Here is a 46806-nt window from a genome sequence, read left to right as displayed (position 1 = left end):
GTGGCCAGCGCCCTGGCGACCCAGGCCGAGCAACGCCACTGGCCGCTGGACCTGCATCGCACCAGCTCGCGCGGGCTGTACTGGCTCGAGCCCATGCTGGAAGTCGACACTCCCGAGGGGCGCATCGGCTTCGGCCCGCTGACCGCCGCCGATGTCCCCGCCGTGCTCGACGCCCTGCAAGGCGACGCCAGCGCTCATCCACTGGCCCTGGGCCTGGTGGAGCAGCTGCCGTATCTGCACAGCCAGCAACGCCTGCTGTTTGCTCGCGCCGGCATCACCCGGCCGCTGTCCCTGGATGACTACCGAGCCCACGGCGGCTTTGAAGGCCTGGCCCGGGCCGTGACCCTGGGCGGCGAACAGACCGCCACCGCGGTGTTCGATTCCGGCCTGCGTGGCCGGGGCGGCGCGGCATTCCCCGCAGGGATCAAATGGCGCACCGTGCGCGGCACCCAGGCGGCGCAAAAGTACATCGTGTGCAACGCCGACGAAGGCGACTCCGGCACCTTCGCCGACCGCATGCTGATGGAGGGCGACCCGTTCCTGCTGATCGAAGGCATGGCCATCGCCGGCATCAGCGTTGGTGCCAGCTATGGCTATATCTACGTGCGCTCGGAGTACCCACAGGCCGTGGCCACCCTGCGCGAAGCGCTGGAGATTGCGCGCCACAACGGTTACCTCGGGGCCAATGTCGGCGGCAGCGGCCTGGCCTTCGATATGGAAGTGCGGGTCGGCGCCGGGGCCTATATCTGCGGCGAAGAAACCGCGCTGCTGGACTCCCTGGAAGGCAAGCGCGGGATCGTCCGCGCCAAGCCGCCGATCCCGGCCCTGCAAGGGCTGTTCGGCCTGCCGACCCTGGTGCACAACGTCCTGACCCTGGCTTCGGTGCCGCTGATCCTGGCCAAGGGCGCGCCGTTCTATCGCGACTACGGCATGGGGCGCTCCCTGGGCACCATGCCCTTTCAACTGGCGGGCAATGTGCGCCACGGCGGCCTGGTGGAACGCGCCTTCGGCCTGACCCTGCGCGAGCTGGTGGAAGACTACGGCGGCGGCACCGCCAGCGGCCGTCCGTTGAAAGCGGCCCAGGTCGGCGGCCCGCTTGGCGCCTGGGTGCCACCGTCGCAATTCGACACGCCACTGGATTACGAAGCCTTCGCCGCCATGGGCGCGATGCTTGGCCACGGCGGCGTGGTGGTCGCCGATGACAGCCTGGACATGGCGCACATGGCGCGCTTCGCCCTGCAATTCTGCGCCGAGGAATCCTGCGGCAAATGCACCCCCTGCCGGATCGGTTCGACCCGGGGCATGGAGGTCATCGACCGCCTGCTGGCGGCGCCCGATCAGGACCATCGCGAACAGCAGGCCATCATCCTCAAAGACCTGTGCGACACCCTGCAATATGGCTCGCTGTGCGCCCTGGGAGGCATGACCTCCTACCCGGTCGCCAGCGCCCTCAAGCACTTCCCCGCCGACTTCGGTCTGCATGCCGCGGAGGCTGAGCAATGATCATCCAATTCGACCCTGCCAACGACATGGATCTTGGCACCCCGGCCCGCGAGAGCCAGGTGCAGGTCACCCTGAACATCGACGGGCGCAGCATCAGCGTGCCCCAAGGCACCTCGGTGATGCGCGCCGCCGCGCTGCTGGGCACCAGCATCCCCAAACTGTGCGCCACCGACAGCCTGGAAGCCTTCGGTTCGTGCCGCATGTGCCTGGTGGAAATCGACGGCATGCGCGGCTACCCGGCCTCCTGCACCACCCCGGTCAGCGAAGGCATGAGCGTGCACACGCAAACACCGAAGCTCGCCACCCTGCGCCGCAATGTGATGGAGCTGTACATCTCCGACCACCCGCTGGACTGCCTGACCTGCTCGGCCAACGGCAACTGCGAACTGCAAACCGTGGCCGGCCAGGTCGGCCTGCGCGAGGTGCGTTACGGCTATGACGGCGAGAACCACCTGAGTGATAAAAAGGACACCTCCAACCCCTACTTCGACTACGACCCCAGCAAGTGCATCGTCTGCAACCGCTGCGTGCGCGCCTGCGAGGAAACCCAGGGCACCTTCGCCCTGACCATCACCGGACGCGGTTTCGAGTCGCGGGTGGCCGCCGCCGGTGGCGACAACTTCCTGGAGTCCGAATGCGTGTCCTGCGGCGCCTGCGTACAGGCCTGCCCGACCGCGACCCTGATGGAAAAAAGCGTGGTCGAACTGGGCCAGCCCGAACGCAGCGTGATCACCACCTGCGCCTATTGCGGGGTCGGTTGCTCATTCCGCGCCGAGATGAAGGGCGACCAGCTGGTGCGCATGGTCCCGGACAAGAACGGCCACGCCAACCACGGCCACTCCTGCGTCAAAGGGCGCTTCGCCTGGGGTTATGCGACCCACCCGGATCGCATCACCAAGCCGATGATCCGCAAGCACATCAGCGACCCATGGCAGGAAGTCAGCTGGGATGACGCCGTGACCTACGCCGCCAGCGAATTCCGCCGCCTGCAACAGACCTACGGCCGCGATTCGATCGGCGGCATCACCTCCAGCCGCTGCACCAACGAAGAAACCTACCTGGTGCAGAAACTGGTGCGCGCCGCCTTCGGCAACAACAACGTCGACACCTGCGCCCGGGTCTGCCACTCGCCCACCGGCTATGGCCTCAAGCAAACCCTGGGCGAATCCGCCGGGACCCAGAGCTTCGACTCGGTGATGCAGGCCGATGTGATCCTGGTGATGGGTGCCAACCCCAGCGATGCGCACCCGGTGTTCGCTTCCCAGCTCAAGCGGCGCCTGCGCGAAGGGGCCAGGCTGATCGTGATCGACCCGCGACGCATCGATCTGGTGGACTCGGTACACGCCCGCGCCGAGCTGCACCTGGCCCTGCGCCCGGGCACCAACGTTGCCATGCTCAATGCCCTGGCCCACGTGATCGTCACCGAGGGCCTGCTCCAGCAGGACTTTATCGATGCCCGCTGCGAGGCTGCGGATTTCGTGCGCTGGAGCGAGTTTGTCAGCCGCCCCGAGAACTCGCCGGAGGTCCTGGGCCTGATCTGCGGCGTGCCTGCCGCCGACATCCGCGCCGCCGCGCGGCTCTACGCCACCGGTGGCAACGCAGCGATCTACTACGGCCTGGGCATCACCGAGCACAGCCAGGGCAGCACCGCGGTGATGGGCATCGCCAACCTGGCCATGGCCACCGGCAACATCGGCCGCGAAGGCGTGGGGGTCAACCCGCTGCGTGGGCAGAACAACGTCCAGGGCTCGTGCGACATGGGCTCGTTCCCCCACGAGCTGCCGGGCTACCGGCATATTTCCAACGACCTGGTGCGGGCGCAGTTCGAGCAGGCGTGGAACGTCAGCCTGCAACCGGACCCGGGCCTGCGCATCCCCAACATGTTCGAAGCGGCCCTGGGTGGCAGCTTCAAGGGCCTGTACTGCCAGGGCGAGGACATCGCCCAGAGCGACCCCAACACCCAGCACGTGACGGCGGCGCTGTCGGCCATGGAATGCGTGGTGGTGCAGGACATCTTCCTCAACGAAACCGCCAAGTTCGCCCACGTGTTCCTGCCGGGCAGCTCGTTCCTGGAAAAAGACGGCACCTTCACCAATGCCGAACGACGCATCTCGCGGGTGCGCAAAGTCATGGAGCCCCTGGGCGGCAAGGCCGACTGGGAAGGCACCGTGGCCCTGGCCAACGCCCTGGGCTACCCCATGCACTATCAGCACCCGTCAGAAATCATGGATGAGATCGCCAGCCTGACACCGACCTTCACCAACGTCAGCTACGCCGAACTGGACCGCCACGGCAGCCTGCAATGGCCATGCAACCAGGACGCGCCAGACGGCACCCCGACCATGCACATCGACCAGTTCGTGCGCGGCAAAGGGCGCTTCATGCTGACCGGCTATGTGCCCACCGAAGAGAAGGTCAACGGCCGCTACCCACTGCTGCTGACCACCGGGCGCATCCTCAGCCAGTACAACGTCGGCGCCCAGACTCGCCGCACCGACAACGTCGCCTGGCACGATGAAGACCGCCTGGAAATCCACCCCACCGACGCCGAAAGCCGGGGCATCAACGAAGGCGACTGGGTTGGCATCGGCAGCCGCGCCGGGCAGACCGTACTTCGGGCCCGGGTCACCGAACGGGTGGCGGCGGGCGTGGTGTACACCACCTTCCACTTCCCCGAATCCGGGGCCAACGTGATCACCACCGACAACTCCGACTGGGCCACCAACTGCCCGGAATACAAGGTCACGGCGGTGGAAGTCAGCCGCGTCTACCACCCTTCCGAATGGCAGAAACGCTACCAGGCGTTCAGTGACGAACAGCAGCGCCTGCTCAGCGAACGTCGCCAGGCACGCAAAGGCGGCGCTGCCGCGGAGGTCCGCCGATGAGCACCGCCAACCTGATCAAAATGGCCAACCAGATCGCCCAGTACTTCGCCAACGAGCCGGACCAGCAGCAAGCCATGCTCAGCGTGCGCAACCACCTGAAAATGTTCTGGACCCCCGGCATGCGCAAAGACCTGCTGGCCTGGCAAACCGAACACCAGGGGGCGCAACTGCATCCCCTGGTACAAACCGCCGTCAGCGGCGCGGGGTGGGAGGCCTGAACGTGACGAGATGAAAGGACAGAGCCCGTCGCTGGACGGGTTCTGGGGTGGCTTGGTGACCAGCGCCGCCGTACCACCGATAGAGCATCAGAGGTACGGCGCCTCAACGGCTCGGGCAGCGCGTCTCGACCGCCGGAGTGGCCACAATCGGCAGCGGCAGCGACTTCTGCGACTGACCAAGCGGCAGCAGTTCGTAAACCCCAAAGACACAGATCGCCGCCATCTTGCCGTCGGCACCCGGGGCGCTGTTCAAGCCCACATAAACCTCATAACTGCGGCCCGGCTCAAACTGCACCACCTTCTTCGCCGCCGGGCACGTCAGGTAAGTACTGCCATAACTGCCCGCCGCCAGCCCCATGCTTTCCAGCAGGAAAGGCGTGCCAGCTGGCACCCGGTACTCGGCAACGATCTCGGTATACAAACCCTCGGCCATGCGAATCGCCCCCAGATACTGCTGCATCTTCGGCGCATAGCGCGGCGCCATGCCCTGCTTGCCCGGCACCAGCGGCGCCTGTGGATAATTGATACTCGGCTGCAAATCCTCACTGAAGCGCCCGGCCTTGGCCAAGCCCTGGGTTTCGCCGACACACCCGGCGTAATCGGCGCCACGCACCTCGCCATTGGTGATCACCCGCAACTGCGCCGTCTGCGCGCCCTGAGGTGGTTCGGCATACGGCTGCACCGGTTTCACACTGCACCCACCGAGCAAAGCCAACGCGACGAAAACGAGGTTTTTCCTGAGATCCATGACCATTGGGGCTATTCCTGATAAACGGGGACAAAACGCAAACACGCCACCTTGGACACACCCTCAGCCACACCGGACACACTCGCGCCCACGGCTTCCCAGCCAAGTGCCAACCGCGCACCAGAGGCCTGCGCAAAAATAGTCAGTTTTCAGGGGTTTACAGACGCCCGCCAATCGCTATAATCGTCGCCCTAACACGCCGGTATAGCTCAGTTGGTAGAGCAACTGACTTGTAATCAGTAGGTCCCGGGTTCGACTCCTGGTGCCGGCACCATACAGAACAACGAAAAAGGCTCACCGCAAGGTGGGCCTTTTTTGTTTTCCAGTCCGCACACATCCCACACCAGCTCCCAAGAGCTATATCTCTCCGTAACACTGGCCCCTAACAAATACCCCACTACAGACAGCAGACCACACCGTGCTGGCTCTCCCAAAGTGCGATTAGCGTCCGGCGGCTCGCACGGTCACAGCGATGTGATGGATGCCTACTTTTACCAGTGTGCCCACTGCGGCAACTCATCCCCTTTCATAGCTGCCCTGCAGCAACCTATCCGCTTGGCCATTTCACTGCGCCAACCTGCGCCCGTCTCTTTCTTCCGGAAAGAGACGGGCGCTCCTACCATTGCTGCAGCCCACCTCGTACAAGGCATTGCGGCATTTCCCCTCGCGACAATCGGCGTGACAAACACCGAAGTCACCAGCAACAGAGATATAGATGATGGTGCCGCAGACCATGGAATGGACTGCACCTGACTGACAGTCAGGCATGCCCCGGTCATCGCTTCACTGCCTTCACCCGACTCAGGATCTCGCGACGCCGGTCTCGTCAGCCAGCGTAGCCTCCACCCGCCCACTTCTTCAGAAGTGTTCAGGAGGCTACAGATCTTGAGATGCCCAAGCTCCCGGCCGTAAAGAGCCGTCAGTCCCGCGTTAGTGGACAACCCTCACAGGTCGCAGGGGCCTTGATCCCTGATAACACTCAACATTCTTGGCGGGATGACGTGGGGAAGGTTTTAAGGGTTTGGCTTCGAGAGGAGTTTGATCATGGCATTGGTAGGCAAAAGGGATGGGCGGAATTTTGGCTATGGCCGGCAATTGAGTTATGCCGGGCCACAGGCATTGCGGGACATGTTTGGCGGCGGGCATTACGGCACGGTCAAGGCGCACAGTGATCGCTGGCAGGCGTTTGTGCGCTAGTGTCAATCGGAGGATGGACCCGGGCTTAACGACGCGCGGCAGATTGATCGGCAGACCTTGCTGGATTACGCCGGACATCTGCGTCAGCAAGTTGAACAAGGTGAGCTCGCCATCGCCACAGCGCAAAACCGGTTGTCCAGTGTGAATCGGACCATGGCCGCGCTTCGTGGTGATCAGTATATGAAAGTGCCAAGCCCGAGTAAGGCGCTAGGAATGCGGCGCACCAGTGTTCGTCGTTCAGTGCCGCAGTGCCAAGACCGCGAACAGGTGAAGCGGGTCGTAGAGGTGCTTTGCGAAAACCAGCAGCCGCGCGCCGCGGCCATCGCTCAGTTAGCGCGAGCCATCGGTATGCGCTTGCGCGAGGCGATTTTGGCCGACCTTCCGCGTCTAAAACGGGAAGCCAAGCAATTCGGCAAGATCAACATCCAGGACGGCACCAAAGGTGGCCGTTCAGGCGCGTCAGCACCTCGTTGGATTACGGTACCCCCAAGCTTGCGAGCAGTGCCTTGCTTAGCTCAGCAAGCACGTAAAGCAAGGCTTGCCAAAAATACTGTATGCACATACAGTAAATACCCATGACGTGAGTGACCCGCGAGACGGCCCGGCAGCCCACTTCCGCAAACCTGGAGGAAAGCGTAAAACCGCTGGATGGCATTTTGCTTCCACCCGCGTAGCTGTATAATTTTCACCACCGCCACAGAATCACCGGCGATCGAGAAGGTCAAATTATTCCAAATAATCTGAACCTCAAGGAAATTATATAACTGCTTTAATATTTAAGTGATACCTCCAATGCCGATGCGGAAAAGGATTGCCCAGCTACTCAAAGGAAACCCAGGGCTGAAAGCTCGCGATATTGCGAAAGCTCTGGAGTGCGACCGGAAAGAGGTAACTAAATGCTTATACGACCATCTAGATGTTTTTGTCCAGGATGATAATTTCGTATGGCAGCTAAAGAAGGATGCAAGTTTTGTTTTGGAGTTTACCTCTACAGGGACATGGATAACCCAAGAACACTTTGAGAAGTCACTCTTAAAGTCCGGATCACCGCTAGATGCTATTCATGGGCATGTAGTATTAAAAATTCAGAAGGAACGAAAAGTCCTTCTTTGTGCAGCCGCGCGAATCCTAGCGCTTGCCAATCAACTCATTTTTTCAAAAAAAACAGTTGAGATTGATTTCACAGAGAACAAATCGACGCTCTCTTACTTGAATCGATCGGGCTTTATCGATCGGCTGGATCGGGCGGTTAAAGTTCTTCCTCGCCGACCGCCCACCTCGGCAGCCCAACAGTACAAAGCCAACAATGCTGGATTGGTAGAGCTGCTAGAGATCAAGCCTAGCAGCAGCGATAACCTAGCGAATGAGAGCGTACCTGAGAGTATCAAGCACAGCTTCGTCGAGGCGTTTGGCGAGCAACATGCCAATAAGCTGTTTACCCTCGTCAGCGAGTTTGTGGGCAATGTAGAGGAACACTCAGACACCCAAATACCTGGGTTTGCTGGGCTACAAAGCTACAGACGTAACGGTTCAACGTGCCTGGTGGCGGTGATTTCGGATTCAGGCAAAGGTATCTGCGCGACACTACGCCCTGCGCTTGATGTGCATTTTCCTGAGATAGCCAACCAGTTCCCAGGCTCGCAAAAAATCTCAGACCCTATGTTGATTATTCATGCGATGAGATATAGAGGGCTGAGCAGACTGGGCAAAGGCAGGGGTGCCGGCTTGAATGCTAGCCAATATCAAGCGGAGAAGTTGAATGCTACGATTAAAATTAGGCAGCAAAATTTTTCTGTAGCGCTTACTTTCAAAAATCAGAGCCTTTATGGTCATGAGTGGTCCTTAGACTTACCGAAACTTTCGGGAACACATGTTGTCTTTGAATTCACCCTTGACATTTAAATTCACTCTTGACATTTAAGATATTTCTGGTTAAACTGAAGACATGAACGAGAATATTAGCATTATAGACCTTCGGGATTTCACGGACGGAAGCAACCCCTACGGCACAGCTAGGGGTAGGAAGGCTCATGCTCAATTAATTGATTTTATTGATTCAAAGATAAAATCAAAAACAATTGGTATATCCCTCAAGAGAATTGAAGGCGCTGATGTTTCCTTTCTCCGTGAATGTTTAATCTACACTTTTAAACGATACGCTAAACAGATAGCGTTTTTCGTTAGAGATATTGCAGATGAAGACATAATCGATAATCTAAATGGTGCAGCTTTATCAGGTGACTACATAGTTACGTGCTGGACCAGCAACAAATGCTTCTTCGTCGGCCCTAAGCCATCCGAGTCCAGCAGAGCCCTTCTGGACGCCGTTACCCAAAAGCGCTCAGCGACCACTGTCCAAATCGCCCAAGCTCTAGATATGAGCGTTCAGAACGCTAGCACCCGCCTCAAACGCCTATCCGAGGACGGCTTCTTGGTGAGAGCTGAGATGACCGCTGAAAGCGGCGGGAAAGAGTTCGTCTACCACGTGATTGGCAATTCTGCTTAAAGGGGTTGCTTTATCGAGAAAAGGAGGTATGCTCTTGGCATGTCTCCTTTTTTTGGATTCGGGTTAAACCGGATAATTGATCGAGACGGGTACGGTGACCAGGAGGACCCCGCATGAAAGCGCACTACGAGATTCACGAGTCGAAAAATGGCGAAATGCGCTTTCAGCTCAAAGACCCCAAAGGAATGGTGATCCTCTCCAGCACCGTGTACACCAGTCGGGCAAGCTGCGGTAAGGGAATGGAGTCCTGTCGTGAGCACTCTCCATTCGACCGGTTCTACAGCAGGAGCGAGACAGGGGAGCATTCATTTAGCTTGAGGTCGTCCAACAACAGGATCATCGGCCACGGAGGCAAGCAAGCCACCGCTAATGATCGGGACGCAGTGATTTCAGCAGTTAAGAAATATGCGCCGACAGCGCAAATCATCAACTACAGCGAAGAAGGAGAGGAAAAATGTAAAGCCACCTGACCGAAGAAAAACTTCGTAGATGAGATACCGGAAAGCGAGTGCAATCGCCGTACGGTGGAGTGGAATGCTTCAAGCGAACAACAGTATTCCCATGTTCCGCACATCAGTCAAGCATCGACTGCAGAACTTCTCAGCTACGGCAATGAACTGGATCGCCCCTCGGCGACCCGAAGCCGCTATGCGCGGAATTCAAAGGAAATACTGAAATATGAACACTGAAAATCAGCATCATCAACACCATATCACCGTTCAAATTGCTGGCGATGACCTGCAATTCCGTCCGGTTCATCTGGAAGATCGCACTCCCACTGGAGCGCAAATTGCGGCGGCGGCAGGCTTCACGCCTGATCAATTGCCGGTCATCCTCCAACTGCTGCCCTCGGGGGCTCTCGAAGACATTCGCCCGGACGAGATCGCCAAGATCACTGATGGCCTGAACCGTTTCATCGTGGTCGAGTCGGATCGGAAATACCTTCTGACCGTGGATGGCGCCCGATTTGAATGGCCATGTCACCATATCTCCGGTCAAACCATCCGCATCCTGGCAGACATCGCAGACAACAAGCGGCTGCTGCTCGAACGTGAAGACGAAGCTGACAAAGATATCGAGAACAACGAGTTCGTTGACTTGGACGAGCCGGGGGTCGAGCGCTTCATCACCCGTAAAGCCATCTGGAAGCTGAATGTCCAGGGTGTGGTTTACGAGTTCGAGACGCACACGGTGAGCGTTCGTGAGGCCATGATCAAAGCCAAACTCGACACGAACCAAGCCTGGCAGATCTTCCTCATGGTCAGTGACCAGCCGAAGAAGGAGCTCACCATCAATGACGTGATCGATCTGCGCGCCCCAGGTATCGAGAAGCTTCGGTTGACTCAAAAGGACGTGAGTAACGGCGAGGTCCCGCAGGTACCACGCCGTGAGTTCAGTCTGCTGCCACAGGACGAGCAGTATCTGAACGCGGCGGGCCATCAATGGGAAACCCGCTTGAACACTGACGGTGGTCGCTGGCTGGTGATCAACGACTACCAACTTCCTCCTGGTTACTCCCACGCAGTGGTTCAGCTGGCACTGAACGTGCCGGCTGGCTATCCAGCCGCCATGCTCGACATGTTCTACGTCCATCCAGCAGTGCGACTGGCGAACGGGGCAGAGATCGCTCAGACCCAAGTGGTGGGCCACATCGATGGCGTCACGTTCCAAGGCTGGTCGCGTCACCGGGCTTGGAATCCGGCAACGGATAACATCACCACCCAACTCGCGATGGCAGACGGTTGCATCATGAAGGAGGTAGGCCTGTGAAAGCCCATTCTCGTCTGGTGCTGACGGACGAGATCCATACCTCGCTTCGGGAACACCTGTTCCCGGGCGACGGTAAGGAAGCCGCAGCCATCCTCATTTGCACTCGCTCGCCTGGCAGCAACCTGAAACTTCTCAGCCAAGAGCTGATTTTGGTACCGCACAAGGAGTGCTCAGTCCGTACTCCTGACTCACTCACCTGGCCAGGCAAGTATCTAGAGGACGCCATCGATAGAGCGCTCGTGGGGGCGCGCTCAATCATTTTGGTCCACTCCCATCCTGGCGGTTTGTACGAGTTTTCTTGGGTCGACGATGCGAGCGATGCCGGCACTATGGTTTCGCTAGCTCAGGGGGTGGAGTCCATTCACGGCTCGGCCATCATGGTGCCGTGCGGAGCTATGCGCGCGCGCATTTATCATCCTGACCAAACGTGCGAAGACATTGAGCTGGTCACGGTCCCCGGAGACACGATCCTTTTCTGGTCGATCGACGCGGAAGAGCACCTGACGCCTCCTATGGCATTTACTTCGCAGATGACCCACGCACTCCAGCGACTGACGGTCGCGGTGATTGGGGTCTCAGGCACCGGCTCGATCGTCGCGGAGCAAGTGACCCGCTTGGGGTTTGGCAAAGTCATCCTGGTTGATCATGACCATGTTGAAGAGAAAAACCTCAATCGTATCCTCAACTCGACTATCGCCGATGCTCAGTCAAAACGCCCTAAAGTTGAGATGTTTGCAGAGGCCATCGAGCGGATCCGTGGCCCCAACGTCGCCGAGCCAATTAACAACTCGGTGCTCTCGCGCGAAGCTGTTTTAGCGGTTGCTAACGCTGATGTCATTTTTTGCTGCGTCGATACGCACCAAGGCCGGATGATCTGTGATCTGATGGCATCAAGCTTCCTAACGCCATTGTTCGACGTAGGTGTAAAAATTCCTACCCGTCCCACCGAGTCAGATGGAAGAGCAATTCACGACGTTCAGGGGCGAATTGACTACGTCAAGCCAGGCGGCGCCACACTGGCCGACCGTAAAATCTACACCCCAGACTCGCTCTACGCTGAGGCACTGCGGAGCACTAACCCCGACGCACATCGTGATCAAGTGGAGCATGGCTACATCTCCGGTGTTCAGGAGGAAGCCCCTTCTGTGATCACGCTGAACATGCGAGCAGCCAGTGCTTGCGTGAACGAGTTCATTGCCCGGGCGTTCCCGTTTCGCGAAGAACACAACTCCAAATATGCCCAAACAAATTTCACGCTGTCTGGGTGCCTGGAGGACTTCGAACACGAGGACTCATTCAGAAAAGCGCCTAACCCTAAACTGGCGCAAGGAGGGAAAGAACCCCTTCTGGGGCTGCCTGACCTCGGAGTACGGCCATGACCTTCTTCCGAAATCTGCTAGCCAACACACTGCTCTGGCTTGAGCCATACCTTCCTCCTCGAAGACTGATCGTCGTCAAGGGAGATTCTCTTCCGGTCAAGATGCCAATTCGCTCGCTCGTACTTGCCAGGGACGGCAGAGAAGACTGGTGCATCGGTTTTCGATGCCCATGTGGCTGCGGCCGAACCATTGAACTGCTTGTGATTGAGGAGGCCAATCCTCGCTGGAGTTACACGTTGAATCCAGCTGGCCAGCCGTCCCTTCATCCGTCCGTATGGTTGAACAATGGTTGCCGGTCTCATTTCTGGGTCAAAGACGGCCGCATCAAATGGGTGTGATCGCCCTCACGAGTAAAAACTAACGAATGGACGAGGTTAGACCATGACCATACACATGAGCGGCTTGGAAAAACTGGGTAAAAGCATGCAAGCCCAAAACCTGGACATCCAAAAATTCAGGTTCAAAACCGGGGCAGTGGAGTTTGACTGCTTATTTTCCATGCGAGGAGACTACGAGCTTTCACTGACGACACGTGGCGCGAATCCGAGTTTTTTCCTATTCCCCATCACGAAAACATTTCAGATGGCGACCTATCTCAAAGGAGAAAATTCGAACTTGGTAAATGTGCTGCGCACACATGGCCTCTCAATGAAGGGCTTCAGCAGCACACAGTTTTTCAAGGACTTGGACAAAATCGTCCCAAGCGTCGCCCATACGAACAATGTACCGACGACATCCGAAATCCTTCAGTTGCGACATGACATGGAGGAGCGGGATCGGCCATTCTTTGACACGTGGATACCTTGGACAACTGGAGGCCCATCCGCTAAGAACAAGAAAAAAACGTTACTGCTGCTGGGTCCTGCTGCCCTCATCTATAGCGAGAAAAACAGCGCATCGTCGAGATGGAGCTCCGTCGAGCCTGATCGGTAGTGCCAATAGACAACGCTATAGACACGAAGGCTGCCGACAAGATCATTTTCAGCGGAGACGCTCTGTGAAAAGCCACACTGCGGGCCCTCATGAAGCACTGTCATAGTTACGGTGACGACTCTGACGGTCATCATAAAGCCCCTTTCGCTTGGGGCTTTACCACTTGGCATCCGCTAACTTAACCCTGATCAGTACCGTAATTCTGAGGTATCGAGAGTGGGAAGGGCAGCTTCGAGACACTTTGTGCCCCTCCCCAGCTATTATTCGAAAGCGGTGATCTCACTGAAGCGTTCAAAATGTCTTCAGCAGCAGACATCCTCTTGCATAGCAGCAATCGATAGGGCCCCAATATTCCCGATTCGATTACACAGAAGGCCATAGCTAGCTGATTTTTTTATAGATACCCTTTGAGGTACGTCGAAAAATCCACCAAATTCCAGTCCCGCCAAAATCGGGGCCTCACAGCAAACAACCGTTCGTCTGGTGCCGCACCATACAGAACAACGAAAAAGGCTCACCGAAAGGTGGGCCTTTTTTGTTTTGCCGCCCCTGAAAGTCAAAACTTTCGCTCCTCGGCTCTCGACTGCGTGTCGCGAGTGGAGTTACTGGCGGTTCTTCTGGCTCTGACCATGCGACCTGGGCATACGCCATGGCAGGACTTCAAGGGCTCTACGCCGTGAATGATCGATTCTGGTTGGCATCCTGCGGATGGCGGACGCCGGGCAGTCCCGGGAAGGCTGGGACCTGGTGGCGCTGACCGCCGCTTCTGCTTCAATTGCTCGATCGATACGCCCCATCCCTGTAGCCGGCGCGACTTATCTATCGTGCAGATGCTTTTTCAAGAATGACCGGGTTCGTTCGTGAACAGGGTTTTTCAGGATCTCTCCCGGCGCGCCCTCCTCCACTACAACGCCACCGTCCATAAAGATGATCCGGTCTGCCACTTCGCCCGCAAAGCGCATTTCATGGGTGACGATCAACATGGTCATGTGTTCCGCAGCAAGTTGCTTCATGACCAAGTTGACCTCTTCGACAAGCTCGGGATCCAGCGCCGACGTGGCCTCATCGAACAGCATGACTTTGGGTTGCATCGCCAGTGCCCGTGCAATGGCAACGCGCTGCTTCTGCCCACCCGATAGCCGAGAGGGGTATTCATCGAACTTGTTGGCCAGTCCAACTTTTGACAGGTACTCCATCGCCAGTTCACGAGATGCTTTTTTACTAAACCCTTTGAGCTTTATCGGACCCAGGGCAATGTTTTCATACACGGTCAGATGCGGGAACAGATTGAAGTGTTGAAACACCATGCCCATTTGCTGGCGCACCGCATTGATATGCTGTTCAAACGCCCGGCCTTTAAGGGGGCGATTGACGTGTTCACCCTCTAGCCAAATCTCACCGTCGTTCAGCACTTCAAGTTGATTGATTGAACGCAATAGTGTGCTTTTACCCGAGCCACTGGGGCCGATAATGGCGATGATTTGTCCGCGAGACACGGAAAGATCGATTCCTTTGAGAACTTCAATGGCGCCATAGGACTTGCGAGCGCCTTTAACCTCAATCATGGACGTTTCTGTGATCATCGTGACATCTCTACCTTATTTTCGAGAAGGTGCAGACCGGCTTCCAGAACAAGATTGACCGCATAATAAATAACCCCCACCGTCAGATAGAACTCAAACGGGCTGTATGTCTCGCTGACGGCACGCTGAGCGCTATAGACCAACTCTGCAATACCGATGATGGACACCAGGGACGTGTCCTTTAACAGCACGATCAGGTTATTTCCAAGGGGCGCAATAGTGCTGCGAAGTGCTTGCGGCACAATCACGTAACGCTGGGCCTGGCCGCGGCTGAGGCCAATGGACCTGGCGCCTTCGATCTGACCGGGGTCCACGGACATTACACCGGCACGAATCACATCGGCATTGTAGACAGCGAAGTGCAGGCTCAGGCCTATGATGCCGGCCACCAAGGCCGGGATATCGATCCCCACTTGCACCAGGCCGTAATAGATCACGTACAACTGTAGAAGAAGCGGCGTGCCCATCAGCAGCCAGGTGATAAAGCGCACCGGAAGTGCCGCTAGTTTGGGCGCATAAAGAACGATAAGTGCGAAGACCACTCCCAACATCAGGCTTAACACGCTGGAGCTTAGAAACAGTACAACTGTCCACCATAAGCCTGTCGCCAGCAGTTCAGAGTAGGGTGCAACTATGCTTAGATCGAGGCTTTGCATTGAAGAGTCTCACCTTGCCGCGAAGCGATTATCGAGGTAGTCAACAATCAATCTGACCGTGTAGACCATCGCAATATAAAGAACTGCCGACACCGCAAAAATCTCAAACGGTTTATAGGTTGAGCTGATAAAGCGTTGCGCGGTATAGGAGAGTTCAACCACGGATATGGTTGACACTAATGCGGAGCCTTTTATAAGCGCGACTGCATTAACGCCCAGCGGCCTTATCATCAACTTTGCCGTTTGAGGCAAGGTGACCAGCCATAAAGTCTGGCCTTTGCCGAAGCCGATCGAACGCGCAGCTTCTACCTGCCCTGGGTCAACGTTGACGATGGCACCTCGAATCGATTCCGCCATGTACGCCGCGATGTTCAGGCCCAGGCCGATCACCCCTGCCGCAAACGGCTCCAATTCGAGCCCGATTTGTGGTCCGCCAAAGTAGATGATGAACAGCTGAACCAGGCAGGGCGTCCCGCGAAAGATGCTTATGTAGACTCTTGCCAGGCATCGACCTATGAAAACGCCGGACAACCTCATGGCAACCAGCACGATGGCGATCAGGAACCCCAGTAGAAGTGCAAGTACGGAGATTTGCACCGTGGTCCAGGCCGCTTCCAGAAAAAAGGGGAGTGTGCGCTGTATGAGTGTCAGATCCATGGGAACGCTCGGAAAAGTCAGATTGACTGACCCGCAGATGAGCCGGGTCAGACTGAAGATGAATCAGCGGATATCTTTGCCAATCCACTTCATCGAGATCTTTTCGTAGCTGCCATCGGCGAGCATATCGTCAAGCGCCTTCTGCACCGTCGCCTTGAGCTCGGGGTTATTTTTGCGTAGCGCAATGCCCATGCCCTCAATGCCGCCGTCGCTTTCCGGGGGCGTGATGATGCGCACTTTTTGCCCTGTTTCCTTGACGGCGACCAGCACTGGAACGCTATCCATCACCAGCGCGTTGATGCGCCCGGCTTCCAGATCGACCAGCATTTCGGGAAGGCCTTTGTAGGTTCTGACCTTCAGGTTGCCGCGTGCCCTGGCCCATTTGTCGTGAGCGTCCCCCAGCGTGACGCCAACAGTCACATCTTTCAGATCATCCAGGCTTTGGATCGCCGAGTCCTCCTTCACCACAATCGTGCGGCCGGCGTGGTAGTAGGGCCCCGCGAAATCCACGGCCCTCAGGCGCTCCGGGGTGATGGTCATGGAGGCGATGATGGCGTCATATTTTTTTGCCAGGAGGCCGGCAATTATTCCGTCGAACGGGGTGGTGATGATCGTCACTTTCACGCCCATTCGCTCAGCCAGGGCCTCGCTGATGGAGGCGTCGAATCCGACAATCTGGTTCTGCTCGTTGGCAAAGCTGAAGGGGGAGTATTGACCGCTCATCGCGATGCGAATCTCTTTGGATTCCTGGATCGACTTCAAGTCGTCCGCGTGAGCAGCGGTGAAGGAAAGTAATGCTGCGGCGGCCACGGTGGAGGCGGCGATCAGACCCTTGAGCATTCTGGTTAGCATTGGATGGCACCTCTGAAGAATTATTATTTATTTTTTTGGGGCTCTTCACCCAGCCTTCAGGAAAAGCTTTGCATAGGCAATTGTGGAAAGCACCAGGCAAGGTGCCAGCCTGCCGGACACATTGCCGGAGTTGGCCGACACTATGCCGGCCAGGCACGGCGCTTGTCCTGCGTACTGCGCCAAAGCACGTAAAGCGTGCGACAAAACCGAGCAGGCAATTCCAGCTCCGCCTCTCGCCACACGCCCCCCGGCGCCACGACTTACTGGAGCGCAGCCTTGAAGCTTTCGTCCAGAACCTCAAGCAGAAAGTCGGCATTTTTATGACTGAAAATCATCGATGGGCGCATTTTCAGCACGTTGTCATGGGGGCCTTCAGTGCCGATCAAAATGCCTCGCTCCCGAGCACCATCGGCGACTTTCCTGGCCAGTTGCGTGGCTGGAAATTTGCTTTTGCGATCCGTGACAAGCTCAATCCCCAGGAACAGCCCCAGGCCGCGTACGTCGCCAATGGCGTCGTATCGCTGTTGCAGTTTGCGAAAGCCATCGAGCAAATAATTGCCAACTGTCAGGGCGTTGAGTTTCAAGTTATCGCGCTCAATCACATCGAGCACGCTGAGCCCTACGGCACATGAAACCGGGCTGCCGGCAAAGGTGTTGAAGTACTCCATGCCGTTGTTGAAGCTGTCTGCAATCTCGCGTGTGGTGACCACCGCCGACATGGGGTGTCCATTGCCAATGGGTTTGCCCATGGACACTGCGTCGGGCACCACGCCCTGGGTTTCAAAGGCCCACCAGTGGCTGCCCACTCGACCAAAGCCCACCTGGACTTCGTCAGCCAGGCAAAGGCCGCCTTCTGCACGAACCATTGCATAGACTTCTTTCAAGTAGTTTTCCGGGAAGAACAGTTGCCCGGCGACACTGGGAATGGACTCTGCCAGAAAGAACGCCGGGGACCTGCCCTGCTTGCGCATGGTCTCGATCTGCTGCGCCACACTGTCAGCGAAACGCTTGCCAAGCTCCTCGAACGGCCAGTGGTCGATGCCACGGTAGGTGTCCGGGACGGTCGCTTCAAACACATGCTCTGCACGGCCTTTACCGGCTTTGCGCTTGTATTTGTAGGGGCTGAGGTCAATCAGTTCCTGGGTCGTGCCGTGGTAAGCCCAGTCCAGCACAATGGCGTCGTTGCGGCCCGTGTGATTGCGCGCCATGCGCAGCATGAGGCTGTTTGCTTCACTTCCGGAGCACCCGAAGGAAGCAACGGCCAAGCCTTCAGGCAGGGTCGCGGTGAGCCGCTCGGCATACTCCACAATATGGTCGTGGAGGTAACGCGTGTTGGTATTCAGTTTTGAAGCCTGACGCGAAAGCGCCTGCACCACATCGGGATGAGAGTGGCCGAGATGGCAGACGTTATTGAAGCAGTCCAGATACGCTCGGCCAAAGTTGTCGATCAACCAGACCCCATCACCGCGCACGAACTTGATCGGGTCCGAATAGGAAATCGACAAGTTGGGGAGCAACAACGCCTTACGCTTCGCCACAATCTCAGCCTTGGTCCGGCCCTCCTGGCTGTAGGTCTCCGGAGGAATCCCGGCCAGAACCGATGCATCGGGAAAAATGTCGGCCCATACGTCAAGGTAAGCCCGCTCGCCTACGCCAATGAACTCGCTCGCCTTGAGCTGGGTGTCGGTGGACATCTGGAAATGCACATGGGGGATCCAGCCGCCGTTCTCCGTATCCGCCCCCATGTATCCGACAAGCGCGCCGGCCTCAAGACGGTCCCCGGGTTTCAGCCGCGCCATGGCTTCGTGCGCCATGTGCCCCCACAAGGTCAGGAACGGCGGGCAGCCTTCAGGCGCGTGTTCGAGCATGATCAGACCGCCGTAGCCAAGCGGTTCAAGCTCGACCTCGACGCTCTGCACCACGCCGGCGACGGGGGTATACAGAGGTGTTCCAGCGGGCATGATCAAGTCGACACCGACGTGAATGATCCGCCGCTGCCCTTCGATAAATCGCGACTCAAACGCCGTGTCGGTGTAGATGGTCCGTTCTTCGCCCCATGGCCCGATGCCCAGCGGCACCTTGTGCTCGGCAGAAAAATCACTCCACCACTGGGTGGCCTCCGCTGGGCGCTGCTCGGCGGAAGCGATGGTCATCACATGGGAGGCATCTGCGAACGGAACAATCACCTTGTTCAGGGTCGCCGCCGATGGGTGCACGATGTCCGCGAATGACTGACTGTTTTCGGCCACCCAGCGGCGAACCGCCCCAGCCCCTTCGATCGCGTCAAACCCGCAGGCCTTGCGCAGGATCGCCGTCGCCAGTCGCGGGTTCATGCGGTCCATTTTTTCCAGCAGGCGCCAGGCCGGCGCTTCGCTGATGGCAAGGTAGGGATTGTCTTGGGTCCGGTCGTAGCGCGAGGCCGACAAGGTGACGCTTGTGACCAGGCGCATGGCAATGAGGGTGAAGAGGACGTCCAGCTCCTGCGCCTGCAGCGGGTACGTTTCATGGAAGCCGGCAGTGAGCGCGGCGGCCGCGCCGATCGGATCGTCCATGTCGAGAATGGAATAGGCGCAGGTGATGGCTACTTCGGCAATGAGCACCGTATGGACAGCATCACCAAAATCGATGATGCCGGAGACTTTCTGATGGTCCTGGGGATCGACGAGGACATTCCAGTCATTGCCATCGTTGTGAATGATCTGTGTGCGCAATCGCGAAAGCCTGGGTTGAACGGTGTTTTCGAAACGGTCAATGAAGCGCTCCAGAATGGCCCTTCTGCCAGGGTCTTCGACGAAGTGCAGGCGTGATCTGGAACGTGCGGCGTGACGCAAGTCCCAGTCCAGATCACGTATCGCGCCGGGGTGCATGAAGCCCTGAAGCGCACGATCCATATCACCGAACGCTCGACCCAGGCTGCGCATCAGCTCGAACGTACGCGTGACCTCGGCCAGCGGTGTTCCGTGCAACCAACTGACCAGGCGCACCGCATGGGTTTCGCCGGAAGGGGCTACTGCCGAGGCCAGGAAATCCCCTGCGAGGCTTTTCTTGAGCAAGGGCACCGCAAGCTCGGGGCTGTTACTGGCGAGGTGACTGAGAATGGCCGTCTGCAGCTCACTTTCAACCCGTGGTTCAGTCGAGTTGACGACTTTCAGAATCCACCCCGCATCGTTTCCTGTCTTCAACCGATAGTTGCGGTCTCGCTCACCGTCCAGAGGCGATGCCGTCGCAGTAACGTTGTAAAGCTGTTCAGCCAGCGCTTCGGCATCCCTCGTCGAGAACTGAGGGGCGGGGTGGGAAAGGTTCGTCATAGTAATTGTTTTCCAAGCCATTTTTTTCAGATAGCTTGGCATGCGAAATAGGGGAGGACAGTAGGTATGCGGTCGGCTTTGGCCTGCATATTGTCGGAATCGACCGGCACAAATTCGGTAGCACAACGGGGGGAGTTCTCATGCGCGACCTGGACACGAAAGATCGCGAAATACTGGAAATTCTGTCCAAGGAGGCGCGCATTGCGCTGAAGGCTCTGGCAGCCAGAATCGGGCTTTCAAGAAGCGCCACCAGCGAGCGGGTCATCAACCTTGAACGCAATGGCGTGATCAGAGGCTACCGAGCGGATATCGGCGAAATCGATGCCAATGTGATTCGCGCCATCCTTCTCGTGAGTCTGAAACGCACCCCTGCGATGGGCCTGCTGGACCTGCTGGCGCAGAACTCCCAGGTGCGGCGCATTTCTTCGGTCAGTGGCCAGCTCGACCTGGTGATTGAGGTCGAATCACGCACCATCGATGATCTGAATCGAGTCAGGGATGCCGTCGCCAGCCACGAGTCCGTTGAGGACATCACCACCGCGGTCGTTCTGCGGCGCGATATTGATCGACAGTCCTGAGTCACTGAAAAATACCGAATACGAGGACCGTAACGGCAAGACGCTGGAGCCCAACGAGGGCAAGAACTATGAGTTCGGTCTCAAGGGCGAGTTCTTCGACGGCCGCTTGAACACCAGCCTCGCCTATTTCGAAGTGCATAAAAAAATCGACCGCTAGCCGACACGCGGTTCAACTCGATTCCGGGCAACGACCGCGCCTATGTGGGCACCGAGACCAAGACCAAAGGCTATGAGGCGCAGATCTCCGGCGAACTCAGCCCCGGCTGGCAGTTGCAGGCGGGCTACACCCACAAGATCGCCCGCGATGTCGAGAACGAAAAGGTCTCGGCCTGGGAGCAGGAAGATCAGGTCAGCTTCTACACCTCGGCCTACTACGGCGACCCGCGCAATGTGATGGTCACTACCCGCTGGGATTTCTGACCTCAGCGATGGGCCAGGCAGTGCGTTGAGCATTGCCTGGCTCATTGCCAGTGAGGTGCATAGGCCATGTGGCTACTTAAATCATCACCGCCAGTACTGGATTTCGCGCGCTGTTCACCACGGTGACGCCGTGCAATGTAAATCCAAGGGCATCACGCCATTTTTATTGGGCTCCGTTGCCCTGCATCGAGCTGAAAAGCGCCTCAACAGCAGCATCGAAAAGCACAGCCGTTTTCCTGGCTGTGTGTGTGCGCTTCATGATTCGATGCCAAACGAACCTCACAACCCGCCACAAAAACACCTCAGTTGTTACTTCACTTTGCCCAAGGTTGCGCCCCTCCATACCCCACGCTAGCCTCGACCTCGCTGCTGAACCTTGGTCTGCCTCTATTCCATGTCAGCAGCAACATACCGACCCGCGAAGCGTTCGCTCATGCCTCGGAATTGCTGCGTATCGCCAGGATGTTGACCGGGAATGCGGCGATGGAGAAAGAGCCAAGTTCGGCCGACCGACGTTAGGGAGCAGGCCGTAAACCTGGGTAAGAGATCGCACCTGATAAAGGCTGGTAGCGGGTTGTGGCCGTTACACGGCCCAGCGGGAGCAAGCCTCCTCGTCACGAGGAGGGTCATAGGCCAAGTTACGGGCTTTTTGCATTTTGATCGGCAAAGTGTTGCGCAACAGAGAGTGTGTCTCTAATCTTTGTATACGCCAATGGCGGATAGATTATCCAGATGATATTCATTGAGTCTCCCATCTTTACAGAAGATCTTGGCGAGCTTCTAAACGATGAAAGCTACGGCGAATTTCAAGAGTTCCTGGCCGAGTTTCCAACGGCTGGTGATGTGATCCCGGGGACCAATGGGCTAAGAAAGGTCCGCTGGACAGCTCAGGGCAAAGGCAAGAGCGGTGGAGTCAGGGTGATCTACTACCACCTTTCGGCGGCCTACCAGATTCGGCTGATTCTGATCTACCGCAAGGGCATCAAAGACGATCTCTCTCCAACGGAAAAGAAAGTCCTGAGCGCGTTAAACAAAGGGTGGAAATGATGGAAAAGAACCTATTCAACCGCCTGGTCGAAAGCATGACCCAGATGGATGAAATTGATCGGGGTGAGCGTCCGCCATCACGTGAATTTCACGTTGACGCAGTGAAGGTCAAAATGATTCGCCAGGCCACGGGGCTTTCCCAGGCGCGCTTTGCCAAAGCGATCGACGTTGCCGTGGGCACGCTGCAGAACTGGGAGCAAGGCCGACGAGCGCCAGAAGGTCCGGCACGGGCACTGCTGCGGGCCATACACAATGATCCAGTACATGTCTTGGCGGCTCTTGAACAACGCTAGCTCCGTCCCCCTGCATCGAGCTGAAAAGCGCCTCAACAGCAGTATCGAAAAGCACAGCCCGTGTTCCTGACTGTGCGTGTGCGCTTCATGGTTCGATGCAAAACGCCCAACAAAAAAAACGTCCCCACAGACTAGCGCTGATCCGGTAAGAACGAACACTTCATCTGTGGTGAGGGAGCTTGCGCCCGCTCGGGGGCCGGCGTCCGCAAACATGACAGAGTGCGGTGGCTGGGTTTGGGGCCGCTGCGCGGCCCAGCGGGAGCAAGCTCCCTCGCCACAGGTTATGGGGTGCCCGCTTTCACGGGCGGTTTCGTCGGTGGGGGCTTTGAGCCTTACAAGGGCGCGGGCTGCACATCCTTGAAGGTCAAGCCAGGGCTGTCGCTGATTTGCCAAGGGTTGGCGCCACCGGTCTGGGTGAAGCGCAGGGTGTCGAAGCGGGAGTCCTTGAGGCCGTCGATCTTGGCTTTGGCGGTGCCGCTGAAGCGTACGCGCTCGAAGGTCAGGCCCTGGTGGTAGGCGTTGTTTTTGCCTTCACCCTTGACTTCGATGGCGGCCAGTTTGGCGTTCTCGACGCTGACGTCGCTGACCCGAATGTCTTTGAACTGCCCGGGTACGGTGGATTTGGTGTAGTCGAGTTTGGCGTTGGGGTCGTTGTAGTCGAGGGTGAAGATAAAGGCTTGCTTGACCGTGTTGCGGATCGCCGAATCGCGGAAGACCACGTTGCGCGCGCCACCGTCCATGAAGTTGGTGCTTTTCATGCGCAGGCCGGCATCGGTGCCGTCGGAGACGTTGTCTTCAGCCAGGATGTTCTGGATCCAGGCGCCGGTATGGCTGCCGGCGACCACCATGCCGTGGCCCTTGCGGAAGAAGTTGTTGAAGATCCAGGCATCTTCCTGGGGCTTTTGCTTCACCGCTTCGGCGCCGGTGCCGGCGGCGAAGTTGACGCAGTCATCGCCGGTGTCGAAGAAGTTGTTGAACACCATCGCCCCCTTGCTGTTGGCGAATTCGATGCCGTCGCCGTTGTTGGCGTCGTAGGTCTTGTGGGTGGTGTTGGCCATGACCACGTTTTCGGTTTCCAGGTTCATGATCCCGTGGTACGCCGGGTTGAGCACGGTGAAGCCGCCGTAGAACACGTTCTTCACGTTGCGCAGGGTGATCAGCGACGAGCGCATCTGGCCGTAGGCGTCCTTGACGTTCAGACCCCGAGCCACGGCTTGCTCGACCTGGGCCTTGGCCAGGATGCCGTCCTGCATGTAGCGGGTGTTGTCGCTGGGCAGGTAGAACGGCAGCAGCCGGCCCAGTTCGTCCTTGACGTCGGCCTGGCGCTTCCAGCCGTTGCCGTCGATGGTGCCCTTGCCGACGATGCGGATGTTTTCGAAGGTCTGGTGCTGTTGCGGATCACGCGGCAAGGCATTGATCAGCGAGGCCGGGCGCACGGTGGTCGAGTACGGATACTGGATGTAGCCCGCCAGCGGATAGTCTTCGGCACGCTCGGAGCCGAGCAGGGTCGCGCCCTCGGCGATCTCCAGGGTCATGTTGCTCTTGAGGTAGAGCGCGCCGCTTTTGTAGGTGCCTTTGGGCAGCAGCACTTTGCAGCCGGCCGTGCAGGCGTCGATGGCGTTCTGGATCGCCAGGGTGTCGAGGCTGCTGCCATCGCCCTTGGCACCGTATTTTTTGACATCGAACAGGGCCGGGACTGGGCTGGTGCGCTGCACCACGGCCGGGCTGTCGGCGGACTCCTTGCCATGGCCGTCGACCGAACGCACGGTGAAACGGTATTGGGTGTCGGGCTTCAGGCCCTGGGCGGTGAAGCTGTGGATGGCGATGCGGTAGTGGAAGTTGGCCTGATCCTGCTCGTAGAAGCGATCGATGTAGGGCTTGGCCGGCGATACGCTGTCGTTATTGCCATTGGCGCTGCCCAGCAGGGTGCCATTGACGTAGACCCGGTAATCCTTGATCGCGGCGTGGTCCGCGGGTTTTTCCCAGACCAGGATGATCTGCTGATCATCAAAGGCCAGGGTCGGCACTTGCACCTTGCTCGGTGCTTCCAGGGCCCACAGCGGCAGGCTGCAGCCTAGCGTGAGGGCGGCGACGACAGCACGTGCCAGGGGGCGTTTGGGCAGAGCGACAGCAGGGTTTTGATACGGCATGTTGTTTTCCTTGTTTTTGCCAGTCATCACACCGGGGTGGCTGAACCTCTGGGTTCAGGCCGAGAGCCCGGCTTCTTCGAGGTATTGGCTGCGGTTGACGAACGTCTCGCGCGGCATTTCCCTCACATCCATAGACAGCGCCTCGACCTCGGGCAGCAAGGCTACCAGGGCGGCCAGGGTCGCCGAGGCGAGGCTGCGTTGTTGCTCGGCGCTGCGCCCGGCGAACAGGTACAGCGCCACGTGCACGAAGTCGTCCTGGGTCGCGCCGCAGCGGTAATGGCTGAAGCCGTTGAGGCGCACCTTGATGTCTCCCGGCTTGAACACGCCGAAGGCATCGAGGGCGTCATGCACGGCAGCCAGCAAGGTCTGTTCGCCAACGCGCTGGGCCAGGGCAACCGGGCAATCGATGATGCAATGGGGCATGGCGGATCTCCTTTCAGGGGTCAGGGGGTGTCAAAGCCGAAAGCGCGCCACGGATTCGCGCAGTTCATCCGCCAGGCGCTCCAGGGAATGCACGTTGCCGTGAGCCGCGCGTACCGACGCCGCCGAGTCTTCGACGCGGTTGGCGATGCTCTCGATGTTCTGCGCCACGCTGGCGCTGGCCTGGCTTTGTTCGGCGGTGGAACTGGCCACTTCGCGCACCTGGACCAGGGTCAGCGAAGCCCCGCGATTGATCTCGCGCAGGGCGTTGGCGGCCTGCTCGGCCAGGGCCACGCCAATCGCCACCTGGGGCGTGACGGCGGTCATGCCTTCGACCACCGAGCCGGTGTCGACCTGGATCGAATTGATCATGCGGGTGATGTCCTGGGTCGCCAGCGCGGTGCGCTGGGCCAGGTGCCGCACTTCATCGGCCACCACCGCAAAGCCCCGGCCCTGCTCCCCGGCCCGCGCCGCCTCGATGGCGGCATTCAGCGCCAGCAGGTTGGTCTGGCTGGCGATGTCGCTGATGGCGCTGGCGATGCCGTCGATCTCATGGGTGCGCTTGACCAGCCCGGCGATGCGCACCGAGGCGTCCTCGACCTGGGCCGACACTTGCTGGATCGCCCCCGCCGCCTGGTGCACCAGTTGTTCGCCGTCGGCCGCCAGTTGCGCCGAACGCGCGGAGTTGGCCTCGGTCTCGCGGGCACTGGAGGAAATATGATCGATGGTGACCGACATCTGCTCGATGGCCGCCGCCGTGGCGGTGGTGGCTTCCGAGGTTTGCTGGGAGGCGCTGTCGATCTGGCGCATCTGCCCGGTCAGGCCACTGGCCGCTTCACCCAACAGGCCGGAGCCGTTGTGGATGCCGACGATCATTTCCCGCAGGCTGGTCTGCATGGTCGCCACCGCCGCCAGCAGGCTCTGCGGGCCGAAGCGCCCGCTGACCGCACGGCTCAGGTCACCGGCCGCGATCGCCCGCGCCACCTCGGTGGCATAGGTCGGCTCGCCGCCAAGGCTGCGATAGATGCCCCGGGACATGCTCAAGGCCAGCGCCGTGGTCACCAGCACCACCACCAGACCGACCCCGAGAAACTGCCAGGCCAGGCGCCAGAATGCGGCGTCGATGTCATCGACAAAAATGCCGAAACCCACCAGCCAGTTCCAGCCGTCGATTTTGGTGATGCCGTTGATTTTCGGCACCGCCTGTTCAGCGCCCGGGTATTTGGCCAGGTCGTCGAAGTAGGCGAAGCGGGTGTTTTTCAAACCGTCCAGATAGCCCTGCCACTTGGTTCGACCGTCGGCCAGGGTCACGCCGACGTCGACCTTGCCGATCACCTCGGGGTTGGGATGGACCAGGCCCAGGGCGTCCATGGTGCGGGCCCAGAGGTAGGTCTTCTTGCCATCGCGCAGGCTCGACAGGGCTTCGATGGCCTTCGCCTGCGCGGCGTCGCGGCTGAGGATGCCGCGTTGTTCCTGCTCCTGGTAATACGCCACTTGCTGCGCGGCCAGATTGAGCACGGTGTAGATTTCGCTGCGTTTGTTTTCCAGCATGTTCGAGCGCAGGGCGCTCAAGCCGAACCCGGCAATCAACAGCAGGCCGAGCACGGTGCAGATGACCATAAGCGTGAGTCGATGATGCAGCTTCATAACGCGTCCCTGTTGCGTTGTACCCGGCTCACCCGGTTCCTGATCGAGGTCCTGCGGCGCCCCGACAGCGCCGCAGGCAACCGCCTTACTGGGCGCCGAGTTTCTGGATCAGCGCGCCCAGTTGCTCGACTTCGTCCGGCAGCAGGTCGGTCAGCGGTGCGCGCACCGGGCCCGCGTCATGCCCGACCAGGCGTGCGCCGGCCTTGACGATGCTCACGCCATAACCTTCGCAGCGGTTGCGAATGGCCAGGTACGGCAGGAAGAAATCATCGATCAGGCGGCCCACGGTTTGGTGGTCGTCAGCGGCCACCGCCTTGTAGAAGTCCATGGCGGTTTTCGGGATGAAGTTGAACACCGCCGAGGAATACACCGGCACGCCCAGGGCCTTGTAGGCCGCAGCGTAAACCTCTGCGGTCGGCAGGCCGCCAAGGTAGGTCAGGCGCTCGCCCAGGCGGCGACGGATCGAGACCATCGATTCGACTTCGCCGATGCCGTCCTTGAAACCGATCAGGTTCGGGCAGCGCTCTGCGAGGATTTCCAGGCTTTCGGCGTTGAGCCGGCACAGGTTGCGGTTGTAGACCACGACGCCGAAGTCCACCGAGTTGCAGACCTGCTCAACGTGAGCCACCAGGCCCTTCTGGCTGGCTTCGGTGAGGTAGTGCGGCATCAGCAGGATGCCGGCCGCGCCCAGACGCTCGGCTTCCTGGGCATAGGCGATGGCCTGGCGAGTCGCGCCACCGGCGCCGGCGAGGATCGGCACCTGGCCCCTGCAGGTGTCGACGGCAGTCTTGATGATCTGGGTGTATTCGGTGGGTTCCAGGGAGAAGAACTCACCGGTGCCGCCCGCGGCGAACAGCGCACTGGCACCGTACGGGGCGAGCCACTCGAGGCGGCGGGCGTAGGTGTCGGCGCGGAAGTCGCCTTTCGCGTCGAAGTCAGTGATGGGGAACGACAGCAAGCCGGAAGACAGGACGGATTTTAGTTCTTGTGGAGTCATGGTTCGCAAACCTCGAGCCGGAAAGTGAATGAAATACCTTAAGAGGTACGTCATCGTACAACTAAAATTGGAAAAGAACCACGCCAAAAACATCCTGGCTATGTAACCGCAAGTAAAAACCCTGTAGACAAAGGGCCAAACCCCGGAAAACCCATGGGATAGCGGCGCAGAGCCCTTTTATAGTTGTACGATAACAATAGCGCTGCCAGCGCCCTTCTCAACCGGCGAGTTGCCGTTCGGATTCGCGGCTGAAATCGCGGCTGGCCTGCACCAGCATCCGGGTATAGGCATGGCTCGCCAGGTCCTGGCTCAGGGCCTGGCTGTCGAGCAGCTCGACGATCTTGCCCTGCTGCATCACCGCCACCCGATCACACAGGTGGGTCACCACCCCCAGGTCGTGGGTCACCATCAGGTAAGTGAGTTTCTCGCGCTGCCGCAGGTCCGCCAGCAGGTTGAGGATCTCGGCCTGCACCGACACATCCAGGGCCGAGGTCGGCTCATCCAGCAGCAGCACCCGGGGTTCGAGAATCAGCGCCCGGGCAATCGCCACGCGCTGGCGCTGGCCACCGGACAGCTGGTGCGGATAGCGATAACGAAAGCTCTCGTTGAGGCCGACCTTGAGCAGAATCTCGTTGATCCGGTCGTCCTTGTCGGCGATGCCGTGGATGATCAGCGGCTCACGCAGCGCGGTGTCGATGGTGTGGCGCGGGTGCAGGGAACCGTAGGGGTCCTGGAACACCATCTGCACCTTGCGAAAGTGCTCCTTGGGGATCTTGTGCTGCAACGGCGCGCCGGCAATGCTCAGCTCGCCACTCCAGTGCCGGTACTGCCCGGCCAGGCAGCGCAGGACGGTGGTCTTGCCCGAGCCGGACTCCCCCACCAGGCCGAAGGATTCACCATCGGCGACGCTGAGGTTGACGTCGTGCAGCACCTGGTTGAGGGCCGGGCCGGCGCCGAAACTGAGGTTCAGCGAGTGTGCTTGGATCATGGGCATGGTCGGTTCCTCAAGAAGTCAGCCAGAGCGGATCGCGCTGCAGCACCGGCAGGCGCTCGCGGCGGTTGTCCATGCTCGGCAGGGCAGCCAGCAGGCCACGGGTATAGGGATGCTCGGCGTACTGCAGGTCGCAGGCCGCCAGGGACTCGACCACGCGCCCGGCGTACATCACCAGCACCCGGTCACAGTAATTGCGCACCAGGTTCAGGTCGTGGCTGACAAAAATCAGCCCCAGTTCCTGCTGCTCCACCAGCTCTTCGAGCACGCTGAGCACCTGCTGGCGCACCGAGACGTCGAGGGCCGAGGTCGGCTCGTCGGCGATGATCACCTCGGGCCGGGTGATGACCATCATCGCGATCATGATGCGTTGCCCCATGCCGCCGGAGACTTCATGGGGGTACAGGTTGTAGACCCGCTTCGGGTCGCGGATATGGACTTTTTCCAGCATCTCCATCACCCGCTCGCGGGCGTCGCTGCGGCTGGCCTTGTGGTGGGCCAGGTAGGCCTCGGCGATCTGGTCGCCGACCTTGACCACCGGGTTGAGCGAGTATTTCGGGTCTTGCATGATCATCGAGATGCGCTGGCCACGGATCTTCTGCATGGCCTTTTCACTGGCCGAAAGCAGGTCGACATCGCCAAAGCGCAGGGTCTTGGCGGTGATTTTGGCGCTCGCCGGGTGCAGCTTGAGCAGGCTGCGGCCGACGGTGGATTTACCCGAGCCGGACTCGCCGACGATGGCCAGTTTTTCCCGGCCCAGGGTGAAGGACACATCACGCACGGCGTGCATTTCTTTCTTGCCACTGACGAAGCGCACATTGAGCCCTTCGACGTTCAGTTTGATGTCGGACATGGAGCCTCCGGTTACTCGCTACGCGGATCGAGGATGTCCCGCAGGCCATCGCCCAACAGGTTGAATGCCAGGCTGACCAGCATGATCGCCGCACCCGGTACGGCCACCAGCCACCAGCACTCGAGCATGTAGCGCCGGCCGGTGGAAATCATCGCGCCCCACTCCGGCGACGGCGCCTGGGCACCCAGGCCGAGAAAGCCCAGCGCGGCGGCGGTCAGGATGATCCCGGCCATGTTCATGGTCAGGCGGATGATCACCGACGACATGCACATCGGCACGATATGCCGCAGGATGATGCGCGACGACGAAGCGCCTTGCAGCTCCACCGCCACCACGAAATCGGCGTTGCGCAGGGACAGGGTTTCCGCCCGCGCCAGGCGCGCAATCGGTGGCCAGGAGGTCAGGGCAATCGCCACCACCGCATGCTCCAGGCCAGGGCCCAGGGCGGCGATAAAGGCCAGCGCCAGTACCAGGCTGGGGAAGGAAATGAAGATGTCGGTCAGGCGCATGAACACGGTGTCCACCACGCCGCCGTAGTAGCCCGAGACGGTGCCGATAAACAGCCCGATCGGGCCGACGATCACGGTCACCAGGGTGATGATGTACAGCGTGATGCGCGAGCCATAGACCAGCCGGCTGAAGATATCCCGACCGTACTCATCGGTGCCGAACCAGTGGGCGGCGCCCGGTGCCTGCAGGGCGCTGGCCAGGTTCTGCGCGACCGGGTCATGGGTGGCGATCCAGGGGGCGAAGGCCGCGACCACGATCAGCAGCAGCGCGACCAGCAAACCGGCCAGGGTCATGGGGTTGCGCAGCAGGTGGCGCAGGACCCGCAGGCCGCTTTTGCACAAGGCATCGAAGCTGGACCCAGGGGCCCGCTCGCTCTGGCGCTTGGCGGTGGAGTCGGTAGAAGACATGTTGGCAATCATCGGCATGTTCTCGGTTCGAAATCAGGATCACCCGACGCGCCCGCAGGCGCCCCGGGTGGCACTCAGCGTTGCTTGTAGACACCCAGGTAACGGGTGGCTTCGGCGTCATCGCCGTCGAAGCCCTTGACGTCGGAAGCGCTGACCACGGTGTCGGTCATCTGGGAAATCATCATGATCGGGCCCACCTGCTGGTCGTAGAGTTTCTGCGCCTGGTGGTACAGGCTCAGGCGTTGGGCCCCGTCGCGCTCGACCCCCACCTTGTCGATCAGGCTGTTGAGCTCCGGGCTGAAGAACGAGGCACGCCAGCCCTGGAAGTTGGGCAAGCCGGCGTCATCGCTGTTGTTGGGGTTGTAGGCAAAGGTGCGCAGGCTGAAATACGGGTGCGGGTAACGCTCGGCACCCCGGGCGACGATGATTTCAAAGTTGCGCGCGCGCATCGCGCCATACACCTGGTTGCCGGTGCCGGTGACGATGCTGGCCTTGATCCCGCCTTCGGCCAGGGTCGCTTGCAGGCGCGCGGCGATGTCGATGAAGGGCGGCTCGGACAAGGTGCGGATGGTGGTGCTGAAGCCTTCGGGGTAACCGGCTTCGGCCAGCAGTTTCTTGGCCTTGGCCACGTCCATGTGGTAACCCGGATCCGGCAGGCGGGCCTCCAGGCTCAGCTGCATCGGCTGCTGGTTGAGCTTGCCGTAGTAAGGCATCACCTGCTCGTCCAGGCCCTTGTAGTCGATCAGGTTGCGCACCGCTTCGCGCACCTTGGGCTTGGCGAACTCGGGCTGCTTCATGCTCATGGCCACGTAGTACATGGTGCCGCGCTGCAGGGACTGGACCTGGATTTTCTCTGAACCATCGATGGCGCGGATGTCCGGCGCGGCCATGCCATAGGCCAGGTCGAGGTCGCCGCGCTCAAGCATCAGGCGCAGGGATTGGGACTCGGTCATGTGCCGCACCACCACGCGCTTGAGCTTGGCCGCGCCATTCCAGTAACCGTCGAAACGGGTCAGCAGCAGCGAGTCGTTGGCACTCCATTTGGTCAGCACGAACGGGCCGCTGCCGGCCTCGTTGGTCACCAGCCAGCCGGCGCCCAGGTCGCCGTTTTTCTCGTGGGCCAGGGCGGTCTTGCGGTCCACCACCACGGCGCTTGGGGAGATCGCCAGGGAGTCGATCAGCAGCAGTGGGTCCATTACTTGCGGCAGATCGATGACCAGGGTGTGGGCATCACTGGCGCGGATCAGCGACTGGATATTGTCGACGCTGTAGCCGTAGGCCTTCCAGGTGGTGGCCAGGCCGAAGTTGAGCTTCATCACCCGGTACAGCGACCAGGCCACGTCTTCAGCGGTCAGCGGGTTGCCGGAGTGGAACTTCACGTCCTGGCGCAGGTGGAAGGTCACCTGCTTGCCGTCTTCGCTGATTTCCCAGCGCTCGGCCAGTTGCGGCAGGTGTTTTTCCGGGTTGCCGTGGTCACGCTTGATCAGGGTGTCGTAGAGGTTGGCGTTGACCCCGGACGCATCCAGGCCCGGGGCGTTGGCCGGGTCGATGGAGAACAGGTTGACCATGCTCATGCCGACGATCAGTTGGTCGTTCGGCGTCTTGGCGTGCACCGCGGCCATCGGCCCCAGGGTCAGGACCGCCGCCAGCAGGCCCATGTGCAGTTTGGAAAATGCAGTCTTCATTCAAGGATCCTTCTTCTTATATTTTTATCGGTTCGCAATGGCAAAACGGGTCAGCGGGTGCGCGGGTCAAACACCTTGTACAAGGCGTCGCTGATCAGGTTCAGGGCGACGAAGATCAGGCCGATCACCAGCACACAGCCCATCACCGCGTTCATGTCGCCGAGCATCAGGCTGCTGGTCAGGTACTGGCCGAAACCGGGCCAGGCGAACACGGTCTCGATCAGCACCGCGCCTTCGAGCAGCGAGCCGTAGGCCAGCGCGACCACCGTCAGCAGTTGCACGAGAATGTTGCGAAAGGCGTGGCCCCAGACCACCTGGCTGCGGGACAAGCCCTTGACCCGGGCGGTGATGATGTATTCCTGGGACAGCTGCTCCAGCATGAAGCTGCGGGTCATGCGGCTGATGTAGGCCACCGAGTTCAGGCCCAGGATCAGCGACGGCAGGATGATATGGCGCAGGGCGCTGGCAAAGGCGTCCCAGTCCCGGGCCAGGGTCGAGTCGATCAGCAGCAGCCCGGTCACTTCCGGCACCATGCCGTCGTACGCCAGGTCGATGCGCCCGGCGCCGCCGGCCCACCCGAGCCAGGCGTAGAACACCAGCAGGCCCATCATGCCCAGCCAGAAAATCGGCGTGGAGTAACCGAACAGGGTGATGACCCGGGCGATATGGTCCCCCAGGCGCCCCTGGTTGCTGGCGGCGCACACACCCAGCGGCAGGCCGATCAGGACCCCGAACAGAATCGCCAGGGTCGCCAGTTCGATGGTCGCCGGGAACACCCGCTTGATGTCTTCCAGGACCGGGTGGCCGGTCAACAGCGCGTTGCCGAAATCACCGTGGAGCAGGTCGCTGAGGTACAGCCCGAACTGGGTCCAGATCGGCTTGTCCAGGCCCATGGCCCGGTACACCTGGTCGTAGGTGGAACTGTCGGCGTCTGGCCCGACCACCGCCAGCACGGGATCCAGCGGCATGACCCGACCAATGATGAAGGTCAGCGCCAGCAGGCCGAGCAAGGTCACCAGGACCGTGCTGGCACGCCGGGCGGTATTGGAAGCGCGAGCCCCCAACACGGAGGCAGTCGAAACAAACATAGTGAGCTCCTGATAAAACAGTCACCGGTACACCAAGGGCGCAGGGCCAGGCCCCGCGCCGCACTCAGCGATTCTTGTAGACGTCTTTGTAGCGCGTGGTCGCGGCCGTGTGGCCTTGATAGTCGGCAACGTCGCCGTAGATCAGCACCGTGTCGGTCATTTGCGAGACCGGCAGAATGGCGCCCACCTGCTGGTCGAGCTGCTCCTGGATCTGCCGGTACTGGGCCAGTTGTTTGCTGGCGTCAGGCTCGACCTCGGCGCTCTCGATCAGTTGGTTCAGCTCGGGGCTGTAGAACGAAGTGCGCCAGCCCTGGAAGTTGCTCAGCTTGGCTTCATCGCGGTTGTCCGGGTTGTACACCAGGGTCCGCAGGCTGGAGTGCGGATGCCGCTCGGCCCCGCCGCCGCCACGGCCGACGATGATGTCGAAGTTGCGCTCGCGCATCGCCCCGTAGATCTGGTTGCCGGTGCCGGTGATGATGCTGGCCTGGATCCCGGCCTGGGCCAGGGTCGATTGCAGGTTGGAGGCGATGTTGATGAAGGGCGGATCGGTCAGCACCCGGATGCTGGTCTTGAAGCCATTGGGGTAGCCGGCTTCGGCCAGGAGCTTTTTCGCTTCCTCGACATTCAGCCGGTAGCCCGGATCCGGCAGGCGCGCCGCCAGGCCCAGGGGCAACGGCCGCTGGTTGATCAGGCCGTAGTGCGGCATCACGGTCTGGTTGATGCCCTGGTAATCGATCAGCGAACGCACCGCCTTGCGCACCCGGGCATCGGCGAACATCGGCTGCTTCACGCTCAGGGCCACGTAGTACAGGGTGCCGCGCTGCAGGGTCTGGGTGCGCACCTTGTCGCTGCCTTGCAGGGCTTCGATATCCGGTGCCGACATGCCCTTGGCGATATCCAGGTCACCGCGCTCGATCATCAGGCGCAGGGACTGGGACTCGGTCATGTTGCGCATGACGATGCGCTTGAGCTTGGCCGGGCCACCCCAGTAACCGTCGAAACGGGTCATGAGGATCACATCGTTGGCGCGCCAGTCATTGAGCACGAAGGCGCCGCTGCCAGCGGCGTGGGTCACCAGCCAGGCGGCGCCCAGGTCGTTGTTCTTCTGGTGTTCCAGCACCTTCTTGCGGTCGAGGACAAACGCGCTGGGCGAGGTGGCCAGGGTGTTGAGCACCAGCAGCGGGTCGGTCGGCCGTGGCAGCTCGATGACGAAGGTAGCGGGGTCAGTGGCGCGCATGTACTGCTCGACGTTGTCCGCGCTGAAACCGTAGGCCTTCCAGGTCGAGGCCAGGGCCAGGTTGAGCTTGAGTACCCGCTGCAGGGACCAGGCGACGTCTTCGGCGCTCAGGGGGTTGCCGGACTGGAACTTGACCCCGGGACGCAGGTTGAAGGTCAGGGTCTTGCGGTCGTCGCTGACCTGCCAGCGTTCGGCCAGGGCCGGAACCAGGCGATCAGGCTGGGCCACATCCTGCACCAGCAGCATGTCGTAGAGGTTGGCGTTGATCTCCGAGACATCCAGCCCGGTAGCGGCGGCAGGGTCCAGGGACAACAGGTTGATCATGCTCATGCCGACAATCAGTTGGTCGGCCGGGGTCTTGGCATAAGCGACAGGCAAGGTGGAGATCGCCAGAGTAGCCGCAAATACCCGCGCCCAAAGCGAGGGGAGAATGCTCATAGTGAGAGTGCCTTTCTTATATTTATTCAGGGCTCTCGGGCGACCCGGCCTAGACCGGGAAGCCCGCGTTACACATCAGAAACTGTTGAGCGTGTGGGTCTCGATGAACTCGAAGTCGATCTCTTCACCCAGGCCCGGCAGGTCCGACAGGTGGACGAAACCGTCGCTGTCCATCGGGTCGACCAGACGCTTGAGGTAAGCCGGGACTTCGTCGTAGTCCAGATACGGGTGCAGCAGGCCGCGCTCGTACCAGGTGCAGTTCTTGATTGCCCCGACCACCGCCAGGTTGGCCGCGCCGTTGCCGTGGATCTCGCAATCCATGCCGAAGGATTCGGCCATGTGCGCAACCTTGAGGCAGGGAGCGATACCACCGACACCGGCGACACCGGCGCGCAGGATGTCGCAGACATCGTTCTTCACCCAGCTGGCGCGGCTCAGGTGCTTGCCGGCCAGGGTTTCCGGGCCGAGTACCGGAATATCCAGCTGCCCCGCCAACCAGGCGTAGGACTCGGCGGAGTCTTCCATCATCGGTTCTTCGAACCAGGCGAAGTCGAGCTTCTGCAATTCGCGGCCAATGTAGAGAGCGTCGGTGCGGTTGTACCAGTGGTAGCCGTCGAGCATCAGGGCGATGTCCGGGCCGACCGCTTCACGCACGGCGGCGCAGGCCTTGACGTCGATACGCGGGCTTGGCGCAAACGACACCGGCGGCATCCAGGTGTGCAGCTTGATCGCCTTGTAGCCGCGCTGAACCAGGGTCTCGGCAAAGCGGCCGTAGTCTTCCGGGGTCGCCAGGCCGCCTGGCAATTCGTCGCCGCACATGGTCGAACCGTAGGCCGGCACCTTGTCGCGGAAACCACCGATGAGCTTGTGCACCGGCACGTTGAACTTGCGCCCGGCCCAGTCCCACAGCGCCTGTTCCACCAGGGCCAGGGCACGGTCGGTGAGTTGGCTGGCGCTGCCGCGCTGCCAATGCACCAGGTCGTGCCAGATCTTTTCGCGATCGAGGGCGTTCTGCCCGATCAGCACCTTGCGCACAAAACCATCGAGCACATAAGGACGGATCAATTCGGGGGCGCCGAAGGCATAACCCTCATTGCCGTCTTCGGTCTGGATGCGCAGCAGGGCCATCTTGGCCTGGGCGACATCACCGGGGTGGGCGTGGCCCGCACTGTCGACAGCGCGACGGGTCGGGTAGGAAAAAACCTGGACGTTGACTGCTGTAATTCTCATGGACGTCTTTAGCCTGCTTATTAGATTTATGACAGGAATGTCGCCTGCTGAAAATGATCATACGTCATCGTACAACACTTGAAAAGACGAAAAATAACCTCCGAATTTCCGCGCATTTTACCTCGTAACCCCCGTAAAAGCCTCTATTTAAAGATGACTTAAAGACAACAAGGTTATCTCTAGAGCCCTATTTACAGGCGATATATGTAACAAGGTGTTACAAACAGGGTCATAACCCGTAGACACCCCCATAGTCGTACGATAACGTATATCGACACCAAGAAATGAGACCTCCGCAACACCTCTACTGCCAGCCGCACTGTTCACAAACCCAACAAAAACAATAAAAGAAGACTCCATGAACATCACATTCCGTACCCTCGTTACGCTCGCCACACTCAGCCTGCCTTTCTGCGCCAGCGCCGATTCCGCCAACATCAACTACCGCCACCAGTTCACTGAAGACGACAGCGCCCACGCCGATCGGATCAAGCTCGGCTATCGCCTGGACAGTGGTCTGGGGTTTGAGGCGGAGATGAAATACCGCACGGCCGGCGATCGCGAAGACGTCGCCTACGACAACATGGTCAACAACGGTCACGAGTTCACGGTCAGCTACAACTACAAGCTGAGCCCGCAGTCGACCCTGACCCCGGCGTTCCAGATGGACAGCTCGAAGGACTCGACCACCTACAAGTTCGGGCTCAAGTACAACTACAAGATCAACGATGCCTTCTACGTCGCCACGCGCTACCGGCTCGATGCCAAGAAGCTCGACCGCGACCAGATCAACGAAGACTTGCCTGATCGCGCCAAGGACAACCAGAACACCAACCGTTTCGAAGGCTGGCTGGGCTATACCCCGGCCAGCAAGTGGGCCTATGAGTACCAGTTCATCTACTTCAAGACCGACTACATCCGCTACGACAACAAGAAGAGCGACTACGAGCAGAACATGATCGTCAAATACAAGCTCACCAAGGAGTGGGTTCCGTTCATCGAGATCGGCGACGTCAAAGTCAATTCCACCAGTGATGACCGTCAAGCCCGCTGGCGCTTCGGGATCCAGTACAACTTCATGTAACAGTCGAGCCGGCCTGGCGATCGCGCATCGTTCACCAGGCCTGGCCGCCCCCTCCCCCTTCGCAACCACAGCTCTATGGAAGACCCGACCATGACCACACCGCCCCCTTCGCGCAAACCCTTCACCCGCATCCTGCTGACGGGCGCCGCCGGTGGCCTGGGCCAGATACTCAGGGAAACCCTGCAGGCCCACGCCGCCGTCGTCCGCTCCTCGGACATCAGCCCCATGGCGCCCAGCCGCGGCGCGCATGACGAAGTGATCAACTGCAACCTGGCCGACAAGGCCGGGGTCGAAGCCCTGGTCAAGGACGTGGAGGCCATCGTCCACCTCGGCGGGATTTCCGTTGAACGGTCCTTCGAAGAGATTCTCGACGCCAACATTCGCGGCACTTTTCATATTTACGAAGCGGCGCGCAAACACGGGATCAAGCGCGTGGTGTTCGCCAGCTCGAACCACGTCACCGGCTTCTACCCGCAGGACGCTGAACTGGACGCCCACAGCCTGCGCCGCCCCGACGGTTATTACGCGCTGTCCAAGTCCTATGGCGAAGACCTGGCGACCTTCTACTTTCACCGCTACGGCATCGAGACCGTTAGCCTGCGCATCGGCTCGTCATTCCCCGAGCCGCGCAACCTGCGGATGCTGTCCACCTGGCTCAGTTACCAGGACCTCGACCACCTGGTGGAACGCGCGCTGCTGGCCAGTGATGTCGGGCATAGCGTGGTCTACGGCGTCTCTGCCAACCGCGACCTGTGGTGGAACAACCGCCACGCCGCGCACCTGGAATTTGCCCCGCAGGACAGCTCGGAACAATTTCGCCCGCAGATCGAGCAGCAGCCCAAGCCTGCAGCCGATGATCCCAACAGCCTGTTCCAGGGTGGCGCGTTTACCGCAGCCGGGCCGTTCGGCGACTGACACAGCCCCTCTCCCTGCGCGGCGGCGCACGGGCGCCGCCGCCCTCTACCTTCTGGAGCCCACGGTATGAACGCCGAACTCATCGTCGATGCCCGCAATGCCACCGGTGAAAGCCCGGTCTGGCATGTGCAGGAAAATGCCTTGTACTGGGTCGATATCCCAGCGGGCCGCCTGCATCGCTGGCAGGCGGACGGCAAGAGCGAATCCTGGCAGGCCGACGAGATGCTCGCCTGCATCGTCCGCAGCCCCCAGGGCCATTGGCTCGGCGCCCAGGAAAGCGGCATCTTCCAACTCACGCCCCAGGCCGACGGCCGCCTGCACGCCGAAAAACGTGCCGGGGTTGAACACGCTCGGGCCCACATGCGTTTCAACGACGGGCGCTGCGACCGTCAGGGGCGTTTCTGGTCCAGCACCATGCAGCCCAATATGGGCACCGACCCGGTGGGCGCGCTGTACCGTTACGACGGGCACACCCCGGGCCTGGTCGAGCCGCTGAGGGCACAACTGGACGGTCTGCTGGTGGGCAATGGCCTGGCCTTCAGCCCGGACGGCAAGACCCTGTACCTGTCGGACTCGCACCCCACGGTGCAACAGATCTGGGCGTTCGACTACGACATCGACAGCGGCACCCCCCACAACCGGCGCAGCTTCGTCGACATGAACGCCCACCCCGGCCGCCCGGACGGCGCGGCGGTGGATGCCGAGGGTTGCTACTGGATCTGCGCCATCGATGCCGGCCTGGTGTTGCGCTTCACCCCCGAGGGCAAGCTGGACCGCTCACTGCCGCTGCCGGTGAAGAAACCGACCATGTGCGCTTTCGGCGGCGCCGGGCTCGACACCTTGTTTGTGACCTCGATTCGCCCCCAGGGCATCGACCTTGGCGACCAGCCGCTGGCCGGTGGCGTGTTCGCCTTGACCCCCGGGGTCAAAGGTTTGCCCGAGCCGCTGGCGCGCGGTTGAGCAAACTCGGCTGAAAGGCCTTGGCGGCGGCGCTCAGGAAGTCAGCGCGGCCGCCGCTTCGAAGGCTTCGTACGCCTTGCGCATGCGCTCGCGACTGTTGGACAGGTGCAGGCGCATCGCGGCACGCGCGGCGTCGGCGTCGCGTCGGGCAATCGCCTGATAGATGTCTTCGTGCTCGCGGCTCAAGCGCTCCAGGTAGGGCTCCTTGGCATCATTCACCAGGCGCTTGGAGTGCAGGCGGGTCCGGGGAATGATGCTGACCCCCATGTGCAACATGATGTCGGTGAAGTAGCGATTGCCCGTGGCCAGGGCGATCTGCTGGTGAAACTGAAAATCCGCCGCCACTGCGTAATCGACACTGACCGCCGGGGAATTCAGGGCATCGAGGGAGTCGCGCATCAGGCGCAATTGCTCATCGGTACGCCGCACACAGGCCAGGCCTGCCGCCTCCACCTCCAGGCTGATGCGCAACTCGAGCACTGCCAGCACGTCATGCAGGGTGACGATGGTCTCGGGGTCGATACAAAAGCCGCTGGGGCTGGGGATATCCCGGACAAAGGTGCCGATGCCGTGACGGGTTTCCACCAGGCCCGCGGCCTGCAACCGGGAAATGGCCTCGCGGACCACGGTGCGGCTGACTTTATGCTCGTCCATGACCTGAGACTCGGTGGGCAACTTCGCCCCGCGCTCGATCTCACCTTCACGAATGCGCCGCGACAGCTCGGTGACCAGTTCCTGGGCCAGGCTGCGGTGCTTTCGGCGGACGGTGGGTTGGACGTTCTGGTGGTCCATAAAGAGCGTGTATCCAGGTTTACGGATGAGCGCTCATGATAGCTCAAGCAGTTGTACGACAACTACCTTTGTACGCAACAAGTGCGGCGATTTGCATACGAACTCAGCGCAATTGCTTTAAACCGAGCGCTTTCCGTCAGCCCGCGCGCGCTACCTGGCAGCCTCAGTGACCGATGTACTTGTAGCGCGCCAACCACTGGCCATCGACCAGGTGCAGCGCCAGATACACCGCCGTCTCGCTGGGCGCGCCATCGGCGAACAGCACGCAATCCAAGGCCACGGCCTGGTCGTTCTGTTGATAGAGGTCGATCAACAGACGTTGCCCACCGCGCTCGGCGAAGGCCAGGGCAACAGGCGCGAGAGACAAGCGGGCGCCCGGATCGAATGAGTCATCCAGGGATTGGTAAACCTCTTCCAGGACCGCGTCGCTGATGCAGAAGTCCTGCTGCAGGGTGACTGTGTCGCGCCGATCAAGGGCGTCGACCAGGGCCTGGGCCGCGGCATAGGCCTGGAGCTGAGTGGGCATGTTCATGGAGAGATCCGTTGGCCTGTTCAAGCGTCCAGGCGGCTGGCGAAGTGACGGAGGCTGTCGGCAATTTCCAGGGCCTGGGTGGCCGTCAGCTCGACAGGGTCGTTGTAGGCGCTGACCGCCTTGAGGTGAATGGACGAACCTTGTTCAAGCACAATCCGCACCTCGCCGTCGGCGGTTTCAAACACGTCCTGCGTCGACTTATCGCTCATCATCAACCCCCTTCACAGGTTGCGCGTGCAGCTGCATAAACGCCGTGAAGCTGTCCGCCACCGGCTGGGTCGCGCCGCTTTCATGGGACCACAGGACCACCACCGGCTCGCCGGCAGCGCCTGCCACGGCGTAGTCGAAACAGTAGTAATCCCCGGTGCCGAACTCGGCAAACGGCAGCAACGCCGAGCAGTCGCTCGCGCTGTCGGCCACGTTCTCCAGCCACACCTGCCAGCCCTCCTGGTACTGCCGAACGATCGAGTCCCAGGTTTTGCGCGGATCCCGCGCGTCGAACACCGGAAACACCGTCAGCGCGCCTGGCGAGCGGCCGTTATTGACCAACAGCCATTGCGTAAAAGACTCGGGCAAACGCCGCCCCAGCTCGCTCTCTGCCGCCTGGATGGCCGCTATCGACGTACCAATCACCCGTGCCGGGGCCATCGCTGCCTCCTCCTTGAAAAATCCGATAACGCCGACGCTCGACCGAGCGCGGCGATCTGCCTGCCAATCACAGTCGCGCGGCAGTTTATGAGCAGTTTCGGATCGGCGCCAATCCCTATCCCTTGGCCCCACGCGCCGGACCTTTGATCTGCGAACCCCGGCCACTGGTTTTTCATGCTGAAATAGCCGCGCGTTTTTGCCGCAAGCCGTTGCCGATCTGGAGTCCCCGATGAAGAAAACCGCAGCCCTGGCCCTACTGTTCACCCTGGCCCTGCTCGGCAGTCCCGCCCACGCGCAAGGCGATGCCGAGGCCGGCGGCAAGCTGTTCAAGCGGATCTGCGGTGGCTGCCACAATGTCGGGCCTTCGGTACGCAGCTCTTTTGGGCCCCAGCTCAACGGCATCCTCGGGCGCCCGGCGGGCAGTGCCAGCGACTACCAGTATTCGCAGGCCATGAAGAACTCCGGCGTGGTCTGGACCCGCGACAAGCTGGTGGCCTACCTCGAAGACCCCAAGGCCGTGGTGCCCGGCACGCGGATGATCTTCTGGGGGCTGAGCGATGCAGAAAAAATCGACAACCTGCTGGCCTATCTGCAGACCTTTGCCGAGCAGCCATAAGACCGGGGGCGATCGCCAGGCATAAAAAAGGCCTCACATCGCTGTGAGGCCTTTTGCGTTACCCGTGTGCGACAGAATCAGAACACGTTGATCGGGTAGTCGACGAACACACGCAGTTCGTTACCGCTGTCGTTGTAGCCGCTGGATTTCTGCGATACGCGCAGGATCGAGCTACGAACCTTCACGCTCAGGTCTTTGGCCGGGCCGCTCTGCACCACGTACTTGACCTGGTTGAAGATTTCACGCTCGGTGCCACCGGTGGTGGTCGCGCCAGCGCTGTTGGTCGACGTGATGTTGTCACCACGCACGTAGGCCAGGTTGTAGCTCAGGCCAGGCACGCCGAACGTACCGAAGTCCAGGCCGTAGCCCAGCTGCCAGCTGCGTTCGTCTTCAGCGTTGAAGTCGGACCAGTAGGAGTTGGCCAGGTAGATGGTGTTACCACCGTCACCGACACGACCTTGCTGCTTCTGGTAGCCGCCATAGGCGTAGCCCAGGTTGCTGTCACCGGTGCTGCGCTGGTGAGCCAGGGTGAACGAGTGCGGACCCACGGCGTAGACAGCGGCCAGGCTCCAGATCTTGTTGTCTTCGCCGCCAGCGTTGGCCTTCTGCGCGTAGGACTTGTCCAGCTCGGTGCGGTAGCCGTTGAAGTCCAGGGTCAGGGACTGGGAGGTGGCCAACGGGAACACATAGTTCAGGTTCACGTATTGCTTCTTCAGCACGTCTTCGACGTCGGAAGCGTACAGCGCGCCCTTGAACTGTTCGGTGAACTGATAGGCACCGCCCAGAACGTTGATCGACTTCAGGCCACCACTGTCACGGCCTTCGGCGCTCTTGCGCGACTCGGCTGTGAAACGACCGGCGTTCAGCACCAGGCCCTTGATCTCTTTGGAAGTGATCAGGGTGCCGGTGTAGCTTTCCGGCAGCAGGCGCGAACTGTCGTAGTTCAGGACCGGCAGCTCAGGCATCTGGTCGCCGTACGCCAGGGTGGTGTTGGAAACACGGAACTTGACTGCACCACCGGCCTTGGCCAGGTCGCCAGCCGGCGTCTTGTTGCCGTTTTCGCTTTGCTTGAAGAAGTCGATACCGGCGCCGCCAGCGTGGCTGCCACGGTCCAGACGCAGGCCGTACAGGCCGAAGGCGTCAACGCCCACACCGACCGTGCCTTGAGTGAAACCGGAAGAGAAGGTACCGATAGCCGCTTGGCCCCACTCGCGCTGATCGTGATTACCGTCTTTCTTGTCGCGATTGATGTAAGCGTTACGCAGCAGCACTTTCAGGCTGGCGTCTTCAACAAAGCCCTTGGACTCAGCCTGGTCGTTAGCCATGGCTTGAGTAGCGCCCAAAATCCCCAGTGCGATCAGGCAGATCCGTTGTTTCAACATTCTTTTATTTTCCTTATTACGGGTTGATTACGCGCTGTGGAACCCGGTCCGGATGGCGTCTTAGCGCTCTTTTGCGACCCGAAAATAAAAAGGCCCGCCCCACGAGAAAGCGTGGCGGGCCTTTATTATTTTAAGAAGTTATGGCTCTTGGCCACAGGCGTTGGGGCGAATCCTAGCCGCGCCCAGAACAGTGTGTCAATTTCGAGAATCTTCTGGAAATAGGCAAAAATCTTCTAAGAATTCATTTGCCCAGGGGCCCTTGCCCTTTGATGACAGGCCGCGACGGATGCGCGGCTCGTCATCGAGGAGCAGCAGTCCCTTGCATCGCCAACTGCACCGGATGGCTGTCGACGAACTGCTCGAAGTGGCTGACCTTGCCGTTTTTCAGGGTCCATAAATGGACCACGCGGACGTTTATCGGCAAGCCGGTGGCCTTGTAGACGCCGGTGTAATTGCCGTAGGCAACCACCTGGTCGCCCTGGGCCACATAGTTCTCGACCTTGAAGGCGAAGCCCTCCCATTCGGTGGCCAGACGCTTGAAAACGTTCTCGACAATGGCCTCGAAACCCACATAGGTGCCGGCACAGGGAAAGCCCGCCGCTTCGGTCCAGCGAGCATCGGGGGCCAGGGCAGCGGCGGTGTTCTTCGCGTTTTCCTGGGAATTGGCACCTTCGTAGGTGCTTTTGATCAGCGCAAGGTTATCCATGGGTGACTCCGCAACAGGTGGAAGAACATTCAAGGGGCGCAACCGTCCAGGCCACAGACCGGGGCGCTGGAAGAGGGTACAGCGGATTCATCGATCAGCGCCGCCTTGAGCCAGGTGGCGAATGCTTCGGGCTTGCCCAGCCAGGGGCCGATATCCAACAGCCGCCGCTGGCCGCCCAGCTCCAGCACCAGGGTCGGGAACCCCTGGCCACCAACCTGGGCCAGCAACCCACGGCTGTCCTTGATGTGGTCGGGTACCTGCTGCGCGCTGGCCAGCTCGAACGCCGCGTCGAAGCTGTCGGCGTCCAGCCCCAGCGCTTGCGCAAGCTCCAGCAGCACATCCTTGTCGGCAATGCGCCGGCCTTCAAGGTAGTGCGCCGTCTGCAATCGCCCGAGCAACGCCAGGCCCTGCCCGCTCAAGGTCTGTGCAGCCAGCACCGCGGCAATCGGCGGCGCCGAATCAAACACCGCCGAGTGATCGCGCAGCAGGCCTTCAAAATACGCCTCGCCAAACGGCTGCCCGGTGTACTCGGCAATGCGCCGGTCGTGGGGCATCACGTAGTCGCGCAGCTGTGGCGAGACGGCCTGGCGGTTGTGGCCGGTCATCATGCCGCCGCCATGGAGCACCACCGGCACTAGGGCCTGGGCGGCCTGTACCAGGGGCTTGGCGCCATAGCACCAGCCGCAAAGAGGGTCGTAGATGTAATGAAGGGTCGCGGCAGACATGACGGGCTCCAGCAAAAAATTGAAAAAAAACGATGCCGCAGCCTATGCCCAGGTCCGCCACGGAAAAACCCCGGAATGGCATTCAGTCTGTTTCGCCAATCGGTCGAATGGGCCCTCCTGCCGCGTGTATCCAGCCCCTTACGACAAAGACACAATTTGAAACATAAACCCAAGGGAACTTTTCAGGATTAATTAACGAAAGTAAATAGCAAGCATTACCATTCGCACCTTCGACTCACCCACCCTTCGGATGCGCTTTAAATGCCTGCCCACCCTCGCCTCACGCCCGTTTCCATCGGCCTGTGCGCCCTGCTGACTTCCGGGTTCAGCTATGCCGCCACCACCCTGCCGGTCACCGCCATCAATGCCCAAGCCGATGCCGATGAGGACGATCCCCGGGTCAGGGAAAGCAGCACCGCGACTCGCACTGCCACGCCATTGCGCTACGTGCCCCAGGCCATCGACTCGATCAAGACCGCCAACGTCATGGATTACGGAGTCAATGACCTGGGCACGGCGCTGAGCGGCATCCCCAACGTCAGCAACAGCGCCGATACGCGTTTCGACAGCGTGCGCATCCGCGGTTTCGACGCCAGCAACGACTTCTACCTCGACGGTATTCGCGACGACAGCCAGTACGTGCGCGACCTGCACAACATCGAACGCATCGAAGTGCTCAAGGGCCCTGCCGCCGTGCTTTACGGCCGCGGCAGCCAGGGCGGGATCATCAACCGCGTGAGCAAACTGCCGCAGTTCGGCCGTCGCTCCAGCGTCGAGCTCAGGGGCGGCAGCGAGGACTTGCGCAGCCTCTACGCCGACCTCAGCAGCGATCCGTCGGAGAACATCAGCCTGCGCCTGAACATGGGTAACGAGGATCGAAACAGTTTCCGCGATGGCGTCAGCGGCAACCGCCAGCTGTTCGCACCGTCGATGAGCTGGCAACTGACCCCGGACCTGAACTGGCTGGTGCAATACGAATACAGCCGTTACGACCGTACGCCAGACCGCGGGATTCCCGGCATCAATGGGCGCCCGGCCGATGTCAGCCGCGACACCACCTACGGTGACAAGCGCGACTACATCAACGACAAATCCCAATCCCTGCGTTCCAAGCTCAGCTACGAGCTCAGCGACAACTGGCAACTGCGCAACACCCTGGGGCTGTTCAAGCTCGACAGCGATTTCGACAACACCTACGTCACCACCTACAACCCTGCCAACAGGACCGTGACCCGCCAGCGCTGGCAGCAGGACCTCAACACCCGCAACATTTACAACAACACCGAGCTGGAAGGCACCTTCGACACCTTCGGCCTCGAGCACCGGTTGCTGACCGGCGTCGAGCTGGGCAATCAGACCCGCGACCCCAAGCTGTACACCGCGGCCTCAATCGGCGCCGGCGGCCAGGCCGTACCGGCACTGGACCCGTTCAACCCGAACCGCGACCTGCGGCACACCGGGAAAATGGTGATTTCCACCCACAACCGGAGCGAAGTCGAAAGCCGCGCCGTCTATGTGCAGGACCAGTTGCGCCTGAACGATCAATGGCAACTGCTCGCCGGTCTGCGTTACGACAACTTCAGCATCGAGACCGACAACCAGGTCACCCACCGCAAGGACGACCGCGACAGCCACAGCACCAGCCCGCGCCTGGGGGTGGTCTGGACGCCTCTGGAGCACCACTCGTTCTATGCCTCGTGGAGCAAGAGCTTTTCTCCGGTGGGCGGCGGCTTGATCGGCATCACCCCCAACGCCAACGGCAACACCAATGACCTGAGCCCCGAGCGCACACGGCAGAAGGAAGTCGGGGTCAAGAGCGACTGGCTCGACGACCGTTTCAGCACCACCCTCGCGGTCTACGAGCTGGAGCTGTACAACCGCCGCAGTCGCAGCGTCGACAATCCGAACATCATCCTGCTCACCGGCCTGCAACGCTCACGTGGCGTGGAGCTGACCGCCAGCGGCAAGATCGTCGGCAACTGGTCGCTGCGTGGCGGCATCGGCTTGCAGGACGCGACCGTGGTCAAGAGCAACAACGGCGACGAAGGCAACCGGGTCAATAACGTCGCCAAGCGCAACGCCAGCCTGTTCATCACCTGGAAACCGGAAGCGGGCTGGTACGCCGAAACCGGCCTGACCCTGGTCGGCGATCGCTACGCCGACAACCTCAATACCGTGGTGCTGCCCGGTTATGGCCGCTGGGATGCCCTGGCCGGCTTCCGCCAGAAAGACTGGAACCTGCGGGCCTCGCTGAACAACA

The 46806-nt window shown here is 60.4% G+C and carries 43 protein-coding genes, 1 tRNA gene and 2 pseudogenes (1 of these 46 running past the window's edge); 22 read left to right on the top strand and 24 right to left on the bottom strand.

Features of this window, described 5'->3' with window-relative positions; genetic code table 11:
* The 3 genes from CF161_RS27390 to CF161_RS27380 form a co-directional block, all read left to right on the top strand.
* Positions 1 to 1503, top strand: a 1503-nt coding sequence (locus tag CF161_RS27390) for an NADH-quinone oxidoreductase subunit NuoF (RefSeq protein WP_043230502.1), incomplete at its 5' end; no start/stop codon positions are given.
* Positions 1500 to 4388, top strand: a complete 2889-nt coding sequence (gene fdhF, locus CF161_RS27385; protein WP_020299884.1) for a formate dehydrogenase subunit alpha — start codon at positions 1500 to 1502, stop codon at positions 4386 to 4388. The genes CF161_RS27390 and fdhF, both read left to right, overlap by 4 nt.
* A complete protein-coding gene (locus CF161_RS27380; RefSeq protein WP_020299883.1) occupies positions 4385 to 4606 on the top strand; it encodes a formate dehydrogenase subunit delta in 222 nt (73 codons plus the stop codon). The genes fdhF and CF161_RS27380 overlap by 4 nt, the downstream gene beginning before the upstream one ends.
* A 103-nt stretch (positions 4607 to 4709) precedes the next feature.
* Here CF161_RS27380 and CF161_RS27375 read toward each other — a convergent pair whose 3' ends face one another.
* Entirely contained in the window at positions 4710 to 5297 is a 588-nt protein-coding gene (locus tag CF161_RS27375; protein WP_256206897.1) for an amidase, read from the bottom strand.
* 255 nt (positions 5298 to 5552) lie between these two features.
* Between CF161_RS27375 and CF161_RS27370 the strand changes: the two genes are divergently transcribed.
* From CF161_RS27370 to CF161_RS27335, 9 genes and pseudogenes are all read left to right on the top strand, one after another.
* A tRNA-Thr gene (locus CF161_RS27370) sits at positions 5553 to 5628 on the top strand.
* A gap of 770 nt (positions 5629 to 6398) precedes the next feature.
* Positions 6399 to 7073: pseudogene (locus tag CF161_RS27365) on the top strand (integrase domain-containing protein); the annotation flags it as partial.
* A 270-nt stretch (positions 7074 to 7343) separates the two neighbouring features.
* A complete protein-coding gene (locus CF161_RS27360; protein WP_020299880.1) occupies positions 7344 to 8453 on the top strand; it encodes a hypothetical protein in 1110 nt (369 codons plus the stop codon).
* Positions 8454 to 8496: 43 nt separating this feature from the next.
* Complete coding sequence (locus CF161_RS27355; protein WP_020299879.1) at positions 8497 to 9057, top strand: helix-turn-helix domain-containing protein; 561 nt, start codon at positions 8497 to 8499, stop codon at positions 9055 to 9057.
* 113 nt (positions 9058 to 9170) lie between these two features.
* The gene (locus tag CF161_RS27350; protein ID WP_020299878.1) at positions 9171 to 9527 is read left to right on the top strand and encodes a YegP family protein; all 357 of its coding nucleotides are present in this window, start codon (positions 9171 to 9173) and stop codon (positions 9525 to 9527) included.
* Between the two features lie 208 nt (positions 9528 to 9735).
* The gene (locus tag CF161_RS27345) at positions 9736 to 10827 is read left to right on the top strand and encodes a multiubiquitin domain-containing protein (RefSeq protein ID WP_020299877.1); all 1092 of its coding nucleotides are present in this window, start codon (positions 9736 to 9738) and stop codon (positions 10825 to 10827) included.
* On the top strand, positions 10824 to 12206 hold the full coding sequence (locus tag CF161_RS27340; RefSeq protein WP_020299876.1) for a ThiF family adenylyltransferase: 1383 nt from the start codon (positions 10824 to 10826) through the stop codon (positions 12204 to 12206). Before CF161_RS27345 ends, CF161_RS27340 begins: the two co-directional genes overlap by 4 nt.
* A complete protein-coding gene (locus CF161_RS33490) occupies positions 12203 to 12544 on the top strand; it encodes a DUF6527 family protein (RefSeq protein ID WP_084471758.1) in 342 nt (113 codons plus the stop codon). The genes CF161_RS27340 and CF161_RS33490 overlap by 4 nt, the downstream gene beginning before the upstream one ends.
* Positions 12545 to 12599: 55 nt before the next feature.
* A complete protein-coding gene (locus tag CF161_RS27335; protein WP_156882740.1) occupies positions 12600 to 13139 on the top strand; it encodes a DUF6037 family protein in 540 nt (179 codons plus the stop codon).
* A gap of 815 nt (positions 13140 to 13954) precedes the next feature.
* On the opposite strand, the gene CF161_RS27330 is transcribed toward CF161_RS27335, so the two are convergent.
* From CF161_RS27330 to CF161_RS27310, 5 genes are all read right to left on the bottom strand, one after another.
* Complete coding sequence (locus tag CF161_RS27330) at positions 13955 to 14722, bottom strand: amino acid ABC transporter ATP-binding protein (protein ID WP_020299874.1); 768 nt, start codon at positions 14720 to 14722, stop codon at positions 13955 to 13957.
* A complete protein-coding gene (locus CF161_RS27325; RefSeq protein WP_020299873.1) occupies positions 14719 to 15378 on the bottom strand; it encodes an amino acid ABC transporter permease in 660 nt (219 codons plus the stop codon). Before CF161_RS27325 ends, CF161_RS27330 begins: the two co-directional genes overlap by 4 nt.
* Positions 15379 to 15387: 9 nt before the next feature.
* On the bottom strand, positions 15388 to 16035 hold the full coding sequence (locus tag CF161_RS27320; protein WP_020299872.1) for an amino acid ABC transporter permease: 648 nt from the start codon (positions 16033 to 16035) through the stop codon (positions 15388 to 15390).
* Between the two features lie 63 nt (positions 16036 to 16098).
* A complete protein-coding gene (locus CF161_RS27315) occupies positions 16099 to 16887 on the bottom strand; it encodes an ABC transporter substrate-binding protein (RefSeq protein ID WP_043230497.1) in 789 nt (262 codons plus the stop codon).
* A gap of 260 nt (positions 16888 to 17147) precedes the next feature.
* Positions 17148 to 20195 (bottom strand): aminotransferase class III-fold pyridoxal phosphate-dependent enzyme, encoded by a 3048-nt coding sequence (locus tag CF161_RS27310; protein WP_020299870.1) that lies wholly within the window; start codon positions 20193 to 20195, stop codon positions 17148 to 17150.
* Positions 20196 to 20335: 140 nt separating this feature from the next.
* Here CF161_RS27310 and CF161_RS27305 point away from each other — a divergent pair, with 140 nt between their 5' ends.
* From CF161_RS27305 to CF161_RS27290, 5 genes and pseudogenes are all read left to right on the top strand, one after another.
* Positions 20336 to 20773, top strand: a complete 438-nt coding sequence (locus CF161_RS27305; protein WP_020299869.1) for an Lrp/AsnC family transcriptional regulator — start codon at positions 20336 to 20338, stop codon at positions 20771 to 20773.
* Positions 20774 to 20777: 4 nt separating this feature from the next.
* Positions 20778 to 21193 (top strand): annotated as a pseudogene (locus CF161_RS32525) (TonB-dependent receptor domain-containing protein); the annotation flags it as partial.
* A 306-nt stretch (positions 21194 to 21499) separates the two neighbouring features.
* Positions 21500 to 21712 (top strand): DUF3077 domain-containing protein, encoded by a 213-nt coding sequence (locus CF161_RS33795; RefSeq protein WP_084471757.1) that lies wholly within the window; start codon positions 21500 to 21502, stop codon positions 21710 to 21712.
* Positions 21713 to 21925: 213 nt separating this feature from the next.
* On the top strand, positions 21926 to 22240 hold the full coding sequence (locus tag CF161_RS27295; RefSeq protein ID WP_020299868.1) for a hypothetical protein: 315 nt from the start codon (positions 21926 to 21928) through the stop codon (positions 22238 to 22240).
* Positions 22240 to 22533: a DNA-binding transcriptional regulator gene (locus CF161_RS27290; RefSeq protein ID WP_020299867.1), complete on the top strand. Its 294-nt coding sequence runs from the start codon at positions 22240 to 22242 to the stop codon at positions 22531 to 22533. The genes CF161_RS27295 and CF161_RS27290 overlap by 1 nt, the downstream gene beginning before the upstream one ends.
* Positions 22534 to 22865: 332 nt before the next feature.
* Here the strand turns inward: CF161_RS27290 and CF161_RS27285 are convergent, their stop codons facing one another.
* The 11 genes from CF161_RS27285 to CF161_RS27235 all read right to left on the bottom strand — a co-directional run bounded on the left by CF161_RS27285 (position 22866) and on the right by CF161_RS27235 (position 36186).
* Entirely contained in the window at positions 22866 to 24683 is a 1818-nt protein-coding gene (locus CF161_RS27285; RefSeq protein ID WP_043230536.1) for a glycosyl hydrolase family 28 protein, read from the bottom strand.
* Between the two features lie 54 nt (positions 24684 to 24737).
* The gene (locus CF161_RS27280) at positions 24738 to 25106 is read right to left on the bottom strand and encodes a 5-carboxymethyl-2-hydroxymuconate Delta-isomerase (protein WP_020299865.1); all 369 of its coding nucleotides are present in this window, start codon (positions 25104 to 25106) and stop codon (positions 24738 to 24740) included.
* 30 nt (positions 25107 to 25136) lie between these two features.
* Positions 25137 to 26750 carry a methyl-accepting chemotaxis protein gene (locus CF161_RS27275; protein WP_043230491.1) on the bottom strand — a complete coding sequence of 538 codons (1614 nt, stop codon included), beginning with the start codon at positions 26748 to 26750 and terminating at the stop codon, positions 25137 to 25139.
* Positions 26751 to 26835: 85 nt separating this feature from the next.
* Complete coding sequence (kdgD, locus tag CF161_RS27270) at positions 26836 to 27747, bottom strand: 5-dehydro-4-deoxyglucarate dehydratase (RefSeq protein ID WP_020299863.1); 912 nt, start codon at positions 27745 to 27747, stop codon at positions 26836 to 26838.
* Between the two features lie 217 nt (positions 27748 to 27964).
* A complete protein-coding gene (locus tag CF161_RS27265) occupies positions 27965 to 28741 on the bottom strand; it encodes an ABC transporter ATP-binding protein (protein ID WP_043230485.1) in 777 nt (258 codons plus the stop codon).
* Between the two features lie 10 nt (positions 28742 to 28751).
* Entirely contained in the window at positions 28752 to 29591 is an 840-nt protein-coding gene (locus CF161_RS27260; RefSeq protein ID WP_020299861.1) for an ABC transporter ATP-binding protein, read from the bottom strand.
* 11 nt (positions 29592 to 29602) lie between these two features.
* Complete coding sequence (locus tag CF161_RS27255; protein WP_020299860.1) at positions 29603 to 30520, bottom strand: ABC transporter permease; 918 nt, start codon at positions 30518 to 30520, stop codon at positions 29603 to 29605.
* Positions 30521 to 30582: 62 nt separating this feature from the next.
* Positions 30583 to 32193: an ABC transporter substrate-binding protein gene (locus CF161_RS27250; protein WP_020299859.1), complete on the bottom strand. Its 1611-nt coding sequence runs from the start codon at positions 32191 to 32193 to the stop codon at positions 30583 to 30585.
* A gap of 50 nt (positions 32194 to 32243) precedes the next feature.
* The gene (locus CF161_RS27245; RefSeq protein ID WP_020299858.1) at positions 32244 to 33281 is read right to left on the bottom strand and encodes an ABC transporter permease; all 1038 of its coding nucleotides are present in this window, start codon (positions 33279 to 33281) and stop codon (positions 32244 to 32246) included.
* 64 nt (positions 33282 to 33345) lie between these two features.
* The gene (locus tag CF161_RS27240) at positions 33346 to 34956 is read right to left on the bottom strand and encodes an ABC transporter substrate-binding protein (protein WP_020299857.1); all 1611 of its coding nucleotides are present in this window, start codon (positions 34954 to 34956) and stop codon (positions 33346 to 33348) included.
* A gap of 75 nt (positions 34957 to 35031) precedes the next feature.
* Entirely contained in the window at positions 35032 to 36186 is a 1155-nt protein-coding gene (locus CF161_RS27235) for a mandelate racemase family protein (protein WP_020299856.1), read from the bottom strand.
* 358 nt (positions 36187 to 36544) lie between these two features.
* On the opposite strand from CF161_RS27235, the gene CF161_RS27230 reads away from it, so the two are divergent.
* The 3 genes from CF161_RS27230 (at position 36545) to CF161_RS27220 (ending at position 39145) form a co-directional block, all read left to right on the top strand.
* On the top strand, positions 36545 to 37270 hold the full coding sequence (locus CF161_RS27230; protein ID WP_020299855.1) for an oligogalacturonate-specific porin KdgM family protein: 726 nt from the start codon (positions 36545 to 36547) through the stop codon (positions 37268 to 37270).
* 90 nt (positions 37271 to 37360) lie between these two features.
* Entirely contained in the window at positions 37361 to 38185 is an 825-nt protein-coding gene (locus CF161_RS27225) for an NAD(P)-dependent oxidoreductase (RefSeq protein ID WP_020299854.1), read from the top strand.
* 66 nt (positions 38186 to 38251) lie between these two features.
* Positions 38252 to 39145, top strand: coding sequence for an SMP-30/gluconolactonase/LRE family protein (locus CF161_RS27220; RefSeq protein WP_020299853.1), 894 nt, complete (start codon positions 38252 to 38254; stop codon positions 39143 to 39145).
* Positions 39146 to 39178: 33 nt separating this feature from the next.
* Here CF161_RS27220 and CF161_RS27215 read toward each other — a convergent pair whose 3' ends face one another.
* The 4 genes from CF161_RS27215 to CF161_RS27200 all read right to left on the bottom strand — a co-directional run bounded on the left by CF161_RS27215 (position 39179) and on the right by CF161_RS27200 (position 41117).
* The gene (locus tag CF161_RS27215) at positions 39179 to 39937 is read right to left on the bottom strand and encodes a FadR/GntR family transcriptional regulator (protein ID WP_020299852.1); all 759 of its coding nucleotides are present in this window, start codon (positions 39935 to 39937) and stop codon (positions 39179 to 39181) included.
* A gap of 163 nt (positions 39938 to 40100) precedes the next feature.
* Positions 40101 to 40469, bottom strand: coding sequence for a hypothetical protein (locus CF161_RS27210; protein ID WP_020299851.1), 369 nt, complete (start codon positions 40467 to 40469; stop codon positions 40101 to 40103).
* Between the two features lie 20 nt (positions 40470 to 40489).
* Complete coding sequence (locus CF161_RS27205; protein ID WP_020299850.1) at positions 40490 to 40678, bottom strand: DUF6360 family protein; 189 nt, start codon at positions 40676 to 40678, stop codon at positions 40490 to 40492.
* Complete coding sequence (locus CF161_RS27200) at positions 40668 to 41117, bottom strand: SMI1/KNR4 family protein (protein WP_020299849.1); 450 nt, start codon at positions 41115 to 41117, stop codon at positions 40668 to 40670. The genes CF161_RS27205 and CF161_RS27200 overlap by 11 nt, the downstream gene beginning before the upstream one ends.
* A 229-nt stretch (positions 41118 to 41346) precedes the next feature.
* On the opposite strand from CF161_RS27200, the gene CF161_RS27195 reads away from it, so the two are divergent.
* Positions 41347 to 41733, top strand: a complete 387-nt coding sequence (locus CF161_RS27195) for a cytochrome c family protein (RefSeq protein ID WP_020299848.1) — start codon at positions 41347 to 41349, stop codon at positions 41731 to 41733.
* Positions 41734 to 41810: 77 nt separating this feature from the next.
* Here CF161_RS27195 and CF161_RS27190 read toward each other — a convergent pair whose 3' ends face one another.
* From CF161_RS27190 to CF161_RS27180, 3 genes are all read right to left on the bottom strand, one after another.
* Positions 41811 to 43115 carry an OprD family porin gene (locus tag CF161_RS27190; RefSeq protein WP_020299847.1) on the bottom strand — a complete coding sequence of 435 codons (1305 nt, stop codon included), beginning with the start codon at positions 43113 to 43115 and terminating at the stop codon, positions 41811 to 41813.
* 298 nt (positions 43116 to 43413) lie between these two features.
* Positions 43414 to 43821 (bottom strand): nuclear transport factor 2 family protein, encoded by a 408-nt coding sequence (locus CF161_RS27185; RefSeq protein ID WP_020299846.1) that lies wholly within the window; start codon positions 43819 to 43821, stop codon positions 43414 to 43416.
* Positions 43822 to 43850: 29 nt separating this feature from the next.
* A complete protein-coding gene (locus tag CF161_RS27180; RefSeq protein ID WP_020299845.1) occupies positions 43851 to 44546 on the bottom strand; it encodes a DsbA family protein in 696 nt (231 codons plus the stop codon).
* Positions 44547 to 44807: 261 nt separating this feature from the next.
* Here CF161_RS27180 and CF161_RS27175 point away from each other — a divergent pair, with 261 nt between their 5' ends.
* Positions 44808 to 46806, top strand: partial view of a TonB-dependent siderophore receptor gene (locus CF161_RS27175; RefSeq protein WP_020299844.1) — the 5' portion only. 98 nt of this gene lie beyond the right edge of the window; only the first 1999 of its 2097 coding nucleotides appear in the window; its start codon is at positions 44808 to 44810; its stop codon lies off the right edge, out of view.

Origin of the sequence: Pseudomonas sp. CF161, assembly GCF_000416215.1 — a bacterium.
Classification (GTDB): Bacteria; Pseudomonadota; Gammaproteobacteria; order Pseudomonadales; family Pseudomonadaceae; genus Aquipseudomonas.
This window is presented reverse-complemented; position numbering and strand designations above follow the sequence as displayed.

Excerpts from the sequence above, each read along its gene's own strand:
- CF161_RS27335 (WP_156882740.1), top strand. The coding sequence starts at position 12,600 with ATGAGCGGCTTGGAAAAACTGGGTAAAAGCATGCAAGCCCAAAACCTG.
- CF161_RS27320 (WP_020299872.1), bottom strand. The coding sequence starts at position 16,035 with ATGGATCTGACACTCATACAGCGCACACTCCCCTTTTTTCTGGAAGCG.
- CF161_RS27260 (WP_020299861.1), bottom strand. The coding sequence starts at position 29,591 with ATGTCCGACATCAAACTGAACGTCGAAGGGCTCAATGTGCGCTTCGTC.
- CF161_RS27225 (WP_020299854.1), top strand. The coding sequence starts at position 37,361 with ATGACCACACCGCCCCCTTCGCGCAAACCCTTCACCCGCATCCTGCTG.
- CF161_RS27265 (WP_043230485.1), bottom strand. The coding sequence starts at position 28,741 with ATGCCCATGATCCAAGCACACTCGCTGAACCTCAGTTTCGGCGCCGGC.
- CF161_RS27290 (WP_020299867.1), top strand. The coding sequence starts at position 22,240 with ATGGAAAAGAACCTATTCAACCGCCTGGTCGAAAGCATGACCCAGATG.
- CF161_RS27355 (WP_020299879.1), top strand. The coding sequence starts at position 8,497 with ATGAACGAGAATATTAGCATTATAGACCTTCGGGATTTCACGGACGGA.
- CF161_RS27350 (WP_020299878.1), top strand. The coding sequence starts at position 9,171 with ATGAAAGCGCACTACGAGATTCACGAGTCGAAAAATGGCGAAATGCGC.
- CF161_RS27245 (WP_020299858.1), bottom strand. The coding sequence starts at position 33,281 with ATGTTTGTTTCGACTGCCTCCGTGTTGGGGGCTCGCGCTTCCAATACC.
- CF161_RS33490 (WP_084471758.1), top strand. The coding sequence starts at position 12,203 with ATGACCTTCTTCCGAAATCTGCTAGCCAACACACTGCTCTGGCTTGAG.
- CF161_RS27285 (WP_043230536.1), bottom strand. The coding sequence starts at position 24,683 with ATGCCGTATCAAAACCCTGCTGTCGCTCTGCCCAAACGCCCCCTGGCA.
- CF161_RS27215 (WP_020299852.1), bottom strand. The coding sequence starts at position 39,937 with ATGGACCACCAGAACGTCCAACCCACCGTCCGCCGAAAGCACCGCAGC.
- CF161_RS27315 (WP_043230497.1), bottom strand. The coding sequence starts at position 16,887 with ATGCTAACCAGAATGCTCAAGGGTCTGATCGCCGCCTCCACCGTGGCC.
- CF161_RS27325 (WP_020299873.1), bottom strand. The coding sequence starts at position 15,378 with ATGCAAAGCCTCGATCTAAGCATAGTTGCACCCTACTCTGAACTGCTG.
- CF161_RS27380 (WP_020299883.1), top strand. The coding sequence starts at position 4,385 with ATGAGCACCGCCAACCTGATCAAAATGGCCAACCAGATCGCCCAGTAC.
- CF161_RS27280 (WP_020299865.1), bottom strand. The coding sequence starts at position 25,106 with ATGCCCCATTGCATCATCGATTGCCCGGTTGCCCTGGCCCAGCGCGTT.
- kdgD (WP_020299863.1), bottom strand. The coding sequence starts at position 27,747 with ATGACTCCACAAGAACTAAAATCCGTCCTGTCTTCCGGCTTGCTGTCG.
- CF161_RS27345 (WP_020299877.1), top strand. The coding sequence starts at position 9,736 with ATGAACACTGAAAATCAGCATCATCAACACCATATCACCGTTCAAATT.
- CF161_RS27190 (WP_020299847.1), bottom strand. The coding sequence starts at position 43,115 with ATGTTGAAACAACGGATCTGCCTGATCGCACTGGGGATTTTGGGCGCT.
- CF161_RS27185 (WP_020299846.1), bottom strand. The coding sequence starts at position 43,821 with ATGGATAACCTTGCGCTGATCAAAAGCACCTACGAAGGTGCCAATTCC.
- CF161_RS27195 (WP_020299848.1), top strand. The coding sequence starts at position 41,347 with ATGAAGAAAACCGCAGCCCTGGCCCTACTGTTCACCCTGGCCCTGCTC.
- CF161_RS27205 (WP_020299850.1), bottom strand. The coding sequence starts at position 40,678 with ATGAGCGATAAGTCGACGCAGGACGTGTTTGAAACCGCCGACGGCGAG.
- CF161_RS27295 (WP_020299868.1), top strand. The coding sequence starts at position 21,926 with ATGATATTCATTGAGTCTCCCATCTTTACAGAAGATCTTGGCGAGCTT.
- CF161_RS27305 (WP_020299869.1), top strand. The coding sequence starts at position 20,336 with ATGCGCGACCTGGACACGAAAGATCGCGAAATACTGGAAATTCTGTCC.
- CF161_RS27200 (WP_020299849.1), bottom strand. The coding sequence starts at position 41,117 with ATGGCCCCGGCACGGGTGATTGGTACGTCGATAGCGGCCATCCAGGCG.
- CF161_RS27255 (WP_020299860.1), bottom strand. The coding sequence starts at position 30,520 with ATGATTGCCAACATGTCTTCTACCGACTCCACCGCCAAGCGCCAGAGC.
- CF161_RS27220 (WP_020299853.1), top strand. The coding sequence starts at position 38,252 with ATGAACGCCGAACTCATCGTCGATGCCCGCAATGCCACCGGTGAAAGC.
- fdhF (WP_020299884.1), top strand. The coding sequence starts at position 1,500 with ATGATCATCCAATTCGACCCTGCCAACGACATGGATCTTGGCACCCCG.
- CF161_RS27235 (WP_020299856.1), bottom strand. The coding sequence starts at position 36,186 with ATGAGAATTACAGCAGTCAACGTCCAGGTTTTTTCCTACCCGACCCGT.
- CF161_RS27230 (WP_020299855.1), top strand. The coding sequence starts at position 36,545 with ATGAACATCACATTCCGTACCCTCGTTACGCTCGCCACACTCAGCCTG.
- CF161_RS27330 (WP_020299874.1), bottom strand. The coding sequence starts at position 14,722 with ATGATCACAGAAACGTCCATGATTGAGGTTAAAGGCGCTCGCAAGTCC.
- CF161_RS27275 (WP_043230491.1), bottom strand. The coding sequence starts at position 26,750 with ATGAAGCTGCATCATCGACTCACGCTTATGGTCATCTGCACCGTGCTC.
- CF161_RS27360 (WP_020299880.1), top strand. The coding sequence starts at position 7,344 with ATGCCGATGCGGAAAAGGATTGCCCAGCTACTCAAAGGAAACCCAGGG.
- CF161_RS27180 (WP_020299845.1), bottom strand. The coding sequence starts at position 44,546 with ATGTCTGCCGCGACCCTTCATTACATCTACGACCCTCTTTGCGGCTGG.
- CF161_RS27250 (WP_020299859.1), bottom strand. The coding sequence starts at position 32,193 with ATGAAGACTGCATTTTCCAAACTGCACATGGGCCTGCTGGCGGCGGTC.
- CF161_RS27240 (WP_020299857.1), bottom strand. The coding sequence starts at position 34,956 with ATGAGCATTCTCCCCTCGCTTTGGGCGCGGGTATTTGCGGCTACTCTG.
- CF161_RS27210 (WP_020299851.1), bottom strand. The coding sequence starts at position 40,469 with ATGAACATGCCCACTCAGCTCCAGGCCTATGCCGCGGCCCAGGCCCTG.
- CF161_RS27310 (WP_020299870.1), bottom strand. The coding sequence starts at position 20,195 with ATGACGAACCTTTCCCACCCCGCCCCTCAGTTCTCGACGAGGGATGCC.